The sequence below is a fragment of the Metabacillus kandeliae genome (genome assembly GCF_021166585.1).
Lineage (GTDB): Bacteria > Bacillota > Bacilli > Bacillales > Bacillaceae > Metabacillus_B > Metabacillus_B kandeliae.
In genome coordinates this window covers 1-56,894 of sequence record NZ_JAJOZE010000009.1, presented here as the reverse complement: position 1 = coordinate 56,894, position 56,894 = coordinate 1, and the positions used below count along the sequence as shown (strand labels likewise).

The 56,894-nt window shown below is 42.8% G+C and carries 58 protein-coding genes and 1 riboswitch (1 of these 59 running past the window's edge); of the genes, 23 read left to right on the top strand and 35 right to left on the bottom strand.

The features are described from left to right. A protein-coding gene (locus LRR81_RS16190) for a DUF3817 domain-containing protein (protein ID WP_231790435.1) crosses the window boundary here: on the top strand, positions 1-293 show its 3' portion. 4 nt of this gene lie to the left of the window's left edge; only the last 293 of its 297 coding nucleotides appear in the window; its start codon lies beyond the left edge, outside the window; its stop codon occupies positions 291-293. 49 nt (positions 294-342) lie between these two features. On the opposite strand, the gene sspJ is transcribed toward LRR81_RS16190, so the two are convergent. Beyond that, the gene (gene sspJ, locus LRR81_RS16185) at positions 343-498 is read right to left on the bottom strand and encodes a small acid-soluble spore protein SspJ (protein WP_231790434.1); all 156 of its coding nucleotides are present in this window, start codon (positions 496-498) and stop codon (positions 343-345) included. A gap of 160 nt (positions 499-658) precedes the next feature. On the opposite strand from sspJ, the gene LRR81_RS16180 reads away from it, so the two are divergent. Further along, on the top strand, positions 659-1,072 hold the full coding sequence (locus tag LRR81_RS16180) for a MerR family transcriptional regulator (RefSeq protein WP_331716351.1): 414 nt from the start codon (positions 659-661) through the stop codon (positions 1,070-1,072). Continuing rightward, positions 1,073-2,230, top strand: a complete 1,158-nt coding sequence (locus LRR81_RS16175) for an MFS transporter (RefSeq protein WP_231790433.1) — start codon at positions 1,073-1,075, stop codon at positions 2,228-2,230. It begins immediately after the preceding gene. An 18-nt stretch (positions 2,231-2,248) separates the two neighbouring features. Here the strand turns inward: LRR81_RS16175 and LRR81_RS16170 are convergent, their stop codons facing one another. Continuing rightward, positions 2,249-2,938 carry a DUF421 domain-containing protein gene (locus LRR81_RS16170; protein ID WP_231790432.1) on the bottom strand — a complete coding sequence of 230 codons (690 nt, stop codon included), beginning with the start codon at positions 2,936-2,938 and terminating at the stop codon, positions 2,249-2,251. A gap of 178 nt (positions 2,939-3,116) precedes the next feature. Between LRR81_RS16170 and LRR81_RS16165 the strand changes: the two genes are divergently transcribed. Then, a complete protein-coding gene (locus LRR81_RS16165) occupies positions 3,117-3,776 on the top strand; it encodes a type 1 glutamine amidotransferase domain-containing protein (protein WP_231790431.1) in 660 nt (219 codons plus the stop codon). A 479-nt stretch (positions 3,777-4,255) separates the two neighbouring features. On the opposite strand, the gene LRR81_RS16160 is transcribed toward LRR81_RS16165, so the two are convergent. The 3 genes from LRR81_RS16160 to LRR81_RS16150 all read right to left on the bottom strand — a co-directional run bounded on the left by LRR81_RS16160 (position 4,256) and on the right by LRR81_RS16150 (position 7,059). Beyond that, positions 4,256-5,239 carry a class F sortase gene (locus LRR81_RS16160; protein ID WP_231790430.1) on the bottom strand — a complete coding sequence of 328 codons (984 nt, stop codon included), beginning with the start codon at positions 5,237-5,239 and terminating at the stop codon, positions 4,256-4,258. Positions 5,240-5,249: 10 nt separating this feature from the next. Then, positions 5,250-6,593 (bottom strand): copper amine oxidase, encoded by a 1,344-nt coding sequence (locus tag LRR81_RS16155; protein ID WP_231790429.1) that lies wholly within the window; start codon positions 6,591-6,593, stop codon positions 5,250-5,252. A gap of 121 nt (positions 6,594-6,714) precedes the next feature. Beyond that, positions 6,715-7,059, bottom strand: coding sequence for a DUF3243 domain-containing protein (locus LRR81_RS16150; RefSeq protein ID WP_231790428.1), 345 nt, complete (start codon positions 7,057-7,059; stop codon positions 6,715-6,717). A gap of 213 nt (positions 7,060-7,272) precedes the next feature. Here LRR81_RS16150 and LRR81_RS16145 point away from each other — a divergent pair, with 213 nt between their 5' ends. Further along, positions 7,273-8,085: a protein-glutamine gamma-glutamyltransferase gene (locus LRR81_RS16145; RefSeq protein WP_231790427.1), complete on the top strand. Its 813-nt coding sequence runs from the start codon at positions 7,273-7,275 to the stop codon at positions 8,083-8,085. 52 nt (positions 8,086-8,137) lie between these two features. Here LRR81_RS16145 and LRR81_RS16140 read toward each other — a convergent pair whose 3' ends face one another. From LRR81_RS16140 to LRR81_RS16105, 8 genes are all read right to left on the bottom strand, one after another. Next, positions 8,138-8,392: a hypothetical protein gene (locus LRR81_RS16140; protein WP_231790426.1), complete on the bottom strand. Its 255-nt coding sequence runs from the start codon at positions 8,390-8,392 to the stop codon at positions 8,138-8,140. A gap of 89 nt (positions 8,393-8,481) precedes the next feature. Beyond that, positions 8,482-8,889 carry a secondary thiamine-phosphate synthase enzyme YjbQ gene (locus tag LRR81_RS16135; protein ID WP_231790425.1) on the bottom strand — a complete coding sequence of 136 codons (408 nt, stop codon included), beginning with the start codon at positions 8,887-8,889 and terminating at the stop codon, positions 8,482-8,484. Between the two features lie 294 nt (positions 8,890-9,183). Continuing rightward, positions 9,184-12,051 carry an ATP-binding protein gene (locus tag LRR81_RS16130; protein WP_231790424.1) on the bottom strand — a complete coding sequence of 956 codons (2,868 nt, stop codon included), beginning with the start codon at positions 12,049-12,051 and terminating at the stop codon, positions 9,184-9,186. Continuing rightward, positions 12,052-12,423, bottom strand: a complete 372-nt coding sequence (locus tag LRR81_RS16125) for a response regulator transcription factor (protein ID WP_231790423.1) — start codon at positions 12,421-12,423, stop codon at positions 12,052-12,054. 48 nt (positions 12,424-12,471) lie between these two features. Continuing rightward, positions 12,472-14,118 (bottom strand): response regulator, encoded by a 1,647-nt coding sequence (locus LRR81_RS16120; protein ID WP_231790422.1) that lies wholly within the window; start codon positions 14,116-14,118, stop codon positions 12,472-12,474. A 380-nt stretch (positions 14,119-14,498) separates the two neighbouring features. After that, positions 14,499-16,163, bottom strand: a complete 1,665-nt coding sequence (locus LRR81_RS16115) for a glycoside hydrolase family 13 protein (RefSeq protein ID WP_231790421.1) — start codon at positions 16,161-16,163, stop codon at positions 14,499-14,501. Positions 16,164-16,378: 215 nt separating this feature from the next. Next, positions 16,379-17,614: a dicarboxylate/amino acid:cation symporter gene (locus LRR81_RS16110; RefSeq protein ID WP_231790420.1), complete on the bottom strand. Its 1,236-nt coding sequence runs from the start codon at positions 17,612-17,614 to the stop codon at positions 16,379-16,381. An 85-nt stretch (positions 17,615-17,699) separates the two neighbouring features. Then, a complete protein-coding gene (locus LRR81_RS16105) occupies positions 17,700-19,028 on the bottom strand; it encodes a hemolysin family protein (protein WP_231790419.1) in 1,329 nt (442 codons plus the stop codon). A gap of 297 nt (positions 19,029-19,325) precedes the next feature. Here LRR81_RS16105 and LRR81_RS16100 point away from each other — a divergent pair, with 297 nt between their 5' ends. Together LRR81_RS16100 and LRR81_RS16095 are read left to right on the top strand one after the other, a co-directional pair. After that, entirely contained in the window at positions 19,326-19,571 is a 246-nt protein-coding gene (locus tag LRR81_RS16100; RefSeq protein WP_231790418.1) for a protein mistic, read from the top strand. A 4-nt stretch (positions 19,572-19,575) separates the two neighbouring features. Beyond that, positions 19,576-20,565 carry a potassium channel family protein gene (locus tag LRR81_RS16095; RefSeq protein ID WP_231790417.1) on the top strand — a complete coding sequence of 330 codons (990 nt, stop codon included), beginning with the start codon at positions 19,576-19,578 and terminating at the stop codon, positions 20,563-20,565. Here LRR81_RS16095 and LRR81_RS16090 read toward each other — a convergent pair. Further along, positions 20,551-20,970 (bottom strand): YugN-like family protein, encoded by a 420-nt coding sequence (locus tag LRR81_RS16090; RefSeq protein WP_231790416.1) that lies wholly within the window; start codon positions 20,968-20,970, stop codon positions 20,551-20,553. The genes LRR81_RS16095 and LRR81_RS16090 overlap by 15 nt on opposite strands. 259 nt (positions 20,971-21,229) lie before the next feature. Between LRR81_RS16090 and LRR81_RS16085 the strand changes: the two genes are divergently transcribed. Beyond that, the gene (locus LRR81_RS16085) at positions 21,230-21,736 is read left to right on the top strand and encodes a GNAT family N-acetyltransferase (protein ID WP_231790415.1); all 507 of its coding nucleotides are present in this window, start codon (positions 21,230-21,232) and stop codon (positions 21,734-21,736) included. 350 nt (positions 21,737-22,086) lie between these two features. Here LRR81_RS16085 and LRR81_RS16080 read toward each other — a convergent pair whose 3' ends face one another. Next, positions 22,087-23,250 (bottom strand): iron-containing alcohol dehydrogenase, encoded by a 1,164-nt coding sequence (locus LRR81_RS16080; protein WP_231790414.1) that lies wholly within the window; start codon positions 23,248-23,250, stop codon positions 22,087-22,089. 181 nt (positions 23,251-23,431) lie between these two features. Between LRR81_RS16080 and LRR81_RS16075 the strand changes: the two genes are divergently transcribed. Then, positions 23,432-23,665 (top strand): DUF378 domain-containing protein, encoded by a 234-nt coding sequence (locus tag LRR81_RS16075; protein ID WP_231790413.1) that lies wholly within the window; start codon positions 23,432-23,434, stop codon positions 23,663-23,665. 80 nt (positions 23,666-23,745) lie between these two features. Here LRR81_RS16075 and yugI read toward each other — a convergent pair whose 3' ends face one another. From yugI to LRR81_RS16045, 6 genes are all read right to left on the bottom strand, one after another. Continuing rightward, positions 23,746-24,129: a S1 domain-containing post-transcriptional regulator GSP13 gene (gene yugI / locus LRR81_RS16070; RefSeq protein WP_231790412.1), complete on the bottom strand. Its 384-nt coding sequence runs from the start codon at positions 24,127-24,129 to the stop codon at positions 23,746-23,748. A gap of 92 nt (positions 24,130-24,221) precedes the next feature. Next, positions 24,222-25,682: an exopolysaccharide Pel transporter PelG gene (pelG, locus tag LRR81_RS16065; protein WP_231790411.1), complete on the bottom strand. Its 1,461-nt coding sequence runs from the start codon at positions 25,680-25,682 to the stop codon at positions 24,222-24,224. After that, entirely contained in the window at positions 25,683-27,089 is a 1,407-nt protein-coding gene (gene pelF / locus LRR81_RS16060) for a GT4 family glycosyltransferase PelF (RefSeq protein ID WP_231790410.1), read from the bottom strand. After that, a complete protein-coding gene (locus tag LRR81_RS16055) occupies positions 27,086-28,933 on the bottom strand; it encodes a DUF2194 domain-containing protein (RefSeq protein ID WP_231790409.1) in 1,848 nt (615 codons plus the stop codon). The genes pelF and LRR81_RS16055 overlap by 4 nt, the downstream gene beginning before the upstream one ends. Positions 28,934-28,962: 29 nt before the next feature. Further along, a complete protein-coding gene (locus LRR81_RS16050; protein ID WP_231790408.1) occupies positions 28,963-29,883 on the bottom strand; it encodes a hypothetical protein in 921 nt (306 codons plus the stop codon). After that, positions 29,880-31,103 (bottom strand): hypothetical protein, encoded by a 1,224-nt coding sequence (locus LRR81_RS16045; protein WP_231790407.1) that lies wholly within the window; start codon positions 31,101-31,103, stop codon positions 29,880-29,882. Before LRR81_RS16045 ends, LRR81_RS16050 begins: the two co-directional genes overlap by 4 nt. A 78-nt stretch (positions 31,104-31,181) precedes the next feature. Beyond that, a riboswitch (cyclic di-GMP riboswitch) is annotated at positions 31,182-31,276 on the top strand. A 40-nt stretch (positions 31,277-31,316) separates the two neighbouring features. Between LRR81_RS16045 and LRR81_RS16040 the strand changes: the two genes are divergently transcribed. Next, positions 31,317-32,174 (top strand): putative glycoside hydrolase, encoded by an 858-nt coding sequence (locus LRR81_RS16040; protein ID WP_231790406.1) that lies wholly within the window; start codon positions 31,317-31,319, stop codon positions 32,172-32,174. Between the two features lie 123 nt (positions 32,175-32,297). Here LRR81_RS16040 and LRR81_RS16035 read toward each other — a convergent pair whose 3' ends face one another. The 4 genes from LRR81_RS16035 to LRR81_RS16020 form a co-directional block, all read right to left on the bottom strand. Beyond that, on the bottom strand, positions 32,298-33,908 hold the full coding sequence (locus LRR81_RS16035) for a hypothetical protein (protein WP_231790405.1): 1,611 nt from the start codon (positions 33,906-33,908) through the stop codon (positions 32,298-32,300). Continuing rightward, the gene (locus tag LRR81_RS16030; RefSeq protein ID WP_231790404.1) at positions 33,898-34,458 is read right to left on the bottom strand and encodes an RNA polymerase sigma factor; all 561 of its coding nucleotides are present in this window, start codon (positions 34,456-34,458) and stop codon (positions 33,898-33,900) included. The genes LRR81_RS16035 and LRR81_RS16030 overlap by 11 nt, the downstream gene beginning before the upstream one ends. A 251-nt stretch (positions 34,459-34,709) precedes the next feature. After that, positions 34,710-35,903, bottom strand: coding sequence for an aminotransferase (locus LRR81_RS16025; protein ID WP_231790403.1), 1,194 nt, complete (start codon positions 35,901-35,903; stop codon positions 34,710-34,712). Next, positions 35,903-36,403 (bottom strand): Lrp/AsnC family transcriptional regulator, encoded by a 501-nt coding sequence (locus tag LRR81_RS16020; RefSeq protein WP_231790402.1) that lies wholly within the window; start codon positions 36,401-36,403, stop codon positions 35,903-35,905. Before LRR81_RS16020 ends, LRR81_RS16025 begins: the two co-directional genes overlap by 1 nt. A gap of 206 nt (positions 36,404-36,609) precedes the next feature. Between LRR81_RS16020 and LRR81_RS16015 the strand changes: the two genes are divergently transcribed. Further along, the gene (locus LRR81_RS16015) at positions 36,610-37,440 is read left to right on the top strand and encodes an alpha/beta fold hydrolase (RefSeq protein ID WP_231790401.1); all 831 of its coding nucleotides are present in this window, start codon (positions 36,610-36,612) and stop codon (positions 37,438-37,440) included. 214 nt (positions 37,441-37,654) lie between these two features. On the opposite strand, the gene LRR81_RS16010 is transcribed toward LRR81_RS16015, so the two are convergent. Beyond that, positions 37,655-37,915: a DUF1871 family protein gene (locus LRR81_RS16010; RefSeq protein ID WP_231790400.1), complete on the bottom strand. Its 261-nt coding sequence runs from the start codon at positions 37,913-37,915 to the stop codon at positions 37,655-37,657. Between the two features lie 139 nt (positions 37,916-38,054). Here LRR81_RS16010 and LRR81_RS16005 point away from each other — a divergent pair, with 139 nt between their 5' ends. After that, a complete protein-coding gene (locus tag LRR81_RS16005; RefSeq protein ID WP_231790399.1) occupies positions 38,055-39,224 on the top strand; it encodes a MalY/PatB family protein in 1,170 nt (389 codons plus the stop codon). 166 nt (positions 39,225-39,390) lie between these two features. Beyond that, complete coding sequence (locus LRR81_RS16000) at positions 39,391-40,677, top strand: ATP-binding protein (RefSeq protein ID WP_231790398.1); 1,287 nt, start codon at positions 39,391-39,393, stop codon at positions 40,675-40,677. 176 nt (positions 40,678-40,853) lie between these two features. On the opposite strand, the gene LRR81_RS15995 is transcribed toward LRR81_RS16000, so the two are convergent. After that, positions 40,854-41,417 (bottom strand): superoxide dismutase family protein, encoded by a 564-nt coding sequence (locus tag LRR81_RS15995; protein WP_231790397.1) that lies wholly within the window; start codon positions 41,415-41,417, stop codon positions 40,854-40,856. A gap of 92 nt (positions 41,418-41,509) precedes the next feature. Further along, positions 41,510-41,716, bottom strand: a complete 207-nt coding sequence (locus tag LRR81_RS15990) for a hypothetical protein (protein ID WP_231790396.1) — start codon at positions 41,714-41,716, stop codon at positions 41,510-41,512. Between the two features lie 87 nt (positions 41,717-41,803). On the opposite strand from LRR81_RS15990, the gene LRR81_RS15985 reads away from it, so the two are divergent. Continuing rightward, positions 41,804-42,184, top strand: a complete 381-nt coding sequence (locus LRR81_RS15985; RefSeq protein WP_231790395.1) for a kinase-associated lipoprotein B — start codon at positions 41,804-41,806, stop codon at positions 42,182-42,184. Positions 42,185-42,238: 54 nt separating this feature from the next. Here LRR81_RS15985 and kapD read toward each other — a convergent pair whose 3' ends face one another. Next, positions 42,239-42,862 (bottom strand): 3'-5' exonuclease KapD, encoded by a 624-nt coding sequence (gene kapD, locus LRR81_RS15980; RefSeq protein WP_231790394.1) that lies wholly within the window; start codon positions 42,860-42,862, stop codon positions 42,239-42,241. A 232-nt stretch (positions 42,863-43,094) separates the two neighbouring features. Between kapD and LRR81_RS15975 the strand changes: the two genes are divergently transcribed. Further along, positions 43,095-44,948, top strand: coding sequence for a transglycosylase domain-containing protein (locus LRR81_RS15975; protein ID WP_231790393.1), 1,854 nt, complete (start codon positions 43,095-43,097; stop codon positions 44,946-44,948). 22 nt (positions 44,949-44,970) lie between these two features. Continuing rightward, positions 44,971-45,378, top strand: coding sequence for a thiol-disulfide oxidoreductase DCC family protein (locus tag LRR81_RS15970; RefSeq protein WP_231790392.1), 408 nt, complete (start codon positions 44,971-44,973; stop codon positions 45,376-45,378). Between the two features lie 65 nt (positions 45,379-45,443). On the opposite strand, the gene LRR81_RS15965 is transcribed toward LRR81_RS15970, so the two are convergent. Then, complete coding sequence (locus LRR81_RS15965) at positions 45,444-46,001, bottom strand: DUF5366 family protein (RefSeq protein ID WP_231790391.1); 558 nt, start codon at positions 45,999-46,001, stop codon at positions 45,444-45,446. A gap of 195 nt (positions 46,002-46,196) precedes the next feature. On the opposite strand from LRR81_RS15965, the gene LRR81_RS15960 reads away from it, so the two are divergent. Genes LRR81_RS15960 through mnhG form a run of 7 tightly spaced genes read left to right on the top strand, consistent with a single transcriptional unit; the run spans position 46,197 to position 51,956 of the window. After that, a complete protein-coding gene (locus LRR81_RS15960) occupies positions 46,197-48,602 on the top strand; it encodes a Na+/H+ antiporter subunit A (RefSeq protein ID WP_231790390.1) in 2,406 nt (801 codons plus the stop codon). Further along, a complete protein-coding gene (locus tag LRR81_RS15955; RefSeq protein ID WP_231790389.1) occupies positions 48,599-49,036 on the top strand; it encodes a Na(+)/H(+) antiporter subunit B in 438 nt (145 codons plus the stop codon). Before LRR81_RS15960 ends, LRR81_RS15955 begins: the two co-directional genes overlap by 4 nt. Then, positions 49,036-49,377, top strand: a complete 342-nt coding sequence (locus LRR81_RS15950; RefSeq protein ID WP_231790388.1) for a Na(+)/H(+) antiporter subunit C — start codon at positions 49,036-49,038, stop codon at positions 49,375-49,377. Before LRR81_RS15955 ends, LRR81_RS15950 begins: the two co-directional genes overlap by 1 nt. After that, positions 49,370-50,848 carry a Na+/H+ antiporter subunit D gene (locus tag LRR81_RS15945; RefSeq protein WP_231790387.1) on the top strand — a complete coding sequence of 493 codons (1,479 nt, stop codon included), beginning with the start codon at positions 49,370-49,372 and terminating at the stop codon, positions 50,846-50,848. The genes LRR81_RS15950 and LRR81_RS15945 overlap by 8 nt, the downstream gene beginning before the upstream one ends. Positions 50,849-50,855: 7 nt before the next feature. Then, entirely contained in the window at positions 50,856-51,332 is a 477-nt protein-coding gene (locus LRR81_RS15940; RefSeq protein ID WP_231790386.1) for a Na+/H+ antiporter subunit E, read from the top strand. Continuing rightward, a complete protein-coding gene (locus LRR81_RS15935) occupies positions 51,332-51,616 on the top strand; it encodes a Na(+)/H(+) antiporter subunit F1 (RefSeq protein WP_231790385.1) in 285 nt (94 codons plus the stop codon). The genes LRR81_RS15940 and LRR81_RS15935 overlap by 1 nt, the downstream gene beginning before the upstream one ends. Beyond that, positions 51,600-51,956: a monovalent cation/H(+) antiporter subunit G gene (gene mnhG / locus LRR81_RS15930; protein WP_231790384.1), complete on the top strand. Its 357-nt coding sequence runs from the start codon at positions 51,600-51,602 to the stop codon at positions 51,954-51,956. Before LRR81_RS15935 ends, mnhG begins: the two co-directional genes overlap by 17 nt. A 13-nt stretch (positions 51,957-51,969) precedes the next feature. Here mnhG and LRR81_RS15925 read toward each other — a convergent pair whose 3' ends face one another. The 5 genes from LRR81_RS15925 to LRR81_RS15905 form a co-directional block, all read right to left on the bottom strand. Beyond that, positions 51,970-52,353, bottom strand: a complete 384-nt coding sequence (locus LRR81_RS15925; RefSeq protein WP_231790383.1) for a hotdog fold thioesterase — start codon at positions 52,351-52,353, stop codon at positions 51,970-51,972. A gap of 290 nt (positions 52,354-52,643) precedes the next feature. Further along, a complete protein-coding gene (locus LRR81_RS15920; RefSeq protein WP_231790382.1) occupies positions 52,644-53,285 on the bottom strand; it encodes a response regulator transcription factor in 642 nt (213 codons plus the stop codon). Positions 53,286-53,364: 79 nt separating this feature from the next. Then, complete coding sequence (locus LRR81_RS15915; protein ID WP_231790381.1) at positions 53,365-55,671, bottom strand: histidine kinase; 2,307 nt, start codon at positions 55,669-55,671, stop codon at positions 53,365-53,367. A gap of 28 nt (positions 55,672-55,699) precedes the next feature. After that, positions 55,700-55,861 (bottom strand): competence pheromone ComX, encoded by a 162-nt coding sequence (gene comX, locus LRR81_RS15910; protein ID WP_231790380.1) that lies wholly within the window; start codon positions 55,859-55,861, stop codon positions 55,700-55,702. Then, positions 55,846-56,766: a polyprenyl synthetase family protein gene (locus LRR81_RS15905; protein ID WP_231790379.1), complete on the bottom strand. Its 921-nt coding sequence runs from the start codon at positions 56,764-56,766 to the stop codon at positions 55,846-55,848. Before LRR81_RS15905 ends, comX begins: the two co-directional genes overlap by 16 nt. Positions 56,767-56,894: the final 128 nt, after the last annotated feature.

Below are 56,894 nucleotides of genomic sequence, written 5' to 3'. Positions count from 1 at the left end.
TGAATTCACCGATTGAAAGATTAAAGTTAATCGGAACGATTGAGGGAATTTCTTTCATTGTCCTGCTTGCCATTGCCATGCCATTGAAATATGCTGCGGGATTCCCGCTGGCTGTGACCATTGTCGGCGGTCTTCATGGACTCTTTTTTGTCCTGTTTCTGCTGGCTGTTGCAAATGCTGCCATTGCCCATAAGTGGTCATTGCTCGCTGCATTTGGAGCTGTGATTGCTTCTATTATCCCCTTTGGGACGTTTGTGCTGAATTCAAAATTGAACAAACGACAGACTGTATAAGGCTATTCTGAAGAAAAATGCGGTTCCAGCTGGAACCGCATTTTTTGCATTACATTTTAGAAGAATCACTTTCATTCTTTTTATTTTCAACTGCTTCTTTTAGCGGATCTCCTTGAAGAGCTTGTTCAGCTTCCTGGAGAGAAGATTGAAGTGCTTCATTGTTCTCCGGTTTTGATTCTTTGTTATCTCTTCCGAACAATTTCATTTCTTTCACCCCTTCCTAAAGGTGCCTTATCCTACATTTGTAATATGAGAAAGATGGTTTCCAAATATACACGTTATTTTCTTCCTGATGCTGGGATCTTGACAAAATCTAACGTTAACGTTAAGGTTAGATATGTGATTATTTTATAAAGAGGTGACAGATCCTGCTGAAAAAAATAGATGATGCGGCAAAAGAAACCGGTCTGACTAAGAGGGCGATCCGCTATTATGAGCAGATCGGTCTTATTCATGTTCCTGAGCGGTCTGATGGCGGTACAAGGCTTTATACGGAAACAGATATTGAACGTCTGAAAAAAGTAGTTCTTGCTAAGGAAATTCTCGGTTTTTCACTGCAGGAGCTGCAGCAGTTCCTGGATTTGCACGATACTGTTGATCCGAAAAATGGCGGTCCATCAAGTCAAGACCGCGCAGAGCTTGAAAAAGTTTCTGATGGTATAGAAAATCAAATTTCTATGATTGAGGACAAAATGGCGCGAATGCAGCAATTCAAAGACGATTTGCAGGAGCTCTCAGACAGAGTCAAACAATACTTAACAGCAGAGGAGAATAAGTAGATGGAAAACAATCAAACATTGGCCAGATGGATTACTGTTTTTGCAGCATTTCTGGCTTTTATGGGAATCGGCGTAGTTGATCCGATTCTGCCTGCGATTGCCGAACAAATCGGTGCAAAGCATTGGCAGGTTGAAATGCTCTTTACTTCCTATATCCTGACGATGGCCGTGATGATGATTCCTGCCGGCATTTTCGCAAGCCGGTTCGGTGATAAGCGAATGATGGCGATTGGACTTGCCATTGTAACTGTTTTTGCACTTATATGCGGTTTTTCAAACGGTATTACAGAACTTTCTTTATTCAGAGCTGGGTGGGGCTTTGGAAACAGCATGTTCTTCGCTACTGCCATGACTCTTTTAATCGCTTTAACTCCCCAGGCTCATACGGCGATCGGTTTGTATGAAGCAGCAATAGGACTTGGCATGGCAGGCGGACCGCTTGTTGGCGGTGTTCTTGGCGGCAGTTCTTGGAGATATCCATTCATGGCGACAAGCGTATTAATTTTTGTTGCCTTTATCCTTGTAATTTTCTTTATTAAGGATCCCGGCAAAGGCAAGCAAAGGAAGGCTGCAGGCTTTAAAGAAATGGGCAAGCTGTTTAAGTTTAAGCCTTTCTTTAAAACTGCCATTGGCGGAATGCTTTACTACTATGGCTTTTTCGTGGTGCTTGCTTATTCTCCTCTTGTCGTAAAGCTTTCTACTATTCAGATAGGGCTTGTATTTTTCGGCTGGGGATTGTGTCTTGCGTATGGATCGGCTATTTTATCCCATCAGCTGGAGAAAAAATGGGCAGCCAAACAGATTCTTCCGTTCAGCCTAGCAGCCTTTGTGCTGTTTCTGCTGCTTCTGTTCCTTATTCCATCCACACCAGCGATGGTTGTCTTGATTATTTTGTCAGGTCTTGCTTCCGGTTTAAACAATGCTCTTTTCACAAGCCATGTGATGGAAGCACCTTTTGAACGAAGCATCACATCTGGCGGCTACAACTTCCTCCGCTGGCTTGGAGCTGCGATTGCCCCTGTACTCTCAGGTGTGATCGGACAGTCAGTTTCTGCAAGAGCGCCGTTTTTAATGGCAGCCATTTTATCGGTCATTGCGTTCTTTATTGTACGCTCAACCGTAAAAGAACCTGTTGAAGAAGAGTTACTGCAAGATTAAAGAAAGTGAAGCCGAAGATTAATCGGCTTCACTTTTTTTTTGAACAAAAAGAGAGCCGTCTTCCTGAAGTTCCGCATACAGCACTTCATCATATCCAGCCGCCCCTTTTTCCCAAAGCTTATTTTGCAGCCATTCTTCTGAGACAGCTGCTTCTTCCAGATTTTTTTTCACAAGCTTTCCGTCTGCAATCAGTTCTGCCGGCAGAAACTTTCTTTTTTTATGAAGATGAAAATCAGATTTTACGGTGTTTTCATACTCCATCTTTTTCAATATACTCAATTTGCCATTCGGTTCAAGAATGGCATAATCTGCTTCCTGAATAGAAAAAATCCCCTTATCCCTCAAGAGCATTGTTAAATCATCAATGTTTAATCTGTTGGAGATTAGTGATTTTTCAATCAGCCTGCCGTCTTTTATCAATATGGTTGGCTCGCCATCAAGGAGAATCCTTGTTTTGGAGGACTTCAGCGCCAGGTATTCAATGCCGATTGCTAGTAAAGTCCACAGCACAAGGCCCATGATGCCGTCAGCCAAATTTATATCGCGATGAACGACCATATCCCCTGCAATATTTCCAAGTGCAATGCCAGTGATATAGTTGAACATCGTTATTTGGCTGAGCTGCTTTTTGCCAATTAGGCGCGTTAATATTAAAAGAACAAAAAAACCAGCAAACGTTCTGCCGAGTGTTATTGCAAAATGGTCCACTCCATCGTCCCCCTTTTGCTTCTTCATGGTAGCATTTGCATAGACAGACAAGCTCATACTGCTGTTCAGAATAGTGCTCCTCCGAAAGTCTCGAAATCCAAAATGCTGGAAAAACACGTTTATTTTTTGAGAATAGGGTTAAATTCTATATATCCTGTATACAAAAGGTGGAGTTAACATGAAAAAGGTATTGATGGTTTTAACAAACGCAAGCAAAATTGATGACAAAACGGAAACAGGTCTATGGCTTTCTGAATTTGCCGAGCCCTATAATGAATTTAAAACCAGAGGATATCAAGTAACAGCAGCCAGTCCTGAAGGCGGCAGAATTCCAATTGACCAAAACAGCGTAGAAGATCAGATCCCTGACGCCTTCAATGAAGCAATCGAGGTCCTGCAAAACACCGAAGTGCTTGCAGCAGTTAATGTAAACGACTATAACGGCATATTTCTTCCAGGCGGCCACGGCACCATGTTTGATCTGCCTGACCACCAGCCTTTAAAAAATGCCCTGCAGCACTTTGCCGACCATAACAAAGTAATCGGCGCTGTTTGCCATGGCCCGGCTGGGTTCGTCAATACGAAAAGATCTAACGGCAGATGGCTCGTGGATGGCGTCAGCATGACCGGCTTTACTAACGAAGAAGAGCAGCAAACTGGATTGGTTCCTAAAATGCCGTTTTTACTGGAATCCCGATTAAGAGAACAAGGAGCTAAATTTGAAGGAGCAGCAGCCTACACTGACCATGTCATCACAGACGGCAACTTCGTCACAGGCCAAAACCCCCAATCCAGTCAATCAGCAGCAGAAGCCTTTGCGGAGGTACTGGGGAAATAGAAAAGCGCAAGCCGCTCGTTCAGCCCCGACAAGCATAAGACGGACAGCCGGAGAAAGGCGACTTTTCCTTTCTCTGGATGACCAGCTTATGACCTCGAGGGGCTAGCGGCTGCAGCTGGACAAATAGAAAAGCGCAAGCCGCTCGTTCAGCCCCGACAAGCATAAGACGGACAGCCGGAGAAAGGCGACTTTTCCTTTCTCTGGATGACCGGCTTATGACCTCGAGGGGCTAGCGGCTGCAGCTGGACAAATAGAAAAGCGCAAGCCGCTCGTTCAGCGCCGACAAGCGCTGAACAACCAAAATCACAATCAATAATATAAAAAAGCTGATGGATGCCTTATTTCCATCAGCTTTTTTGCTTATATACAAAAGAAGTACCGCAAAAATGCAGCACCCTTAAATATTTCTTTCTAATAACACCGTATCGCCCGCTGCACCGCTGTTACCTTAGCTGACTCTGCATCACTAAGGATAATCTTTATTCCTCACCGCTCCCTTTCACCGTTTCAGAAGGAGCAGATTCCTGTCCATATCGGTCAACAGCCGTAATGTAATAGCTGCTGTCCGCCTGCATTTTGGTGTCAGCAATGTTCTTCCTTTCGTAGGCAGATACGCTGGCCATCTGGTGATAGATGCCGCTGTTTTTTTCCATCTTGTAAACTCTGTAGCCGATGATGTTTTGATTGCGGACGGCATACCACGAAACAAAGCCGCCTGCTGCTTTTACGTTCGAAGGGCTTTCTGGCTTCAGTACTTTTTGGGCTATTTCGGATTGTTGATCCTGTGCCAGCTCCGTGTACACGACAAGCCTTTCTTCATGAGTATGCTGCTCTTTGTTGAATAAGCCTGTACAAGTAATCAGATTAAGGTTTCTTTTTTCCGTTTCTCCAAAGATTTCTTTAAGCGGAGCTTGATCTTTTGGATAACTCACAAGTTCTTTTACAATATAGGTCAGTGTGAAGCCATTTTGGTCTGATACGTTGACTTCATCGCCTTTTTTAAGTTTCTTTAAGCTGTAAAAAACAGCTGGACCTGTTTTGCTGTCCACATGCCCATCAATGACAGCGTTGCCTTTGTTTCCCGGTTTTGTTCCAGGTTCATACCAGGCGGCATTCTGGAGATCAGCAGGAACGCCCATTTGCCCGTTTGCAAGTGTTCCTGTCTCTTCAATATCCGCCTCAATTCCAGCTTTAGGGATGGAGAGTTTTGCTGGATAAATGCCTTCGAATTTTTCATTGAGCAGCGGGGTTTCTTTTATTTTTTTGATGCGCGGAAATTCCTCTTCAAGTGACAGCCTTGTTTTTTCTATTCTTGGCTTCAGATTCTTCTCCTTGTATACAGGAGGGGTGTTTTCCTCTGCTGCACCGCTTGTTTGCAAATACTTATCTGAAACAAAAGAATAGGCGCTGAAAAGAAAGACTGAAAGGAAAACAGCATAGGCAATCCGTACGAACCACTTCACCAAAACCACCTCAACTCATTTTTCGGAAGCTGTGCCTTTTTTGATACAGAACTCCTGCTGTCAAGATAACCAGAGCAGTCAGGGAGACGGCCATCAAAGAAAGAGAGCGGCTGGCTTCTTCAGATTGTGATGCTCCTCCAAAGCCTGTTTTCGGCATTCCGCTTGGCATTGAGGAGGAGGATCCTGTGTATTTGTCAGGCATCTGTGACGCAATGGCATTTGAAAGTGTTTTGGCGGCTTCAAACATAAATGCATAGCCTTCTCTAAAAGAACGATACGATGCTGCATAGTCTTTTGAAACATAATTATCAAAGGCTTTGATAATTGAATTTTCATGTTTCAAAATTGCAGCCTGTGCGTCTTTCTCAGAAAGTCTTTCACCAGTGGCTTCGCTGAGAAAGGTTCCAAACTTTTTAGAAAAATTCATTAGTTTACCTTTAGCTGCCTGTTCTTTTTGCTGATCACCTTCAGCAGCAGCTGCGGCTAATTCGCCTTGTGCAATGATGTGATCAGACTGCCAGATTTTCTCAAACTGCATGCCTGCTTTATTGCCGTAAATAGCTGAAATGGTTTTTTTAAAATCCATCGTGTGCTGGTCCTCTGCCCAGTTCACAAAGTCATAATCTGCAGCCCCATCGTATCCTTTTTGCAGTCCGAGCGCTGCCAGAGCCGTGTGTTCAGCTGTCAGACTGCTGAGGCTGGAACGAAGGTCTGCAGCTTTTGTATCAGATGATGCGAATTTTTCTGGCATTTGGGCAGTAATGGCTCCAGAAAGGGCTTTGCTGATGGTAAACATTCTGCCGAATCCTTCTCTGAATGATTGATAGGCCTGCTTGTAGTCCCCTTCAGCATAGCTCTCAAAGGTTTTCTGAACATCCTCTTCATGTGCCAAAAGAGCTTTTTTAGCGGTTTCTTTCGTAAGTTTCCCGCCTGTCGCTTTTTCCAAAAAGACAGAGAATTCTTTTGTAAACTGGTTAATATCATCCTTTGCTTCCGCCGCAGCCTGCTGATCCTTTTGCTTAGCAGCCATGGCCAGGCTCTTTGTATAACCGTTATGGCTTCCGAAAATTTTACCGAATTGCTCAGCACCTTCCTTGCCGTAAAGCTTCTCAATTGCTGGCACCATATCTTCTGCATTTTGCTGCAGTGCTGCCTGCACCTGTTCTGCATCAGGTGCTCCCTCATATTCTTTCGTCATGGACATGACAGCCAGGACAAAGTGTTCGGATAAAAGCTGATCCAGCCCTGACCTTAACTCTGCCGCAGGTGCTTCAGCCGGTTTTTCGGCTGCAAAGGCTGCAGCAGGAATAAGCAGCAGAAAGAAGGCTGCTAGAGCAATCAATCCTCTTTTCATGTTTAGTTCCACTCCTTGAATAGGCTATTTATTAATAAAAACGAAAGAAAGATGAATTAGGATCACTGCAGCAGGCATGAAAGCAAAAAAAAGTGCTCCAATTAAGGAGCACCTCTGTTCTTTAGCCTTTATTCTTCACCATGTTGACGAGCATATGTGACAGCTGGTGCTGCTGCTCTTTGTTTCCTGCATTCCAAAGCTCTCTAAGCAAGTATTCCTCACGATTTTTAGGTTCTTTATGCTCTGCCAGATAGCCGGCAATTTTTTCGGCAGTTACGGCCAGCTGTTCTTCCGATAAGCCAAGCTTTTCGCCAAGTTCAATTCTTTCATTTAAATAACTGACAAACTGATTAAAGTTCTGCAGAATTTCTTCTGATCTTTCATTGCTGATCCTGCCCATTACATCGCGCACTTCAGACGGATCCACTTCACCCTGTTTATTAACCATGTGATTATTTTCATTCATGTTTCTGATCCTCCTTGAACAGTCCATTTACTGGTTTCTTAATATGTAAATAACCTTTATCACTGTTTTATAAACGCCGACAGGGCATTTTACTGTAGTTTGCACTAATCCGTTTTCTTGCATGCGGACATTCACAAATGCAGGTAAAAAGCATAAGGTATGAACAGCTACTATAAGGCAGATGCCTATCTGCGAAGCTTGGAGGCTGTCATTATGATTCTTATAAACCGAAACTTAGTTGGCCCTGAACAAATGGGGGGATTGGCAAAAACAGAGCTTCAAAAGGAAATATTTTCTAAAATGAACAGCTATGAAGAAATATATGCTTACGACAATGCGGAACAGCTTCAATTTGAATTACAGATGAGGCAAAGGGTTGTCGGGGCTGCACGGGATTTGAACAAAAGCGGGGTTCTTTTTGAAATATTTCAAAACTCTTATGCCAATCGAAAGCTGTGGAAAGTGTCTTCGCACGGGGCGTTTTTTTTAAAACCCGGTGTAACGCCAGCCGAGGGCATCAGAGACATTTTTCAGAATGGCTCAAAATATGCTTTTGAATGTGCGACTGCTATGACCATCGTTTTGTATAAAGCTGCACTGGACAGCATCAGCGAGCAGCAGTTCAACCGGCTTTTTGATGGCCTTGTGCTGTATGACTGGCACACGGATGATGACCTTGGACTTTATACAACAAAAGGAAATAACTTTGTACCGGGCGATGTGCTGTATTTTAATAATCCGGACTTTAGTCCTGAAACACCGCAATGGAGAGGAGAAAATGTCATTGATCTTGGCAATGGCAAGTATTATGGCCACGGGATCGGGATCGACAGTGCTGAAGGCATGATCCGGCAGCTGAATTCTTATAGAAAGCCTTATGCGATTCAAAGCGCTTATTTATTTTCCCAGGTTTCAAAACCGGATTATAAATACCTTTCTTATTTTCAAAACAGAGATGGAAATATCGTGTTTCTGGAAGACAGCCGGATTGTAACTAAAATTGGTTCTCATACTTGGGCAATATAAAAAGCCTATTCGCTGTATTAAGCGAATAGGCATAAACAGAGCTGATCAGAGCTTAGAAACGCTGTTCAGAAGAGGTGGGATTTTTTCTCTTCTTATACCAGCTTTCCCTGCCAAAATGCTTGTTGGCGAGCATTTCCATTTCCTCCAGATCAGCTTTCGTCACAATAGGATCCCGCTCATCCCACGTTACATAGCGGACAAAAAAGTAATTTTTGATAGGATACAGCATCGCTTTGGAATGAGGAAATGTGGAAAAAACAAATTCGACTCTGCCCCTTTTTTTGTAGGAGTAATCAATTATTTCCATTAATCATCACCACTACCAGTTTAGTAGATTATAAAGAAATTACAAGTTTAAATGGGCTGATTTTCTGAAAATCTGATCTCCTCACTGAACTATGCCTGGTCCGCCTGCAGCTTGATATAATAAGTCCTCTCTCTTGGGCCGTCAAATTCACAGAAATAAATTCCCTGCCATGTTCCAAGCAAAAGGTTTCCTTCTGCAACAATGATCGTTTGGGACGGACCAACAGTGCTTGCCTTTAAATGAGCAGCTGTATTGCCTTCAGCATGTCTGTCTTCCGGGTGCTCCCACGGATACACTTCCTCAAAACGGCGGATCATGTCTTTTTTTACGTCCGGATCTGCATTTTCATTAATGGTTATCCCCGCAGTTGTGTGAGGGCAGTAAACGGTAACTGTCCCCTCCTTTATCCCGGCATTTTTCACTTCCTGCCGGACTGTCTTGGTTACTTCAATAAATTCAGAATGCTTGCTTGTCCGAAGGGTATGTTTTTTCAGCATGGTATCATCCTCCTTTAATGAAAGATTACCCGAGTTTTAAGAAAAATATCGTTACTCTTCAGATAGTTTAAATTAAAACTCTGTAAAATTTGGCTGTTGATTTCCGTTTCAGGCGTTCGCTTTCCGCGGGGCGGGCGGCAAGCCTCCTCGCCGCTTCGCTTCTGCTTAGGTCTCACCTGTCCCGCTGCTCCCGCAGGAGTCTCCCGCCTGCCACTCCCACTCCAATCAACAGGTGCTCAAAAATCAACATTCTCCTTTAACATAGCCTAAATAAAAAAGACTGACTATGAAAAGTCAGTCTTCAGCTGGGACAAGGATCTGTCCTTGCCAGTCCTTTTGAAGCAGCGTCTGCAAGATAAGCTTGGAAAGAGCGCTTGGCTGATAAGGTTTGACAAGGTAATCCTCCGCTCCTAGAGCAAGTCCTTTTTCTTTTTCATCCAAAGCGGAGGAAATGAAGATGGGCAGCTTGCTGAGCGCTTTATTCTTTTTAATTTCTGTCAGGACGTCCCAGCCGGTAAAGCTTGCATCGCTGAGCATAATGTCAAGCACAACGGCATCAGGCTTTTCGTCTTTAATGCATGTTAATGCTTCTTGTCCGCCTGTGAAGATTTTTACGGCAAAGCGGCTTTCTTCTAACTCTGTTTTCAGCAAATTTGCCAGATTCAAATCATCTTCTACGATAATGACATTTGTTCTGTGTTCTGCTGCTCCTGTTCGTTCTTCTTCACTGCCGGCATCCGTTCCTAAAACAAGAGGAAAGGATACGGTGAACGTGCTTCCTTTGCCAAGGGCTGAAGAAACATTCACCTTGCCGTCATGCGCCTTCATAATCTCTTTTACGATCGCCAGTCCAAGACCCGTTCCCCCGATTGTCCTTCTGTCTGAATTATCTACCCGATAAAATTTCGCAAACAGTTTATCAAGGGCTTCTGACGGGATGCCAAGACCTTCGTCTTTTATATCTATCTTAAGCTGTTTGCCTTCTTCGCTTATGGTGACTGTAACGGTACCGCCTTCTGGCGAATATTTTACGGCATTGCTGATAAGATTCGTAAAAACCTGGGCAATTTTATCTTTATCGCCAAGCACCACTGTCTGATCTGTCTGTTTGTTCAGCACAAATTGATGCGCTGCTGCCTGGACTTTCTGATTTTCTAAAACACTTTCAACAATTAGAACAAGATCTTCATATCGCTTTTCATATGGCTGCTTGCCCGCTTCCATCCGCTGCACATCAAGGAATTCATTAATCAGCAATGTCAGGCGCTTTGCTTCCTGATAAATGGTAGAAAGGTATTTCTTTTGCCGCTCTGGGCTAAGCTCTCTGTTCAGCATCAGCTCAGTAAAGCCGAGTACACTGGCAAGAGGTGTTCTAAGCTCGTGACTGACGGTGCTGACAAATTCCGATTTCATCTGGTCGGCTTCATACTCTTTCGTAATGTCCCTGTGCACAAGAACTGTGCCGATTTTAAGGCCGTTTTGGAAAAGCGGTTCCGCATACACCTGGATTACTTTCTGGCACCTGGCAAGCTGGAAAACAGCCGTTTTGTTCAATTCCGTGTTTGCAGCAAGCACAGCTTCGCTGAAAAATTTCTTTGCTGTTTCTCCGTTTTCCATTTGCCTTTCGAACCAATCTGCCCATTCACTGAATAAAAACCTGTTATGAACCCCTTGCACTGAATGCTGATAAATGGTTTTCATCTGTTCATTTGTTTGGAGTATTTTTCCGTTTACATCAACAAATTGAATGCCTTCATGGACGGTGTTCATAATCTCCTGATTTAACACACGATCCTTTTCTGACTGCTCATACAGGCTGATTTTTTCCAGCGAAAGCGAGACATTTTTAGCCAGTCCTGCATAGTTATCCATTTCCCCTGAGGTGTAATCATCACTATAGCGTGTCAAAAGGAGAATTGCTTCTACAGCATTTTCCGAAGAAATGACTGGAAGGTATAAATCATAAGAAAAGAGCTCTTGTTCATGGCCGTCTCTTTCTGTGCCGTATGCTTTTCTTTTCACAGAAAACGGTTTTTTTGTTTTGAGCATTCTCGCTGCTGCATCTGAATTCTTTGAAATGAGGTTCATGCTTTTTTCAGATGCCCCGTAGGAAGCAGAGCTATGCTGATCATCCGCCGTAAAAATAAACCCTTTTTCTGCCCCTACAATACGAGCCATTGCCGTGACTATGCTCTCCAGCAGCTCTCCCTTATCAAGGGTATTGGAAATCCCATGAATCAGTTCATTCCTCAATGTGAGCTGGGCTTCTCTGTCCCTCATCATGCCGAGCGCGTCTTCAAGCTCGGACTGCTGTGCCTGCAGCTCATCCTGCTGGGCAATCAGCTCTTCGTTCTGCGCGTTTAAATCCTGCTCTTTGCCCACAATATTCCGGCTCATTTTTTCAAATGCTTTGTGCAAAAGACCAAGCTCGTCCTCGCGGTCAATGGTCCGCATAAAAATGACTTCTCGGCCTGCTGCGATTCCCTTGGCTGCTTGCGTTAAATCATTTAAAGGCTTGCGGAGCTTGTTCAGCACATGACGGATAACAGCAAATAAAATAATGAGCAGCGCCAGAACGGCTCCGGAGAAAATCAGCTGGGATGCCAGGCTGTTATTCGCAAAGGATTCATCATTGGCTGCCTGCTTTGCGGCAATTCTTCCTCTATATTCCTTAAGGCTTTGCTGAAAGTTTCTTATCTTTGCTGATCCGTCAGGGCTCAAGGCAACCTTTGTCAATCCCTTGATGTCTCCCTCTTCGTAGAGCCGGACACTTTTTGGTACAGCATCCTGAAAATAAAACGTGTAAAATGCCTGAGCTGCCTTCACAAATTCTGAGTCCTTCTCTGCCAGGGCATCCTCATGAAGTTCATCCAGCTTTTGAGAAATCAGGCTTTTTTGCTCCATTGCTTTTTCATAGTAAAGCTTGTTTTTGCCGTTCTCGCCGTAGGCAAAATAGGCTCTGATCTCGGAGATGGCGCTATTAAAGGCGTAATCAAGGTCACCGGCAAGCTTTTCCTGCATTTTAAGCCTGCTGTTTTCTGCATCATAAGAGGCTTGTGTCCTGTTCTGTGCCCACACAAATATAGCAAACGTCGCACAGAACATTAAAATGATGGCTGCTGTGAAAGCCCCGAATTGCCTTGGAAGGCTTTTTTTTATCATCTATTCATCCTGCCCTGTAATTTCTTTGATCTTTTCGAGCAATTGTATCGGGCTGAAGGGCTTTGCCATAAAATAGTCCGCTCCGGCATCAAGCACTCTTTCCTGGTCAGCGGCCTGGCTCTTCGCACTCAGCATCATAATTTTCGCATTTTTCTTATCGGGATGATTGCGTATTTTTTCAATTAATTCAAGCCCTGTATAGCCCGGCATCATATAGTCAAGCAAAATAAGGTCATACTCATGCTCAAGCATTTTCTTAAGTGCTTCTTCACCGTCTGCTGCTTCTTCAAGACTGTATCCTTCTTCTTCAAGTGTATCGGCAACAAGCATCCTTAATATTTCTTCATCTTCAGCCAGCAATATCCGTGCCATTCAGTTCCACCTCCAGCACCTTTTTCAGGCTGCCTTTTTTGTACATACTTATATATCGGTACTTTTGAGGGGAACTTCAATGTGCTTGACTCTTTTTATCAAATGCTGAAGCCTTGATTCGAGCTCAGCCAGTTTAAATGGCTTTGTCAAATAATCATCTGCTCCATAGTGGAGGGCCTTTGCAATGTCTTCTTCGCTTTTTCTTGCCGTTAGCATAATGACGGTATACTTTTTTTGATCCTCAAGCTGCCTTATTTTCTTCAAAACTTCAATCCCATCCATTTCAGGCAGAACTCCATCAAGAATAATGAAGAATTCATCATCCTTTCCGTCTCCGTACCAGTCTGATTCCAGAAAACTCATTCCATCCTGGAAAAGCCGGATATCAAATTCGAGCCTTTTGGACAATCTGCTTTTGCGGAAAAGATCCTGTAAAATGGTCCTGATGATCGGATCATCGTCAATAATGCCGACATGAAGCACCTTTTTGCGCGCCGGACTGCTGCTGTCATTGATCAGAACTCTGCCTCTTCCTTTCTTTTTCGCTTCATAAAGCGTGCTGTCAGCAAGATCCATCAGAACGTGGTAGTCCATATAGTCTTCAAACTGGGCAATTCCTGCTGAAAAGGTACAGGAAAAGCTTTCTCCGCCCTCAGAAAAAGTGACTTCCGAAAACTCGGCAAGAATCCGTTCCAGAACCTTTTTGGCTTCCTCTGCTTCTGTTTTCGGAAGCAGCAGGAGAAATTCCTCGCCGCCAAACCTGTACGGCAAATCGGACGGCCGAATGCTTCTCTTAAGCAAATCCGCAAACCTGACCAGAACCTTGTCCCCAGCCAGATGCCCGTATTTATCATTAATTTTTTTAAAATGGTCCAAGTCAATAACTGCAGCGCTAAGGTGCTGTTTTTCCCTGATAATTTGGGCTCTGATGCGCTCAAAAGAGTCTCTTAGGTATTTTCTGTTGAATACCCTTGTTAGTTCATCGATCATAACCAGTTCATCTATATCCCTTTTTTTCTCTGTCTGGCGCCTCACCCTTACAGAAAATTCATCCAAATCAAAAGGCTTTGGAATAAAATCATCCGCACCCAGTTCATACGATTTCATCCGTGTCGCTTTCGAAGAATCGACGCTGATCATGATAACCGGGATAAATCGTTTCTTCATCTTTCTTTTTAAATCTGTCAAAACATCCAGGCCATTTCTCGAATGCATGTGCACATCGATGATGATGCAGTCCGGTTCAAGATCAAAGAGCGAAGCAGCAGCTCTTTCCGGCTCAGCAAATGCAATAACCGCATAGTTCTGTTTTTCCAATTCATCTTTTATATACATCAGCAACGCAGTATCGTCATCAATCAAAATAACCAGCTGCTTGCTGATCCCGCCGCCGGCAGCTGATCCCGTGCCAGTGGCAGCCATATTTGCGTCTTCTTCATATAAAATGGTTAAAAGGTCAGAAAGGAAAAGAAACAGCTCGTCTTTCAGCCAAGTCTCATCACTGTCTTCCTTTACGTTTTTTATTAAACATGCTGCTGATGCGCCTAGTTCCGTCAAACCGATCGTTGGAGCTGTTCCTGAAAGGGAGTGAAGAAACTTGTAAACTTCCCGGTGAGTCACAGGCCGATCATTTTTTGTCCACTCTGAAATTAAAGTGCGTGCCTTTTCAAGTAAAATACTTTTATATTTATTCATGCTGATTCCCCTGTAAAAATTGAATTGCCTAACCGCTTACTATTTTACTACTTCGCCTGTTTAAAGTAACCTTTCTTATCTTTATATCGGGGGTTTACATCTGGTAAATCTGTCCATTCGCTGTCTGCTTGAGATTATTAAAAAATAAGCTATGTTTAAGAAGAATGTTGGTTTTTACCCACCTGTTGATCTACGTTCCAGGCGGGAGACTCCTGCGGGAGCAGCGGGACAGGTGAGACCCCGCAGGCGCTAAGGCGCCGAGGAGGCTCAAGCGGCCCGCCCCGCGGAAAGCGGACGCCTGCAACGGAAATCAACAGTCAAATTTAACAAAGCCATAATAAAAATAGAGGCCCGCCCGCAGGCTGCCCCTATCCTTGCCATTACTGCAGCAAATAGACTCTTGCTTCGTAAGGCTTCATCATAAATGCTGTTGTGTGCTTATGAGACTGTGTTTTATAGTTTGCCAGCATGAGCTTTTCAGAGGAAAGCGGCAGGCTGCTGTACTGATAGTATGCTTTTTGTCCGGAGATATTGCAGATAATGAGCGCCTTTTGGTCATCCAGCGTTCTGGTATATGCATAAATCTGTTTATCCTCGTCAAGAATACAATCATAGCTTCCATAAATAAGCACATCATTTTCTTTTCGAAGATTAATCATTTTTTTGTAAAAATGATAAATAGATTCTGGATCAGACATTTGCTCCTCAACATTGCACTTCACATAGTTTAAATTCGCGCCGAACCATGGTGTCCCGTTTGAGAAACCGCCGTTCTTTTCTTTGTTCCACTGCATTGGGGTGCGGGAGTTATCCCTTCCTTTATGCCAAATAATTTCCATGATTTCTTCGTGCGGCCTTCCCTTGGCTGTTTCAATCAGATAGAGATTTTTCATGGCTACATCGTCGTAATCCACAATAGAATCAAAATGAACATTCTTCATTCCGATTTCCTGTCCCTGATAAATAAAAGGCGTTCCTTGCATAAAGAAGTACATGGCAGCAAGGGCCTTCGCGCTCTCATTTAAATAGATTGTGTCATTTCCCCATGTTGAAACAGAGCGCGGCTGATCATGGTTTTCAAGGAAAAGGGCATTCCATCCTCGACCTTCAAGTCCTTTTTGCCATTTTGTCATCGTTTTTTTAAATTCTGCAAGATCAATAGAGCCGCTGACTCCTGTATCCCACAAACCAAGATGTTCAAATTGGAAAATCATGTTGAAAATGCCGTCCTTTTCGCCAACCCAGTCTTCTGCCTGCTCAAGGCGCACACCATTTGCTTCGCCGACAGTCATAATATCATATCGCGCAAACGTTTGCGCTTTCAGCTCTGTTAAGTGCGTTAAAATGCCGTCTACGTTCATATGGTAATCAAAGGATGGGACAAATGGAAAACCGTACGGGTTCGGCAAATCAGGAAAGTTTTCTTTTTTCTTTATATGAGAAATGGCATCCACCCGGAAGCCGTCAATTCCTTTATCCAGCCACCAGTTGATCATTTTATAGACTGCTTCGCGCATATCCGTGTTATCCCAATTTAAGTCAGGCTGTTTTTTGGCAAACACGTGAAGGTAATACTGATCTGTTAGTTCATCTTTTTCCCATGCTGAGCCGTTAAAAATGCTTTCCCAGTTATTAGGCTCTTTGCCGTCTTTGCCGTCTCTCCAAATATACCAGTCTCTTTTTTCGCTGTTTTTGGATGTACGGGATTCAATAAACCATGGATGCTCATCACTCGTATGATTGACCACAAGGTCCATAATCAGTTTCATGCCGCGTTTATGCGTTTCAGCAAGCAGTTCATCAAAGTCCTCCATGCTGCCGAAGTCCTTCATAATGTCCTGATAATCGCTGATATCATAACCATTGTCAGCATTCGGTGATTCAAAAATCGGGCAAATCCATATGACATCGATTCCAAAATCCTGCAGATAATCAAGCTTTGAAATGACTCCCTGCAAATCTCCAATCCCGTCTCCATTGGCATCCATAAAGCTGCGGGGGTATATTTGATAAGCTGTCGCTTCTTTCCACCATGTTCTTTTCAAGCTGTGTGCTCCTTCCTGGCAACAAACTATTGCAAACGCTTTTAATCTTTCAATACTTAAATTATTATACTTTAATAACTTGCTGGAGAGAACAATAATTTATTTAGCTTATGAGGAAGCCGATTTCAGCAAAAATTCAGATTCACCATAATATTTCAGTATGTATCATTAAAAAAGCAGCCAGCTTTTATAAGGCTGGCTGCTTTTTGCTCAGATCAGGCAATTTTAGACTTTTCTTTGCCTGTTTTCATTAACATCCATTTTTTCCCTTCCACAATTCTTGCCGTAAGCATTCCTGCCGCATTGTCACCAGTGACATTCAGCATCGTTGCCGGCGGATCAATGATTGTGCTGATCGCTGCGATAATCGGAAGGGCTTCAGGCGGAAAGCCGAATAAGGAAAGAATCAGCATTTCCCCTATCATGCCTCCGCTTGGAATGGCGCCCATAACTGTTCCGACAAGAAGGGAAACAAGGATAATGGTGATCCAGGTACTAAAGCCTCCTACAGGCTTATGAAACAGCTCAAGCAGGAAGACAATTTTCAGCACACCGCCCATAACAGAACCGTCTTTATGCATTGTTGCTCCAAGAGGCACTGTCATTTCACGGATATCATCAGGTATGCCCATCTTTTTGGATGCTTCCAAATTTACCGGGATAGATGCCGCGCTTGAGCAGGTCGCCAAGGATGTGATGGTTGGAGAAAGCATATTTTTCCAAAACATCTTAACAGCCCGTCCTTTTCCGGATAAAAACACAAATAGCGTGAATGCCGCAAAGAAGTAAATAACTGAAGCAATGTAATAAAGAATGCCTGCTTTAAAATAGGTTCCGAGCAGGAGAGGTCCATACTGGCCGACAAGGGTGGCAAAATAGGCGCCAAGCCCAATTGGTGCATACAGCATAATGATGGACACAAGCTTCATTAGAACATCTGCACCTGAAGACAAGAAGGCGGCAAACGGCTTTCCCTTTTCACCGATAAGGGAAACGGACAATCCAAGGAACACAGCGAAGACAATCAATGCCAGCATATTGTTTCTGGAGAAAAGCTCTCCAAAATCAGAAACAGTGAACGTGCTGACAATTTGGTCGCCAAGTGTCACTTGCTCTGCTGCTTCAGGCTGCTGAAGCTTTAAATTCACTCCCTCTGCAGGCGGAAAAATGGAAACGGCAATCAGCATAAAAATAGCCGCAGCGATTCCAGTAAGCAGAAACACGCTGAACATGCTGCCCATAATTTTTCCGAGCCGTTTTGTTGCTCCCATTGCTGCAATAGAAGAAGAAATGGTAAAAAAGACAAGCGGTACGACAACCGTAAACATGCCATTTAAAAACAAATCGCCAAATGGCTTTAAGATCATGGCTTTTTCTTGAAAAATAAGTCCGATTACAGCACCGGCAATAATAGATGAAAGCAGAATAATCGGGAAACGGTAAGCTTTCAATTCAGTATACCTCCAATTTAACGGATAAAAGACCGAATTAATGCTACCAAAACCAGCCTGCTTTTTCAATCTATTTTATTGTCCTCTATTCTATATTGTTTGCATCTTGCTCGGTTTTCGGCAATTTGCTGATTTCAACAGAGATAATGTGGTGGTTTTCAATTTCCATTATTTTAAATTGATAATCGTCCTCCATTACGCTTTCTCCCTGCTGAATATCAAGGTTCTGTGAAAGAATCCACCCGCCGATTGTATCCATATCATCTGATTCAATAAAGGTGCCGAGCACATCGTTTATTTCTTCAATCAGTGCTTTTCCATCAACCACATATCGGTTTTCTCCAAGCTTTTGTATGTATGGCAGCTCGTCTGCATCAAACTCATCCTGTATTTCCCCTACAATTTCCTCCAGTATGTCCTCTACCGTAACAAGCCCGGCTGTTCCCCCATATTCATCAACCAATATGGCAATATGAATTCTTTCCTTCTGCATCCGGATCAAGAGGTCATGAATGTATACTGTTTCAATCACCATGATGACGGGTCTCATCAGCTGTGTTAAATCTTTGACGCCTTCCAGCTCTCTGCTTTCATACAGTGCCTGAAATAGCTCCTTTACATTGATAACACCAATAATGTTATCCTTCTCGCCATCCTGAACGGGATACCTGGTATATCTCTCATTCTTCATAATAGAAAGATTTTCTTCAAGGCTGTTTTCAAGGGCTACAGTCACCATCTCTGTCCGCGGCACCATAATTTCCCTGGCAAGCCTGTTGTCAAATTCAAATATTTTGTTCACATACCTGTACTCGGATTGATTGATTTCTCCTTTTTCATAGCTTTCGGACAGGATGATTCTAAGCTCCTCTTCACTATGTGCCATATCGCTTTCATTAGTTGGCTCAAGACCTGTCATTTTCACAATCAGCCGGGCAGAGCCATTCAGAATCTTAATAAACGGCAAAGAAATTTTATGAAATAAGATCAGTGACGGCGTGAAGCCAAGCGTAATCGCTTCAGCCTTTTGAATGGAGATGGTCTTTGGCGCCAGCTCCCCAATGACCACATTGAAGTAAGTAATAATTAAAAAGGACAGCACAAAAGAAAGGATGGCTGTCAATGATTCATGAAGGCCGATCTTTTCAAAAACAGGGTGAAGCAATACCTGTACCGTCGGCTCTCCAAGCCACCCAAGGCCAAGAGCCGTCACAGTAATGCCGAGCTGGCAGGCAGATAAGTATTCATCAAGATTGGTGATGACCCTTTTTGCTGCTTCTGCTTTTTTATTACCCTCTGCTACAAGCTGATCAATGCGGGATCTTCTGACCTGTACGATGGCAAATTCAATTGAAACGAAATAAGCCGTAATGGCAATCAAAAGGAAAACTAAAAAAATATTTAAAATAACCAATGAATTCCCTCTTCCGTCAGAAGAAGGATCACCTCCTTGTAAGCAGCTGCCTATCTTTATAAAACAGCCATCTTTCTATTCTTTTTACTCAGAAGGACAAACATAAACCTTTTGTCTGTTATTTGTCTTGAAAAAGGAGATGCCCGGAAGGAAAGTCTGCATGGCTCTTTCCAGATAGATCTGCTCAATTCAGCTGCTGTGCTTTGTACCCTTACACTATTTTTCTCATCATCTGCAAATACCATCCCAAAATACGCGCATACTATTGGCAAGCAGGAATTTCCGGGCGGTGAAAAAATGAAAATTTCAAAGGATGAAAAAGAGGCCTTAAGCACAGCCATTGATAAAATGAATGAAGGTCTTGATGTTTTTATTCAATTCTACAATGAAGCAGAAGAGGATGTTCCATTGGTCGACTTTTCCGATGATACGGCTAAAATCATTGAAAGGGCTGCCGACTCAATCGGAAGAGAGAAAGTGTCGAATAAAATCAATACAATTGTAAAAGAAATGCTTTCGTTTTTTGATGAAAAAAAGGACTGAGCAGATGAAGCATAACCGACTTTATACCCTGCTCCTGAAGTTTCCGCTCTCTGTTCGGATCGGATCAACCGTCATACTGATTATTTTCATTTTCGCCTATCTGATTACACTGGCTGAACCGAAGGAATTTCCGGATTATTATGATGGGATCTGGTGGGCAGTCGTTACGATCGCTACTGTGGGCTACGGAGATTTAGTGCCTGTGACAGCGATTGGTAAACTGATCGGCATTATATTAATTCTGCTGGGAGCTGGTTTTTTGACCGCTTATTTTGCGCACCTGTCAGCAGCTGCCATCCAAAAGCAGCATTCTTATTCAAGAGGTCATGTATCCTTTCGCAGCAAAGACCATCTTATTGTTGTGGGATGGAACGCTAAAGCAAGGGAAATGATCAAAACAATGAGAAAGACAGCGCCAAAACGCAAGGTGGTATTGATTGATCAAAGCCTTTATGAAGCACCTCTTTTGGATAATATCCATTTCATTAAAGGGAATGCGGCAGAGGACGATGTTTTGCTGAAAGCCAATATCCATAAAGCAGACGGCATTATCATTACGGCTGATCAGCATAAAGACGAAGCTGATTCTGACAGGCAGACCATTCTTACTCTGCTGGCTGTAAAAGGACTGAATCCCGGACTTTACACGATCTGTGAAATTCTTTCAGAACAAAGCATGAACAATGCCAAACGGGCTGGTGCTGATGAAATTATCCGAACATCCGAAGTCACAAGCCATTTAATGATGAACAGCCTCTTTTCCAAAAAAGGGCTGTCTGATTTATTTGAAAAGCTGAATCCAGCTGCCGGAAACCATTTTGAGATTCTTGCAGCAGGAAGCATGGAAGGAAAATCATTTCTGGAGGCCAGCATCTATTATTTAAACCAGGAAAAGCTTCTTTTGGGCATTAAAAAAGGGGAGGAAACCTTTTTAAATCCCCCCCATGATTATCAAATCTCTGCTTCTGAAGAGCTGATCTTATTCGTTCATTGACGCTCCCAGCAGTACGCTCTCAAGCTCAAGAGCCAATTCCCTGCCGACGCTATGGTATTTGTCCGCAATATAAGAATCCTTGTCATGAGGTTCAGAAAATTGATTAAAAGAGGCTGTAATATTCCCGGTCTCTGCGTGATCATCAAGCCCTTTTTTGTATTGGTGGGAAAGCAAAAACGGCGTTCCCAGTCTGACAGTGGCATGGGGTGTATCCAGTTCCCCGTCCACTGCCTGAAAAGGGACCCGCAAATATTGAACACCATCTTCATCATCGATTTTGTAATCAAAATACCCATTATCATAATCCCAGCCGCTCCCAATCACATATCCGAGCGGCTTTAATTCTTCCTCCAGATAATGCAGCTTAAATATCTTATTTTCAATCTTTGACGGAATTTCAAACATGTCAGCAATCCCCCTTTTCTTTGTAGCTTCTCCCCTTTTTTAAAAAACTACAGATAGAAAAGCCTGGTAACAATGCACACAGACGCGTATTTCCCTTAAGTTCACCAAAAATTTTCCTAATTGGAAAGAAAACTATTAACAAATTATTGAAAACTGTTACATTTATTTATAGAGACTTTTTATTTTTGGCTTTGTTAAATTTGGCATTCTTCTTTAACACAGCCATATTTGAGCCGATTGCAAATCCGGAGGAGGAAAGATGAAGATCAGCATCCGCCAGGCTACTGCTGCCGATTCATATGCCATATTAAAATACACAAAAAAAATATTGGATGAAACCCCTTATATGATTTCTACATCAATGGAGTACGTTAATTCTGTTGAGGATGAAGAATTTTGGACACGCCAAACCTATGAGGATGGGGGGATCATTTTCTTAGCTTATTCCGGCAGGACACTTGTCGGCATGCTTACCGCCAACAGGCAGCGCCGGTTAAGAAAACGCCATACCTGCACATTCGGAATATCCGTTAAAAAGAGCCACCATGGCAAAGGCATCGGCAAGCTTTTGATGAATGAACTGATTGTATGGGCAGAACAGCAGCCAGGGCTTGAAAAAATTAACCTTGAAGTGTTTTCCAATAACCTCATCGCCAGAAGGCTTTATCAAAAACTGGGCTTTCGGGAGGAAGGAAGGCTCTTAAAGGAGATAAAATACACAGACGGCACTTATGCGGATGTTATTTTGATGGGAAGGCCTCTTTAATAGAAAAGCGGAAGCGCCTTGTTCAGCCCCGACAAGCACTGGAGCAAAAATGCGAAAAGTCCGGGTTTGACTTTTTGGATTTTTGTGAAGTGACTCAGATCGGGCTAGGCGCTGGAGCTGGACAATTTAGAAAAGCGCAAGCCGCTCGTTCAGCCCCGACAGCTGCTTGCGGAAAATCCCGAAAAGTCTGCACTTTGACTTTTTAGGATTTTTTGAAGCGACTCGAGGGGCTAGCGGCTGTAGCTGGACAAATCTAATCCCGACATTCAGCCATTTAAGTACACTTATAAATTCTTATCTCATAAAAAAAGCCGCCAGTTTCTAGAAACTGGCGGCTTTGCTTTCATCTTTTACAAGGACGCTTGAAGAATATCAGTAACATCCTGTTTTTGCAATTTGTTAAAGTTTCCGAACGGTCCATTAGCCATCGCTTTATCTGCCATGAGTTCAATGTTTTCATCTGTAATGTCATAATCGGCAAGACGGGAAGGGGCACCAAGGCTGCTCCAGAACTCACGAAGTTTTTCAATTCCTTCAAGAGCGATGTCACGGTCAGATTTTCCTTCTTCGCTTACTTCAAAAACACGGACAGCTAGCTGTTTAAAGCGGGACAGGTTCACATCAAGGTTATGCTTCATCCAGTTAGGGAACAAAATAGCAAGTCCTCCAGCATGCGGAATGTCGTAAACCGCTGAGACAGCATGCTCGATATTATGAGTGGCCCAGTCTCCTCTGGCTCCCATTTGCAGGATGCCATTCAAAGCAATGGTGCCGCTGTAAAGAATGGTTTCTCTCAACTCATAATTTTCCAGGTCTTCAATGAGTTTTGGAGCTGTTTCAATGACTGTTTTCAAAACAGATTCACACATTCTATCCTGAAGCAATGCATTCGTTGTATTGCGGAAATAGGATTCAAATACGTGAGACATCATATCGACCATTCCGTAAATTGTATGATCTTTTGGAACACTGAACGTATTAACAGGATCAAGAATTGAGAATTTCGGGAATGTCAGCGGGCTGCCCCAGCCGTATTTCTCTTTTGTTTCCCAGTTCGTGATAACAGAACCAGAATTCATTTCAGAGCCTGTTGCCGCAAGAGTCAGCACTGTGCCAAACGGCAGCGCATCTGAAGGAGTATGCTTTTTCGTCACAATATCCCATGCATCCCCGTCATATTTAGCACCTGCTGCAATGGCTTTTGTGCAGTCAATAACACTTCCTCCGCCAACAGCAAGGATAAAATCGATGTTATTATTTTTGCAGATTTCAACGCCTTTTTGAACAGTTGAGAGGCGCGGGTTCGGTTCGATTCCTGCAAGCTCAGAAACCTCTGCTCCTATTTCTTTTAAAAGAGATAAAACCTGATCATACAGTCCGCTTCTCTTAATGCTTCCTCCGCCGTATGCAAGAAGAACCTTTTTTCCATACTTAGGCACTTCGTTTTTTAATTCTTCAGCTTGGCCTTTGCCAAAAATCAGCTTTGTTGGATTTTGATATGTAAAATTTTCCATAAAAATCGCCTCCTCGAATAACATTATGCTCCTTGAAGCTTTTTTTTGTAAAGAAATGCGCTCTATTAATATGCTTCAAAATATTCCAGCCTATGTTGCCTGCTATGATTTTTCCTGTGTATAAATTTTATAAAAATCCGCACGATATGAATGTATCCATACTAACTAAGGAGGGAATATCATGAGCGCATTACAACGCATTGCACTAGTACTTACCATAATTGGAGCCATCAACTGGGGACTAATCGGCTTTTTCCGTTTTGATCTTGTAGCAGCCATTTTCGGCGGACAAGCTGCACCTCTTTCCCGCATTATCTACGGTTTAGTTGGTATTGCAGGCCTAATCAACCTCGCTATCCTTTTCAAACCAGCAGAAGAAATCGGACGCACAGAACCAAAACCGGAAATGAAATAAGCACTCCCTGCAAGCGGTATAAGAAAACCATTCCGCTCTAAAGAAAAAAGGCACCGTTCAATTGAACGGTGCCTTTCCTATTACTTCTTGGATTGTTCGATCCATTCTTGAAGCTTATCTTTTAGCGTGTTAAAGCCTTCCTGCGGTGCTTGGGATGCTTTTACAGTTGTTGTAGCCTGTCTTTTTCTTGGCTGTTTTTTTGCTTCAGGACGCTCTGGAGCTTCCTGTGTAGCACGAATGGACAAGCTCATTTTTCCAGCTGCTTCATCAATAGAAAGAACCTTAACCTGAACTTCGTCTCCAACTTTCAAGTGCTCGTTAATATCTTTAACAAAGCCGTGCTGAATTTCAGAAATATGAACCAAACCTTGTGTTTCTTCATCAAGCGCAACGAACGCTCCGTAAGGTTGAATGCCTGTGACTTTACCTGAATAAATATTGCCTGTTTCGAATTTTGTGGACATGAGAACACTCCTATATGATTAATATATCTCGTTTATATACGCAATTAAAAATGATATCATACTTTCCCCATTTAATCAAAGAATCTTTTTAATCAGCTTGAAAACCGCTCATTTAAGAATGCAGCCGTTTTCGTAAAAAGAGTGCTTTTCAACACTGGCTGCTTTGCTGAAAAAGCATGATAATCTGCTTTTTCAACATACGTGAATAGGCGCAAGTGGCCAAATGAATAGCTGATTAAGCTTCCTAAAGCAAAGCCAAAGCCGTAGCCTTTATAGCCAAGAGGCAGCAAAAGCAAGGTAGCAGCAGCAATTCCAGTAATGAACAAAGCAGCAGTCCATGCCGCACCCTTCCTGTCGTCAAAGTAGAGCTGAAGGAGAATCATCACAAGCGTCATTCCGTTGCAAAAAGCTCCAATCGCCGTGCAGCGGAAAATTTCGAGAGTTTTATCATTATAAATCATTTCAGGAAGAATAAATATAGCCGCGAGCAAAACAGCAGCTGTAATGAGCCCCTGGTTCCTGAGCAGTCTTTCCAGTTCCTGCTTCAGTACAACGAGCATTTTACTTTTTGCAGTCAAAATCTGCTGCAGTGTTCCTCCTTGATTAATAGCACTGTAGAACGTTCTGTACCTTTCATAAAAACGGGTTTCAATCGAAACGACAAACAGCATGTAAATCGGAATAATGGTGAGGTAAGCATAAAACAAAGCTGTGTCATAGGATGGATAGCTGAAAAACACTCCATATTTAGGCGCCTTGCCTTCATGAATCCAAATGATCCAATTGCTTGCCCAAAGACCTGCATTATAGCAAAAGCCGCAAATAACCAAGCTTGGATAACGGTCAAAATAGGTTAAGTATTGAAATTGCCCTTTAGCTGTTCTGATGGGAAAAGTCAGGTACATAGCGTGGGTCAGCCACAGCAGTGTAATCCCAAGACCGGCGAAAAAGCTTGCCAGCATCAGGACTGCCTGCGTATAGGTTCCGAACGCGAAAGTGCCTGTATACAGCAAAATGACCATGCAAGCCGCGCCCGTTCCTCCCCCTGTTAAAAATGCCAAAGCAATGGATTGATAATTTTTTGCACCTGATAAATATAAAAGCATCACCCATATTAGATTCAGTACAGCGAAAATCCCTAAAATCAGCAGTTCAATGTAAAGCGGCAGTTCCGAGAAAGCGGCAAAAATACACCAGAGCAAAAAAGCGGCGAGCAAGGTTATTTTTGCAAATCCGATGAATGACGCAAATACTTTTCCTTCCTGCTTTTCATAAAGGCAGTCTGCGACATAACGGGTAACAGCGAGCTGCTGCACCCCATACAGGACTTGAGAGAAAATAAAACAATAAGAGATGGACAGCAAAAAAAGTTCTTTGTTTTCTATATTTACCCCTTTTGCAAACCCGAGAATATTCTGAATGAGAAAAAGAGTAAAAATGATCAAAAGCCAGGGGCCCGCTGTAACGAAGACAGAGTACAAATACGCTTTTACCCGTGAAGAGTAATAGTCTTCTTTGAACATTTTCTGCAGCTGAAATCCTATCCCCGCCATTTAAGCCCCTCCTCTCTTTATGTACAAATTTCTATAGGCAGCGATCATGTCTTCGGCCAGATAATATTTCAACACCCGCTTGCGGCCGCTGTTTCCGAGCTTTGGCAATAAATCTCTGTTTTCCATACTCCACTGCAGCCGGTCTGCGAGCTGCTTCGGACTCACAGGCGGGACCGTAAAGCCGCAGGCTCCGAAGCTGTCTCCTTCTCCGCCTTCAATCAGTTCTCTGCAGCTGCCTACATCTGTTACAATCCATGGCTTGCCGAAAGCCATTCCCTCTAAAACAGCAAGAGGCTGTCCTTCAGAGATGCTGGACAAAACACAAATATCAAACTTCGGCAAATAATCATCAATATTTACCTTGCCGGTAAACTCTATCTGATCCGCTAAATGAAATTCTTCTACAAGCGACCTGCATTCTGCAGCGTATTCCGGCATTTCTTCGTCAGGCCCAAGAATGGACCACTTAAAGGAAAGACCCTGAGATTTTAACAGCCGTGCTGAATAAATCATTGTTTTGATATCTTTAATAGGAACTACCCTTACGATGGCCCCTATGTGGAAAATTTCTTTTTGTCCGCGTTCGGTCTGTTCCTGAAAGGAAGAAAGGGATATACCGTTTGGAATGATTTTAGTCTTTTCCTCCGGAGCACCTCCCTGCAGCTGGTACTGCCTGTTTCTTTCAAACAGGGTAAGTATTTCATCCGCCATTTCGTATGCCTGTTTGGACAGATGATGAAAAAACTGAATCCAGCGTTTTTTATAGGTAACAGGGATCCACGCTGCCTGCAGGATTTCCTCCTCCCGCTCCCTTGAATAAATGCCATGCTCAGTCAAGAGAAAAGGCACTTTTTGCGAATAAGCAATATAAGCAGCAGCAAGCCCGCCATATCCAGTGGAAACCGCGTGTACGAGCTTTACTTTTTCATATTCCTGCTGCAATAAAAAAATAACCGGTGTATACAAAGCCCGCCACATCCAGACATAATCAAGAAAGGAGCCGCTTTGTTTCTCAAGCACATAGCAATGTTTGACAAGCGTGTAAAAAGCTTCACTGGCAAAAAAGTCAGCCAGGCTTCCCATTTTATTTTTGTCTCCTAATAAGCGGAGCGCTTCTGGATTTGTCGTCTGAAATGTGAACCATTCAGACAGGAGACTGATTTCCTGCTCCGTAAGCTTCGTTTTCAAGCTTTTCGCCTGATCCGTCCTGGCGGTTAAAGCTACATTTTGAATATGCTTAATATTTTGCGGCAAATCAAATTTTGCCTGATCAATCCCTCTTTCTTCTGGTGTAATCGTAAAAAGGGAAAAATTCAAATCAGGCATGCTTTTGATCAATGTATGAATCCAGCTGGAAACCCCGCCGCTTACATATGGATAGCTGCCTTCAGCAATAAAACCGATCATTTCTTTTTCCCCTCCTCCAGTGAAATCACTGCATCAGGCTTTGTCAGTGTTACAGTATAAATGGAAGGATTGATTTGCTGAATGCTCCCATAAGGCCTTGTGCCAGTTTGAATTTTCTTCCCCTCATTTACCCTGATCAGCAAATGAGACGGAACTGGAACCTTATAACCGTGCAGTTCAATGGAATGATTGCCGTAAGAAATATTCCATTTTCCTTTTTGATATACGGCCATTTCCCGCTCGGCATCTGATTGCCTGTATGCCGTTAAATATGGATACGTTTTGATCAGAAAATCCTGCAATCTTGTATAGTTTTTCTTCAGGCCTTTCCATCCGCCCTTTTCAGACCGCTGCTCATCAAGCACATCGTCAGGATGCACAAAGTGGGAAACGATTCCAAAGTTAGCTACAGCATCTGCCATCTGAAACTGGTCCTCAGCTGTGAACTGATAGCCGCTCGTAATTCGCGGAAAATTATATAAGGAAGGATATTTTTCATCATATCCAAATTCCTGAATAAGACTGCCAAGCTTATCAGTGCCAAGGTAAAGACTTGATATAACCCCGATATCAGGATAGCTGTGGGCAACTGCAGCTATTCCTGCAGGTCCGATAGTATTGGATGGCGGCACATAGGTGCTGATGTTTGCTTTTGGGAAAAGCTTTGCCTGAATACTTCTCATTTGGTGAAGCGAGCGCTCCATTTCTCCCCTGCTTTCCCACAGCCTGTAATGAAAGGATCTATCCGTTTTGTCGCCCTTTAAAATTAGTGACTGGTGATTGTAGCCATGCAGGGCGAGTTCCCCTCCAGACGCCAGAAGCTGGCGGCCGTATTTCAGCAAATCCTCTTCATACAGCTGCAAAATATGCGATCTTGACAGATTCGGATCACTCTCATACGTGCCGATGGAAGCTCCGGTATAGGGAAAATGATAGTCTGAGCTGATCTGTTTCATGTCAGGCCACCAGACCTTGTCGTAGAATTCATCATAGGTCATCCCGTAATCCTGATAAATCTGCTTATTTTTCATCTTTACAACTGGAGCAGGAAAATCATCAATATACATGATTTTTCCCGCAAACTGCCCTGCTGCCATGGCCGGCGCTGCAAGTGTCAGGGACTGGAGCAGCATGCCTCTTGAAGACTTGTCCTGCATCGCCGTATTATTTAAAAAAACCACTTTCCCTTTTCCATATGGATATGTCCATAAAAAAGGCTGCTTTTGGGCTTTTATCAGAACATGCGCTTTCCTACTTAGCTTCACATTCAGCATGCTGTTGGAAAAGTACTCAGATTTCGGGCTGATTTCAGGGTAGCCTGGAAAAAATGCATTGGAGACCGAAAGACCTTTTACTCCATCGACATAGCCCCTGTTTTTTTCAATCCCTAGCAGGCTGTCCCACGCAGGATCTTGAAACCGGTTGGTAAACATGAGATTTCCGCCCTGCTTCGCATACGTTTGAATTTTACTGAGCGGCCATTTCTCCGGATTCTCCCCAAACAGCACAAGAACTGAATAGGGATCAGGGAATAAAGCATCCTCAAGCTGATCCGTTCTCTTCACTTTATAAGGGATTTTGGCATACTGAAGCGCCTTTTTCATATTTTCAAAAATGCCTAATCCAAATTCGTCTTCCGGCTGGCAGAGAGTGACGGTCAATCTTGACTCTTGCGGAATTTTCGCCTTCGAAGACATGACCTTTACATCAGCCGGTTTTACCGGTTTTTTTGGAAAAGGCAAATCCTGATAAAGGCGGTCCATGTTAAAATACAGCGTCCCCAAAAGAGCAAGCAATACAATTAACACTGTTGCAGCAACTTGTTTGTATAAGCTTTTTTTCATCCTATTCACCTTGCCGTCTTTAAAATTAGCTATTTCATTTCCGCTGTTTTCCTGCTGGTATAAAACAAGGCTGCAGTCTGCTGATCTATCTCAGACAGCAGCTGATATTGCGGATGCCGATAAATTTTTTCAGCCAGACGAAAGATTTCCGGCCAGTCACTTTTTAAATAGGCTGCTCTGAAAAGGCCCATTTCAGCATCAATGGAGCCCTGATCTGAAGAGAGTGCCTGCTTGAATGCCGCCTCAGCAGTCACCAGGTCTTTTTCAAGCATCAGGCTTCCAAAGGCTTTTAAAAACTCCGGCTGGTTTGGAAATGAAAACAGCGCCTGCTTCAAAAATGTACCGTACTCCTCTTCAATGTCACTTTTTAAGGCAGTGTCATAGAGCCCGCTATCCAGGTAGTTCCTATAAGAATTCATCAGGGACAGATAGCCGGCGATACTATCGCTGGATAAGTTTCGTTTTTCTTGATCAATCTGCTGTACGGCTCTTTCGTGCAAAACATTTCTTATCGCAGCTGCATAATGAACCGTTTCGCGGTCAGAATTAGATAGCGCTTTATCAAGAAGCACTTTATGCCCTATTGTCTTTTCATTTGATAAATTGAGCATGATGCTTTTCAGGATGCCGGCTCCTTCCTGTTCACCAGATAAATTGACGGAAAGCAGATCTTCGTCCTTTTCCAGCTGCTCTCTCAACAAGTCAAAATTGTAAACCCCTTTCTCTATATATTGAGAGTACTCGTCCATAAAAGAGGTGTTTTTGTGACTTCTGTGATGCTTGGCCATAAAATAGCCTGCCAGGAAGCCGGCTACAGGAAGAACAAACGCCAAGATCATCCACCATTCGGCTAATCCCTTTTCTTCCTCTTCCCATTTTCTTTTCTCGGCTGAAATCAGCCAAACCGATATGACGGCATAAAACAAATAGATGATGATCCCCACTGTCATTTCTCTTCTCCACCCTTCAGGGAGAGAGCGTGCAGAAGCCGTTCTTTTATTGTCTCGATATAAGATTTGCTTGTAACAGGCAGCAAAATGTACAGCTTCCCGCTGTGCTCGTCAAACCCTGTTAAATCTGTTTCCCGCAAATGTCCCTGCAGAATAAAGTCCATTTCTTTCAAATTTGCCTGCCCTACTTCCAGATCAAATGAAGCAAAAGGCTGTCCGAGCTGTTTCATTCTATCGATTTCGACCGATAATCTGTGAAAGAAAGCTTCCATTTTATAAATGCCGGTTCCTTGGTACCGGTCATTTTTATATACTTCACGCTCATATCGGTAAGCAAATGTCAAACGGTCTCCCGCCCACCGCAGGCACCAGGTGAACCATTGAATTTCTTGCGGTGAAAGCTTTTCAAAAGCCGGCTCATCGACTGCCGCAATATAGCGCAGGCTTCCGCCAACAAAAATGGGGCCGGCGATGGCAGGCGATGCGGAATCATCATCAGGCTGCCTGAATTGTACACTTCCCATCTGGAGAGTTCTTTTTAAAAGAGAAGGGGCGTCCGCAAGCAAGATAGATGCTGCTTCTTCTTCAAAGCTTCCCCACCTGAGTTTTACCCTCAGGGTATTTCCCTGCCTCGATATGTAATAGAGAATAACCTTCTTTGCTTCAAAGTGCTTTCTAATCACCTTGATTGCTTCATCCTGAATAATTTCAGGGTCTGTATGATTCAGCTGTTCGATCATATCAAAGATAACTTCATAGCTGTTCTCGGTATGCAGGATCCGGTCTTTGTATTTTTCATGAAGACCCAAAACCTGCTGCAGCGTTTTTTCTACTTCTTCTTTTTCATCCTTCATTTCCTCGTAAATATGCTGCAAATCTGTATATCTTTCCTTTTGCGAAAGACTGTAGAGACCGCAAAAAAGCAGCAAAAAAAAGTACAGGGCAAGCTTGATGAAAAAGAGAGAGTCTGAGATGACAATCAAAACATCCTGATTGGAGGCATAGGTTTGGAAAACAAAAAAACCAATGGCCCACAAAAAAGGAACCGCTCCGTAGTAAACACCATATCTTAAAGAGATTAGAACAATGACCATGCTCCAAAGCAGGTCCTCAAGGCCCGGCGCAGGCTGCTGCTGGATTAAAAGCAAGATTGTGATGGCAAATACTGCTCCAAAAATTTCAGCGAATTTCCTAAAAGTATTGCTTTGTTCATAGATCATTCTAACCACTGCCTTGTCATCAAATTGTAAAAAAACTGTTGATATTTGTAATATCGGTTGCTAATATGTAATTAATAATAAGGTGATGGGCAAACTTACTGAAAAGTAAGGGCGCAAAGGCATGGGTCGTCAGACTCTCTCTTATGAGGGGGTACCGATCGCCAGCCTGCGAAGCCACCCGTCCCTCGTTTAATTGCGAAGGGATGTTTTTTTATGAATAAGAAGTTTTTTGGTTTGTTTTTTGCTGTGCTTATTTTTGCAGCAGCAGCGCTCAGCCATGCGCAAATTGCGGCGGCTGAATCAGCATCAGGCGGTGACGGCGTGCTGAAAGATATAAAAAACTATAAGATTTTCTATGATGCTCCGACTCCTAAGATTTTGGCAAAAATGAAAGATTACAGCATGGTGATCATTGAACCTGTTTATTATACAAAGCAGCAAATTGACACCATCAAAAGCTCCGGCACAAAAGTCTTCGGCTATATCAACTCCATGGAAGCAGATAACTGGAATACAGGATTAACAAAATATCTCCAGCCTGGCGACTATTACTACAATAACAGCCAGAAATTTTATCTGCCGGAATGGGATGCTTACCTGATGAACATGAGCTCCTCCCACTACCGTTCCGTTCTCATCGATCAAATTAAGCTGCATATTCAAGATAAAGGAATGGATGGCATCTTCTTTGATACAGCAGGCGATATTGATGATTACTTTTGCGATGATGCGAAACAGCTGAAAGTACAAAGAGACGGATTTGTCAGCCTTCTTCAGCAGGTGAAAATCCAATTTCCTGGCAAATCCATCATCCAAAACTGGGGCATCGACACGTTGACTGCTGCCTCTGCACCATATGTAGACGGCATTATGTGGGAAAACTTCAATCAGCCGATTGTAGCAAAAGACGCCTGGGCACAAGAAAAAATTAAAGAGCTGACTGCTCTTCAAAAAAAGAAAACCTTTACTGTTCTCACAGTTTCAAATAGCCAGCACTCCAAAAGCGAGTGGTATGCGAATACATTAGGATTTGTTCATTACTCTGCTAAAAAAGACTACTGCCTCTGGTAAAACTCGACATATTTCTACATCAAACATGTTTCTATCTTCGAGTATAGGAAATTAAATGTCAATTATTTGTACTTCTTTTACAGAAATGAAAAACCAGCGGGAATATTCCCGCTGGTTTTCTGTTTATTCCACTGCATCAATCACCTTAAATTCCCCTTCATAGGCTGTTTTAATGGTATAAATTTTTCCATCTTCCAAATACAGCTGAACGCTGCCTTCCTCGCTTCCAAGATCTTTTGCCATGTTGGAGAGTTTCTGAAAATCCTCTCCTTTATCCAGAATCTTTTGCTTGAATGCCTGCAAAGTAAGACTGTTTCTTACGCTGCCTGAAAGCAGCTTATAGGCCGTTTCATAATCTTTTTTGTAAAGGGCATACCAATACACTCTCGGAATATCCAGGTCAGCTGCCGCTGTTAAGCCTGGCAGTCCGTCAATTTCCGAAAGAGCATCAGCCTTTTTCACCTGCTGGTAAAAGGACTGCAGCCGCTCTGTGAGCGGGAAAACATTATAAAAACTTAACTGCTGGCTGTTCACATTTCCTAAAAAGTCTGGCAGCCGCTGCTCCGTAATGTCCGGCTGCGGAGCGTTAGAAGCCAAATAATCCTTCAGCTTGCTATAATACTCTCTCACTGTTCCTGCTGTCTGACTTTGTTTTTCTTCCTTCAGTAGAGACTCGAATGACTGAATGGCTTCCTGCTTCCCATCTTCGCCAGTGTTTGGGTTGGTGGGAGCAGTAAGATATTGATTCAATGTTAATGCATAAAGTTTTTTTAATTTATAAATTTCTTCAAAGCTCTGATGCCTCAAGATGAAGTTTTCCATATTCAGCAAGCGGTTTTTCAGCTCATCCGGCTTCACATTTAAAGAGCCATCTGTCATGGCAGGATTCAGGAGCATGAAATCCAGAAAATCTCTTGTTTCTTTATCCAGCAGCTCTCCGTATTGGGATTTTAAGCGGTTATAGTCAATTTTTACAGAAACGAAGCCTTCTCCCTCATCATAGAAAGCAAAGCCGTTTTGCAAAATTTCATGGAGTTCGGCATTCTCTTGGCTGCTTCCTTGTTCATTTAGGTCAGAGGCTGTTACATAGCGCCCCCCTGCTTGTTCCTTTTCTGCGTACTTCTTCGTACTTTCAATATACCTTTCAATCAGCTGATCCTGTTTTGACAGCAGCGTCATAAAGGAAGCCATCGGGATAGGTTTCTTTTCCTTTTTCAATTCGTCAAACTGCTGAAGCTGTTCAGAAGGTGTTAAAAGCTTTAGTTCAATATCAGCGGCCGCTTTTGAGGCATTCTGCTCAAGCTCTTCCTTTGAACGGAAACTGGTGCGTCCGATAAAATTGTTTTTGGATGAAATGGCTTCCTGAACAAAAGCATATTGCCAGGCTTCAGGAAAATGAAGACTGTTCTCTAACTTTTGAACTCTTTCTTCATACAGCTTGTTAATCCGGTCCTTTTCTTTCTTCACTTCCTCATTTGAAGGAGGCTGTACTTTAGCCGGAGCACTTCCCTGATTGAAGCCAGTCTGGTAATAGTAGCTGCCAAGCAGCCCGATGATCAGAAAAAAGGCGGCGGCACTCATGGCAATCGGAAGCCACTTAAATACCCCTCTTTTTCTCTTTGGTTCTTTAGCAGCAATGTGCTGAAGAATTTCCTTTGTGGACGATTGGAGAGGGATGCTGTCATAATCTTTGTGCAGCATTTCCATCCTGTTTTCAAATTCCTTATCGTTCATTAAAATCACCTTCTTTCCGCTTCTTTTCTTCGAGTGACTTCTTTAACAAGGCTTTTCCCCGCAAAATTCTCGTTTTGACAGTGGAAAGCGTTAAAGATAATATGTCTGCAATTTCTTCGTATTTTTTTTCGTGAAAATAAAACAGGATAATCGGCACTTTGTACTTTTCATCAAGCTTTTGAATGCAGGCATGAAGCTCTCTGCTTTTTTCATCCTGAAGAAGCGATCCCTCGACTTCTTCATATTCTTCTTTATAATCCTGCTGCAGCTTCCAAATCTTCTTTAAAGATGAATTCCTCTTTCTCGCCATATCTCTCGTTACATTAAGAGTAATTTTATAAAGCCAGGTTGAAAACTTCGCCTGCGAAAACTGATCCAGAAAACGGTAAACTCTTAAAAACACCTCTTGCGCAACATCCTTTACATCTTCCTGCCTGTTTCCAAGCTGGTAGGCAAACCGCTCTACTGCAGGATAGTACCGCTCAGCAAGCTGCTGAAATGCCGCTGCGTTTCCTTTTCTTGCCCTTTTGACAAGTTCTTCATCCTCCATCTTTCAAACCTCCTGCCTGCTGTTAGTGTTAAATCTGCCAGGGCATTTCCTTTTCTTACGATATAAAACGCTCGCTGATTCCTGTTTGTTTCAAGCAGCAGAAAAAAACAAAAAAAAATAGCGATTTTTTTATACTTTGATGTTTAGCCCATAAAAAAAGGGGGAATTAGATAAGCAACAAAGGCTTTCTAGTATTCCCCCCTTTTGTTGAGGACAAAGTAAACGCTGCTTTGTCCCTTTTTTTGTTCTTTTTACTGATTAACGGCTTTCAGGTGCAAGCCTTTTCTTCGCTTTAAGAAAGCATTCATCCTGTTCAAGGCTTCCTGCAGCTGATTCATGGATGAGGCATACGAACACCTGATATATCCTTCTCCAGATTCCCCAAATACATTTCCCGGCACAACTGCAACTTTTTCTTCGATCAGAAGCTGCTCTGCAAATTCTTCCGAACTCATTCCAGTTGACTGAATGGATGGAAAAGCATAAAAGGCACCGCCTGGAAGATGACAGGATAAGCCAATCTCATTCAGCGATTTCACAAAATAATTTCTCCGGCGTTTATAGTCCTTTTTCATGGACTCCGCGTCCTCAAGCCCGTTCTGAAGCGCTTCAAGTGCAGCATATTGGGACATCGTCGGAGCGCACATCATGCTGTATTGATGAATTTTCAGCATCTGCTGCAAAAAGCCGGCAGGAGCGCAGACATACCCGATCCGCCAGCCTGTCATGGCAAAGCCTTTAGAGAGGCCGGAAATCAAAATTGTCCGTTCTCTCATGCCAGGGATCGCTGCAAGGCTGGTATAATCCGCATCATATGCCAGCTCAGCATATATTTCATCAGAAACAGCAATCAGATCCTTTTTCTGAATAACACGGCTGATGGCTGCAAGCTCTTCTTTTTGAATGACAGAGCCTGTCGGATTATTAGGCGAGCAAATCACGATCGCCTTTGTTTTTGGCCCTGCAGCCCTTTCAACTTGGTTTGCTGATAGCTGAAATCCATTTTCCTCACTCACAGGCAGCGGGACAGGCTTGCCGCCTGAAAGAGCGACAAGCGGTCCGTAGGCAACAAAAGCAGGTTCCGGAATCAGCACTTCATCTCCTGGATTTACTATTGTACGCAAGGCAACATCTAGCGCCTGGCTTGCACCTACCGTTACTAAAATTTCATCCTCCGGTGAGTAAGGTGTGTGAAATTTTTTGTTTAAATAATATCCGATTTCTTTTCGAAGCTCCATTAAACCTGCATTGGCTGTATAAGCAGTAAATCCCTTTTCAAGTGATAGGATGGATGCTTCCCTCACATTCCATGATGTCACAAAATCAGGTTCTCCCACACCAAGAGAAATAACGCCTTCCATCCCTGCAGCCAAATCGAAAAACTTCCGAATACCGGATGGTTTAATAGAAGATACTGTTTCAGAAAGGTATTTCGAACAATCCATTACGGCGTCACCAGCATACGTTTGTCTTCTTCTTCAGGCCCGAAAATTTTCCCGTCATGCTTATATTTCTTCAGAATAAAGTGTGTGGTCGTTGAAAGAACTGAATCAAGCGTTGAAAGCTTTTCAGAAACAAAATGCGCCACCTCAGACATGGACCGGCCTTCAATAACAACCGACAAATCATAGGCTCCTGACATTAAATAGACAGATTCAACCTCTTTAAACCGGTAGATCCGTTCAGCAATGCCATCAAATCCGACACCTCTTTTCGGCGCCACTTTCACATCGATCATCGCTGTAACGGTTTCATGACCCTCTACTTTGCGCCAGTCAATCGTAGCTGAGTAATCAATAATAACTTTTTCATCTTCCAGCTTTTTCAGGATGGCTTCTGTTTCTTCAAGCGGTAAGTCTGCCATCTTTGAAAGAGTTTCCAGCGGCAAGCGGCTATTTGTTTTTAGGATTTCCAGCAGTTCAGTTTCTTTCGCATTCAATTTCAAAGGTAATCCCTCCCATTTCCCATCCTTATTTAAAGAGTCTGCGGTCATTATATCATGAAATATTTCCATCAGGACTGAATTTTCAGTTTTTTACCCTGTCTTTTCGGGTAGATTTTACATGAGTGAATCACCTTGAACAGGTAAAACTAATGGAAAATATCTTACTGATTGTAAGATGAAGAATTATCTTAGCTGGAGTGATTACAATGCAAAACAATCCGTATCATCAATCTCACGTGAACATTCAAGGCATTAAAGTTCATTATGAATTATACGAGAAGGACCCATCCAAGCCGACCATGGTCCTGATCCACGGATTTCTCTCTTCCACCTTCAGCTACCGTAGACTGATTCCGCTCTTGAGAGATGAATTCCGGCTGATTGCCATTGATCTCCCTCCTTTCGGAAAAACGGAAAAATCACGCAACTTTGTTCATTCTTACAAAAATATGGCTGGCTTGGTGATTGAGCTGCTTGAACAGCTGCAAGTAAAAAACGCTATATTAGTGGGACATTCCATGGGAGGGCAAATTTCTCTTTATGCTGCCAAGGAGAGGCCGGACATGTTCACAAAAACCGTTCTCTTATGCAGTTCAAGCTATATGAAAAGACTGCAGCCTCATTTAATCTTTGGATCGTATGTTCCATACTTTTACCTCTGCATTAAGCACTGGCTGACAAAGCAAGGGGTTTGGAAAAACCTGTGCAATGTCGTATATGACAGATCTTTGATTGACCAGGAAATGATGGACGGCTACCTGCAGCCATTTATGGACGACACCATCTTTATGGCACTCGCCAGAATGATCCGGGACAGGGAAGGCGACTTATCGGAAGCCGAGCTGAAAAAAATAGAAGTGCCCTCCCTGCTTATCTGGGGAGAAGAAGACAAAATCGTCCCGCTCGAAGTCGGCAGACGCCTCAGCAAAGACCTGCCAGACGCCAGATTCCATGCCCTTAAAAACACCGGCCACCTAGTACCAGAAGAAAAACCGCTGCACGTAACAGAAAAAATCTTTGAATTCTGCCATGCGTAAAGAAAAGCGGAAGCGCCTGTTCAGCCCCGACAAGCGCTGGAGGAAAATCCCGAAAAGTCCGGTCTTAGACTTTTTGGGATTTTTCGAAGCGACTCGAGGGGCTAGGCGCTGGAGCTGGACAATGTAGAAAAGCGGAAGCCGCTCGTTCAGCCCCTAATAAGCAAGGCAAATCAATAAAAATAGCCTGCGCTCTCCAACAGAGCGCAGGCTTACTTTATAGGTCACAGGAGGCCTGATTTTTGATAATCAGCAATTGATTGGCCATTGACTGGCATTCCTTTAAAGGAATCCACTGTTCAAAAGAAAACTCATAAATCTTTTGGATGGTTTCAGCCAATTCACCTGGGTTGTCATGTGTGTGCACAGCTCCGATCACATCCACTGCTTCTGTTTCGTAGAAACCCTCTCCGTAATGAAGCGGATCCCACTTAAGAAGCAGTTCCATCATTTGCCCGTTTGCCTGTCTTGTTTCCATTTTTTCACCCGCTTCATACTTTTTGCAAATTTATTTTAGCACATGTACGATAATGGTAGACATTCATTTCACATTCTGAGCCATTGAGATCATACTAACAAAACTGAAAATGGAACGCTATTAAATGAGGTGAACAAAAATGGACATATTTCAAAAGCAAATTATCAGAACAGAAACAGGATCTGTAAAATGGGACCGAACAAAGGAAGTGTTCGGCACAAGTGATGTTCTCCCAATGTGGGTCGCAGATATGGATTTTGAAGCTCCTCAGGAAGTGAAGAAAGCACTGGTTGAAAGGGTGGAGCACGGCGTGTTCGGCTATACTTTTCCGAACGCTGCTGCAAAGGAAGCTATTATGAAATGGACGGAAACCCGGCACCAATGGAAAATCAGCAGTGAAGAAGCCATGCTTTTCAGTTCAGGAGTAGTTACAGCACTCAGCGTGGTCATTCAGGCACTGACAGAAAAAGGAGACAAGGTGCTTTTGCAGTCACCTGTTTACACTCCCTTTTTTACTATGATAGAAGAAAATGAAAGAGTTGTGGAAAACAGCCCGCTCCTTTTAGAGGACAGCCGCTATTACATCAATTTTGAAGACCTCGAAAGCAAGCTTTCACAGCCAGAGGTCAAAATGATGCTCATCTGCAGCCCTCATAATCCGAGCGGCAGGGCATGGACAGAGGAAGAGCTCCGCCAGATCGGCGACTTATGCATTAAGCATGGAGTTACGGCTGTTTCAGATGAAATACATTCTGATTTGATGCTCTTTGGCAAAAGACATTATCCTTTTGCTTCTTTAGGAAAAGAATACGCCCAGCAGTGCATCACCTGCATCGCCCCGAGCAAAACATTTAATCTTGCAGGACTGCAGGCATCCGCCATCATTACTGAAAACAAAGATTTCCGTGATAAAATAGCCGCTGTTCAGCACAAGAACGGACAATTTGGCCTCAATGCCATGGCCATCACAGCAATGAAAGCGGCTTATGAAACAGGCTCTGCCTGGCTGGATCAGCTTCTGGTCCTTCTGGAAAATCATACAGCAGCTTTAACAGCATTCATTGAAGACCGCATTCCTGAGATAAAGGTGATGAAGCCGGATGCTTCTTACCTTATCTGGCTTGATTGCCGCGGAACCGGTCTTTCTGATCAGGAACTGAAACATCAGCTTCTTTATAAAGGCAAACTTGCTCTTGAACCGGGTCCAAAATACGGATCAGGCGGCGAAGGCTTTGTACGAATCAACATCGGCACCCCTCTAGCAACTCTGCAGGAAGGGCTCCTTCGTCTGGAAAAAGCTTTTCGCTAAATAAAATCAGGACTCCTATCCTAATGGACAGGAGTCTTTCTTCTATTTTAGGTAAGAAATGACAAAAAATTTCTATAAAAATCCAATAATCTCTCAATTCTGATATTTCTCAGAAAATAAAGCATGGTATAATGGTTTCATCTTATAAGGGCATAGGTGAAAAAAGATGGATTTCATTAAAGAATTGATCTTACATATTACGTTCATTCTTTTTCCTATATTTCTTTACCAGACCATTTTGCTCAGCAGGCCTATAAAATCAGGTCCAATTTTGAACAAATGGCTGGTTTTTTTCCTATGTGCCATTTCCAGCATTCTGTGTGCTTTATATCCTTTATTTCTATTTGGCAGGGTTGCCATTGATTTTCAATTCATCCCGCTCGTTACAGCGATCCTATATGCAGGTCCCCTTGCCGGTGTAATGGTGCTGATCGTACTCCTGTTTTATTTTTTCTTTTTTGCAGGGTTAGACTGCTTTATTGTGAACCTTTTTTCCCTGCCGATTTTCTTTTTACTGCCTTTGTTTTTATCAAAAAAATGGAACTCCTTCAAATACACAACAAAGCTCTTGCTGACCTTTCTGATCGGCACTACCAAAATTGCCGTTTTTCACATCGTCCTTCTCCTGCTTGGCCTCGCAGGCTTCATCAGCCTATCTCCATCTGAGCATAATTGGATTCTGATCTCTGAGGAATGGTCTTTATTCGTATTCGGTCTTTTAATAGAAGTCTATGCCATAGAATACCTTATTGAAAATGCCCTTTACAGGATCCGAATCATTAAATCCGAAAAACTCGCCATCGCCAGCGAACTCGCTGCAAGCGTTGCCCATGAAGTCCGCAATCCTTTAACAGTTGTTAGAGGGTTTATTCAGCTGATGGGCAAAGAAGCACGGGAACATAACCCTAAAAACAAGGAATACACTGACCTTGTCCTCTCAGAGCTGGACAGGGCCCAGGAAATCATTACAGACTACCTTAATCTCGCCAGACAGCAATACTTTGAAAAAGAAAAACTGAATCTCACTGAACTGCTTGTCGAAGCAGGAAAAATCATGACATCCTACGCCAACTTTAAGGCAGTCTCCCTTGAAACCCATATTGCTGAAGATCTCTTCACCGAAGGAGACTCTTCAAGACTTAAGCAAGTTTTTCTTAACCTCGTCAAAAACGCGATCGAAGCCGTGCCGGCAGCAGAAGGAAAAGTAACCATTAAAGCTTACGCTTCCCATGAATTTATCAGGATTAAAATTATGGATAACGGCGTAGGCATGACAACCGAACAGCTCGCAAGGCTCGGTGAACCTTATTTTACAATGAAAGAAAAAGGAACAGGGCTCGGTTTGACTGTTACCTTTTCAATCATTGAGCAGCACCAGGGGACGATTCGCTATCAGAGTGAGCTTAGTAAGGGGACTGCAGCTACTGTTTCGCTGCCGATTTTTAGGGGGTGAGGCATTGTCCAGGGACCTGGCCCCACATGAGTAATGCGAATAAGTACAGAGAGTGTTACAAAAAAGCCCTTACACAGCAAGGGCTTTTTTGTATGGGGACAGCTCTTTAATTCAGCAAACTGGGGCACATGTCCGCCCTTATAGCGGTTAGAATGAACAACAAGCAGCCACCCCTCTCACTCCTTCTTCTCCTCCACCACTCTCTTATCAGGCCGGTCTGACTCCTCCTGGCTGATCATGCCGCAGGCGATTCTCGCTCCTGAGCTGCCGGCGGGCTGTGTCATGCCGTCGTCTTTTTGTTCTGTGATGATTAAGGAGGTTCCTTCTTTAAAAAGAAGGGAGTTTTTAGTCCCTTTTTTTAAGGTCATTTTGGGGCCGAAGAGATCAGCCTGGATTCTTCCTTCTTCGTCTGATACAAGGTTCTGCAGGTCTCCGAGGTGGGCTCCGTCAGAATTGAGCAGTCCATGGGCTTTGTTATCCGGATTGTAATGGTTTCCGGAGGTTTTGAAGTCAGGTCCTTTGCAGACAGCTTTTTCGTGAACGTGGACGCCGTATTCTCCTGCTGGCAGACCTTCAAGGAGAAAGCTGAATTTGACGCCTTCCGGCTGCTCGGACAGTTCAACTGTTCCAAGTGAGTCGCCGTTTGTGTTAAACATTTCGGTGGTCATTTTTGCTGGAGAATGGCTGCTGCAGCCACTGAGAAGGGCAGCGAAGCAGGCATAGGAGAGCAATTTTTTCATAAAGCATCCTCCCGGAATTAGATTGGTTCTCTCCGGAGTTTTAGCTAATGGGTGGAGGATTATTCATTTTGGCATGAAGAAAAGCCCTTGTTTTAAGGGCTTTTGTCATTTTCGTTATAGTGGATGTTTTGTTTTTGCCTATAGAGAAATTCGGTTCTTTTTTCTTCGCGTTTAGAGTGGCGGCGAAGGAGGAGGAACGCGATAACGGCTCCAAGCACAAAGAGAAGAGTAATGGCAACTGCCGGGATGTATTCCCTTTTGTCGTCCGGGAAATAGAGCGGGAGCATATAGATCAGCATTTGGAATCATCCTTTCCTGGCTGTTTTAGCCTGACACTTGCTGCAAGAACTGGTACGATAGGAGGAAAAGAGCAAGGGGGAAACAATATGAATTTTCAAGCAGGCGATACGGTAACAGGCATTTATAAGACTGGCAAATATATCGGCGTTATCACAGAAGATCGGCCGATGCATTACCTTGTCCAAGTTAAAGCTGTGCTTAAGCATCCGGTTCAGGGGGATCTTCATTCTCCAAAGGAAACCGATGTACCGATTTTTCACGAGAGAAAAGCGCTTTCTTATAATGAACAGACGAACGTTCCTAAAAAAATGGTCCGTCCATATGAAGGAAGTGTTCCTGATTACCAGGAGTCACTGCGGGAAGCTCTGCGTATAATGAAAAGCGAGCTTGCCGAAGATCCAAGTGATTGGGCAAAGCGCTCCCTCCAAAATGCAGAAGAGCTTGAAAAAGAGTATTTTAAGGCGTAAGCATGTCCTATTCATGATTGTTAGTTAAGCCAAATCACACAGTGTGGTTTGGCTTTATGTGGCGAATTTGTTCAGGACTTTTGAAAAATCGACTCTGTCGCCGATTGTGGTTGGCGTAGGCTTTGCAAGATACCGTTTATCCTTTTCAACAAGGTTGTAAATTTTATAGGTTGTCAGTGCATCATCCAGTGCCCTGTGGTGCTTGCCGGTTCCTTTGTTTCCATATTCTTCGACTGCTTTCCATAAACCGGTCTGGTTTCGGTCACCAAAAAACTTTTTGTATTCCATGGATAGGTCCAAAAACTGACCGCTGAATGGAAAAGGGACTCCGTTCTTTTCACAATTCATCCTCAGCACTCTCATGTCCATGTTGCCCCATGTCACGATTTTTCCTGGAATTCCATTTTCACTTTTATGCAGGATTTCTGTCAGTTCAGCAAATGAAATGCCGCCATCGACTTGGGCCTGGCTGATTCCAAGGAAGTTTTTGCAGCGCTCTGTCAGTATTGTATGAGTTTCAGGCTTTACATAGGAGGAGTATTGATGTTCAATTTGTCCATTTTGGACGGTGATAAGACCGACTTCGATGATTTCCGGATAGAAAGCCTGCGGCAATGATTTTCCCTCTGGCATGGTAAACTCAAAATCAACAAAAATGAGCGGTGACTCGGTGTTCATTGCTTCCCTCCTTCCGTTTCCTTTTTATTACATTATATCATCCGAGCTGTTGATTTAACTGTATTTTTTTGAAAATTAATCACTCTGTCTGCGTCCATTTTTTTAAATAAGCCTTATTGCGGGACAAACGTCTGCTTTATTTTCATCTGTGACTGTTTAAAGCAAAAAAAGCTACAGTCTGCTGGAAATTGGTGATAGGATAGTACTAGTTCATTAACCTATACGAAAGAGTGTGACTGATTTGCGGGCTTTTTTCGGCTGGACAATTGTCCTGTTATTAACCCCTTTATTTGTTTTTGTTCTTATTGGTTCAGGCAGCCAGGTACATAGCATGAAATCCATCCCTGCCTTTCTTGATGAAAAAATACCGCTCCATTCCCTTCCTCTTCTCCAGAACAGCTACATTTTTGACAGGGACGGCGGGAAGATATCCGTGATTGCCGTTAATAATCAAAGGCGTGTGTATACAGACCTTGGAGACATTCCGGAAGCTGCAAAACAGCTGTTTGTTGTTTCAGAGGACAGAAATTTTTATACTCACAAAGGCTTTGATATGAATGGAATTGCAAGGGCTGTACTTGTTAATGTAAAAAATGGCTCGCTTGATCAGGGAGCAAGCACCATTACTCAGCAGCTGGCGAGAAATCTCTATTTGACTCATGAACGCACCTATAACCGTAAAATGAGCGAGCTGTTATACAGCTGGCAAATTGAGCGAAAGTTAAATAAGGACAAAATATTGGAGTCCTATTTAAATACGATTTATTTTCAAAACAATATTTACGGCATTGGAACAGCCGCCGAATACTATTTCAGCAAGCCGCTAAAAGCATTGTCACTTGCCCAAACAGCTTATATAGCTTCTATTCCGAATAACCCTGCTTTATACAATCCTTTGAAGCGGCCTGATGCGGTTAAGAAAAGGCAGGAGCGTCTGCTGAAGCAGCTGCTTGACGCAGGCGATATTAAGGGGCCTGCATATGAAAAGGCTGTTTCTGAGAAAATTAAGCTGGATGTGCAAAAGGTTCCTGATCTTTATCCGGATTACACAACTTATGTGCACGCAGAACTGAAACAGCTGATTGCGGATAACGAAGGTTTGAAGACTGTACTTCCTTCTGATATAAAAAAGCTTGAGAAGCGGACTGAAGAGGTGCTTGGCAGCGGAATCAAAATTGAAACGGCCTTAGATCCAGCTATGCAGGAAAAAGCCGTTCATGAAACGGCTGATCTAGTACCTGAAAAAGATGTACAGGCTTCAGCCGTTGTAATAAATCATCTCACCCACAGCATCATCGCCATTACCGGCGGAAAAGGTTATGAGAAGATGGGATTTCAAAGAGGTTTTCAATCCCGCCGGCAGCCAGGCTCTGCCATTAAACCTCTTCTCGATTACGTCCCTTATATGGAAAAAACAGGTGCTGGCCCTTCAAGCCTGATCAGCGGTGCTGCCTTTTGCAAGAATGGATACTGCCCTGAGAATTATTCGAAAAAGTTTTACGGCATGGTAACATTAAAGCAGGCGTTTCAGCAGTCCTACAATACACCTGCTGTAAGGATGCTGGACAGCACAGGCATAGAAAGAGGATTCCAGTACCTTGAACCTTTTCATTTTGCGAAGCTTGCCAAAGAAAGCAGGCAGCTGAGGGCTGCTATTGGGGGAATGGATTACGGTCTATCGCCGCTCGAACTGACAGGAGCCTATACAGCTTTTGCTTCAGACGGGGTGTATTCGCAGAACCATGCCATCACAAGAGTAACAGATTTAAAGGGCCATGTTCTCTATCGATGGAAAGATCATTCGGAACGGGTCTGGAAACCTGACACAAACCAAAAGATGAGAGAGCTGCTCCAAGCCGTTATCAAAAACGGGACAGGCAAAAAGGCAGGCCACAGCACACCTGGCTTTGAAGGCGGAAAAACCGGCACAACCAACGACTATAATGACCTGTGGTTTATCGGCCTGAATAATACGTACACAGCAGGTGTATGGATCGGCAAAGACGGGAATGGTTCAGTGGAGTCTGTTTACAAAAGAGGCGCTCACCTTCAAATTTGGAAGGACTTAATGCAGCCTCTTAACTAAGCGGTTAAAAGGATGATTTCTAATGGATAAGAACACGCATCCTGTTCTGTTATTTGATGGCGTCTGCCATTTTTGCGACAGTGCAGTTCAGTTTGTTTTAAAAATGGACAAAAAAGAGGAATTTCTTTTTGCTCCGCTGCAATCAGAGCATGGACAGCAGCTGTTAAAAGAAGCCGGGCTGCCTCTTGATTACTGCGATTCCCTTGTATTGGCCGAGAACGGCCGGTACTATGCAAAGTCTGACGGAGTGCTCAGAATAGCGAAAAGGCTGCCTGGGATGTGGAAGCTTTTATACGCGTACAAAATCATCCCCCGCCCCCTTCGCGATGCTGTTTATGACATTGTGGCCAAAAACCGATACAAATGGTTCGGGCAAAAAGAAAGCTGCCGAATCCCTTTACCGCATGAAAGAAAAAGGTTTTTAAATTAACCAGCAAAGGCATGCTTCAATATCTAATAAAAAAAGCATTCTGCAGGCTGCAGAGTGCCATTTTTTTATATTGGAAGACTGGACATAAAGCTGTTGTAGAGCCTCACTAGCAGAAACAGAATTCCAAGGATAAAGACGATCCAGAAAAGGAGATGAAATAAAACGAGTCCAATTAGGGAAAAGGGAGAGAGCATAGCACTTACTTTGTAGACAAGGAAGACAAAATAGCAGAACGTCGCAATGAGAAAGACTGCCCCTATCCAGAGCCCATTTCCGATAAGCAGAATAGATACGGCTCCCCCTGCCAGATAAAAAGAAGATCCTGCCCTGATTTTAGTCAGTGCAGCGCCTTCCTGATCTTTTGAAAAAAACAGCAAAGCAAGCTCCGTAACCGTATTGGCAATTAGCTTCAAAGCAGAAAGCATCATAAAGAAGATTAAAGCAAATAAAACAAACATAGCCAGCCGGATTTCACCTTCTGATACAATGCCGAGCATGCCCTCGTATATGCCGAGGGATTTCAGCAAACCGATGGCATACATTACGGTGGCAATGGACAGGGATGTACTGTACAGCAGGATGGAGATTAACGGAAAGTATCCTGTAAAATAGGTATTTTTCATGGTGATTTCCCTTCTTTTAACATTCCTCCCTCATTATGAACCAAGTCTTTTTTTCTGCCAAGAAGAATTCTTTCATTTAATAGCTTTTCTTTTGACGGTCATAATAATGATCAAGTAATGCACGGTTTCCGGAAGTAATGTATAATTAATTTCATGGTCACATGACCGTGAAATTATACGAAAGAGAGGAACAAAATGACATTTTTGCACTTTTCCATTCTTTTTCCATTTTTATTTGCTGTTTTCGTCCCATTTTTATACAAAAAATTTCGCAGCATTCATACCGGCTGGTTTGTCTTGCTTGTTCCGGTGCTTCTGCTTATCTTCTTTCTTACCCAGCTTCCCGTTACAGCCAATGAGCAGACAGCGATATCGACGATTGACTGGATTCCTTCACTCGGCATTCAGTTTACCGTTTATCTTGATGGACTAAGTTTCCTTTTCTCCCTTTTGATCACTGGGATTGGGTCACTTGTTACCTTGTATTCGATTTTTTATTTGGATCAAAAAAAAGAAAAGCTGAACAGCTTTTATGTGTTTTTCTTGCTGTTTATGGGCTCAATGCTTGGAGTCGTGCTATCTGATAACATGGTTGTTTTATATACATTTTGGGAGCTTACGAGTATCTCTTCCTTTTTACTGATCGGATATTGGCATCACCGGAAAGAATCCACCTATGGCGCACAAAAATCAATGATTATCACTGTTTTCGGCGGCTTGTGCATGCTCGGCGGCATGATTCTGCTTTATTTGATTACGAACACTTTCAGCATTCGGGAAACAATCCTGCAGGCAGATCACATTCTGCAGCATCCGTTTATGCTGCCTGCGCTAATCTTGTTCCTGCTCGGCGCTTTTACGAAATCAGCGCAGTTTCCGTTTTACATTTGGCTCCCTGACGCCATGGAGGCACCGACACCTGTCAGCGCTTATTTGCACTCGGCTACAATGGTAAAAGCCGGCATTTATCTTGTTGCCCGGTTTACTCCTGTATTTGGCCCCGCACCTGAATGGTTCTGGATTGTAACGCTCGCAGGCCTTTTCACCATGTTTTGGGCATCCTTCCATGCCATCAGGCAGACAGATTTAAAAGGCATTCTTGCCTTTTCAACTGTCAGCCAGCTTGGACTTGTCATGTCACTGATCGGGGCAGGTTCTCTTGCCTTTCAATTTGATTCAATTGAAAAGAATGTCTCGATTGTAGCGATAACAGCTGCGATTTTTCATCTTTTCAATCATGCGACCTTCAAAGGAAGCCTGTTTATGGCAGCAGGCATTGTTGATCACGAAACAGGCACGAGGGATATCCGCCGCCTTGGCGGTTTAATGTCAATCATGCCTATTACCTTTACTGTTTCGTTATTCGGCGCATTTTCCATGGCTGGACTTCCGCCGTTTAATGGATTTCTCAGCAAGGAAATGTTCTTTTCCGGCATGCTGAGCCTGCTTGAACTGAATACCTTCCACTTGGAAACGTGGGCCATTCTCTTTCCGGTCCTCGCCTGGGTTGGCAGCATTTTCACCTTCTTATACAGTGTTCTTATTGTTTTTAAAACCTTTGGCGGTAAACTGCAGCTGGAAAAGCTTCCGAAACGGCCGCATGAAGCACCATTCGGCATGCTTGTTCCGCCTGTTATACTTGCCGTCATGGTGCTCTTGATCGGGCTTTTCCCGGGACTTGTCGCAAAGAGCATCATAGAACCTGCTGCAGCTTCTATTTATCCGGCTCTTTATGATTTTCACGGTGAATTCCCTGTTCATATCAGTATCTGGCACGGCTTTACGATTGAGCTGCTGTTAACGGCAGGTGTAATTGTATTAGGAATTGCGGGATACATTTTCTTGCCTAAATGGAAGGCAGTGTATCAGCTGTTTCCTTATAAACTGTCCCTGAACGCCGCCTATAATAATCTGTTCAAAATGACTGGAAGGGCGTCCAGAAATATCACCCGCTCCTATATGACGGGCTATCTGAGGGATTATCTAGCCTATCTGTTTGTCTTCTTTATTCTTTTAGCTGGAGGGGTTATGGCCTATAAAGGCGCGTTTTCCTTTCATCCTGCTGAATCGGCTCCGATCGGAATTTACGAAGTGATATTGGCAGCTGTCATGATCGCCGGGTCTGTTACGATCGTGTTTTCGCGTTCAAGGCTGACAGCCATTATAGCGCTTGGAGCAGTGGGATATACGGTTTCCCTCTTCTTCATTTTTTTCCGTGCCCCCGATCTTGCGTTAACACAGCTGATTATTGAGACAGTTTCCGTTGCCCTGTTTCTTCTATGCTTTTACCATTTGCCGAAATTGCAAAAGCAGGAGCGGCCTCCTGGGCTGAAAATCAGGAATCTTCTCATAGCCTTCGGAGTTGGTGCAATTGTCACCATTATTGCCCTTTCCGCCAACAGTCAGCGTGCAGGGGAAACCATCTCGGAATACTTTTTAAAAAACAGCTACAAGCTTGCAGGCGGCAAAAACGTCGTGAATGTCATTCTCGTTGATTTCAGGGGATTTGATACCATGTTTGAAATCACTGTTCTTGGCATTGCCGCTCTTGGCATCTTTTCCATGGTAAAACTGAGAAAGTCAAAGGAGGGAGAACGTTGAGGCGCACAAATCGGAAAACAAATGACGTGATCCTCCAGACAACGGTTCAAACTGTGTTTTTTATCATTGTCATCTACTCTGTTCACTTGTTTTTCAGCGGACATTATACTCCTGGAGGAGGATTTATCGGCGGCCTGATGACATCCTCAGCGATAGTCCTTCTGCTCCTTGCTTTTGATGTGAAAACGGCAGCAAGCATTCTTCCAGTCAATTATCTTTACGTCACAGCTTTCGGCCTGCTTGCTGCAATAGGAACCGGTATAGGTTCTCTTCTCTACGGCATGCCCTTTTTAAAGCACTGGCATGGCCCTGTTCATATTCCGTTTTTGGGAGAAATTGAACTGGCAACAGCCACGCTGTTTGACTTCGGTGTTTACCTCGTTGTGGTCGGAGTCACGATGACCATTATTCAAACGATTGGAGAGACAGAATAATGGAGATTTTAATGTGTTTTGTATGCGGATTTCTTTTTATGGTTTCTGTTTATCTTCTATTATCAAAAAGCCTGCTCAGGATTATTATTGGCACGGCTCTTTTAAGCCATGGAGCCCATCTTCTCATTTTAACAATGGGAGGGCTTAAAAAAGGAGCCGCCCCTCTGCTCGGTGAACACGCGGCTTCTTATGTTGATCCGCTGCCACAGGCGCTGATTTTAACCGCAATCGTCATCAGCTTCGGGGTCACCTCTTTTTTGCTGGTCCTGGCTTACAGATCCTATCAGGAACTTGGTACTGATAATCTGGATCATATGAGGGGGCGTGAAGGCCATGAGTAATCCTCTTGTGATGCTGCCCCTGCTTGTCCCTCTTCTGACAGCCGTTCTGCTGATCTTTTTCAGCAGAAAAGTTGTCCTGCAAAGATGGATCAGCGCAGGCGCCTCTCTTATAACGCTGATTTTGTCCATTCTGCTTGCTGCAGATGTGCATGCAAACGGCATTCAAATTGAGGAGATTGGGGGCTGGAAAGCTCCGTTCGGAATTGTGTTTGTGGCAGATATGTATGCCAGTCTTCTCCTGGTCACATCAAATCTTGTTTGTTTTGCGGCTGTTCTTTATTCCTTTCACACTGTAGGAAGAGACAGGGAAGTTTTCTTTTATCATTCCGGTGTTCACTTTTTGATCGCTGGAATAACAGGCGCATTTTTAACAGGGGATATCTTCAATCTATTTGTCTTTTTCGAAGTTCTTTTAATGGCTTCCTATCTGCTTATTGTTCTCGGAGGCACGAAAATCCAGCTGAGAGAATCCATTAAGTACATTGTCATTAATGTTGTGGCTTCAGCTTTGTTTGTCATTACGGTTGCTTATCTCTATGCCATCACAGGCACATTGAATATGGCTGATTTAAGCCAAAAGCTTTCTGAAAATGGGCAGAGCGGTCTGTTAACCGTAATCGCTATCCTTTTGCTAGTTGTATTTGGTATAAAGGGAGCCATTTTCCCGTTCTATTTCTGGCTGCCGGGTTCATATGAAGCACCGCCAGCAGCCGTTACCGCTCTCTTTGGCGCTTTATTGACAAAGGTCGGTGTTTATTCCATTACAAGAGTTTATACACTGATCTTTATTCACGATAAAGGAGTCACACATGAAGTGCTTGCATGGCTCGCCGCTCTGACGATCCTGTTTGGTGTGATTGGCTCTCTTTCTTATTGGGACGTGAAGAAAATTGTCATTTACAACATCGTGACGGCGATCGGTGTGATCCTGTTCGGCGTAGCTGCTGCAACACCAGCTGCTCTCGAAGGCTCCATTTATTACCTTCTTCACGATATTGTTATCAAAGGTACACTGTTTCTTTTGGCCGGCAGCATTGCGGCTGTTGCTGGAACAAGTCAAATTAAGCAGATGGGCGGATTAATAAAGAGCCACCCTGCGCTTGCCTGGATGTTCTTTATTGCTGCATTGTCACTGGCCGGAATTCCTCCATTCAGCGGCTTTATCGGTAAGCTGAAAATTGTCCAGGGCGGATTTGAAGCAGGTCATTATGGAATGGCACTTGTTGTTCTTTTATCCAGTCTTTTTATTTTGCAGTCAATGATGAGGATTTTCATCAGAGCTTTTTGGGGAGAAGAAAAGCCTGCTCCTCAAAAGGGTGTAATCAAGCCGGTGCTCTTTCCGGCCGCCCTGCTGCTCGCAGTCTCTGTGCTGTACGGACTGGGAACTGAATTCGCTGCTCCCTTTATCACACAGGCCGCTGAAGTGCTCAATGATCCAACAATCTATATCGATGCTGTGCTGAAGGAGTAGATGCTAAATGGCCATACAAATACTGCTGAATTTTTTGATTGCTTGCATCTGGATGTTTCTGCAGTCGGATACCAGTACTGCTGCTTTTTTAACTGGCTATTTTCTGGGTCTTCTGATCATTTTCGCTATGAGGCGGGCCTTCAGCAGACGCTACTATGTGTATAACATTTTTGCTGCGTTCAGTTTGCTTGCCATCTTTATTAAAGAATTGCTGCTTGCAAATCTGTCCGTGCTGAAAGTGGTGCTCGCACCGAAGATCAAAGCAAGCCCCGGCATTTTCGCCTATGAAACAAACCTGGAAAAGCCCTGGGAGATCACGGTATTGTCCAATCTCATTACACTGACGCCTGGAACGCTTGTTGTGGAAGTGTCTGATGATAATAAAATTCTCTATATTCACGCGATGGATATGGATGATGCTGATAAGGCGAGAGAGGATATCAGGAATTCCTTTGAAAAAGCCATCATGGAGGTGAGCAGGTAATGTTTGAATGGGTTATGGGACTGTCGCTTGTGATCGTGGCGATTTCAACGCTGATGTATTTTTACAGGCTTGTCAAAGGCCCGACTGTACCAGACAGAATTATTTCACTCGACGCAATCGGCATTAACTTGATCGGCATTACTGCCATCTTTTCTATTGTGATGAACACAGATGCCTTCTTAGAAGTCATTCTTCTATTAGGTGTTCTCGCCTTTATAGGAACTGTTGCCTTCTCTAAATTTCTTGAGAAGGGAGAGATTATAGAAAATGACCGAGATAAGTAAATTTATTGTCGGCTTTCTGGTGCTGCAGGGGGCCTTCCTAAGCCTTGCTGCTGCAATTGGAGTCCTGAGACTGCCGGATCCTTATACAAGAAACCACGCGGCCTCTAAAAGCGCTACACTCGGTGTGCTAAGCCTTTTACTCGGTGTGTTTCTCTATTTCTGGCTGTTAAAAGGAGAAATCAATTCGAAAATTATTCTGGGTATTATTTTTGTCTTTATTACCTCCCCTGTTGCCGGTCATCTTATCATGAGAGCAGCCTATAACATCGGCATCCCATTATGGAAGCATAGCGTACAAGATGATTTAAAGGAGAAAAAAAGGAAAGAGAGCAGGGAATGATTCCCCCTGCTCTCTATTTTTTCTTTAGAACCGCCATCGTGCACCTGGAAAGGCAGATCAGCTTGTCCTCTTCATCTACAATTTTAATTTCCCACACCATGGTTGTTTTCCCTACATGGGAAGGAGTACCGTAAGCCGTCACAACACCGCTTTTCTTTCCCCTGATATGATTGGCATTAATTTCAAGCCCCACACAAATTTCTGTTTCCTGATCAATGAAATGAAAGGCCCCAATGCTCGCAACCGTCTCGGCCAAAGCCACGCTCGCTCCGCCATGCAAAATGCCAAAGGGCTGATGCGTCCTTTCATCAACAGGCATCGTCGCTTTAACGCCATTGTCAGTTACTTCCAAAATTTCAATTCCAAGGTTGCTGATTAATGTATTTTCAGTATTCATGCTGATTCCCCTTTGCCATTAGTCTTTCTTCAGAACCGTTACGACAAAAAAGAAATACAGCCCAATCAGGAGCAATACCGGCCACACTGCCATGATGTCCATCCCATCCCCCTAAAAACGTTATCATCCTTCAAACAGTTAGTTTTCATCTTAAAGGATGAACATCATGTGAATATTGAGCCTATGTATGACTTTTGTAAAGGTTCTTCTTAACCTATTCGTTTTATTGAGTGCGAACTCCTCCAAAAAAATGAATATGTATTCAGTTTTGCAGCAAAAAACAATAGACCTCAGTCTATTGTTCCTTCGGATTTGGCAATCAGAACTGCTTCTGTCCTGGAGCCAACATTTAATTTATTAAATATAGCCGTCAGGCTGTATTCAATGGAACGCTTGCTCAGATGCAGCTTATCAGCAATTTCCTGATTTGTAAGGCCTTTTTCCACTTCATGAAGGATGGACTTTTCCCTTGCGCTGAGCTGTTCATGATCTACAGGCTGGTCCGTTTTTTTCACCTTTTGCTGGGACAGCACATTTCGGAAATAATCATAGTTCAGGATAATTTCATTGTTTAGGGATGTTCGGATATACTGAAGAATCTTTTCTTTTGTCTCTGTTTTGCTGATTGCTCCATGAATACCCATTCTGATAGCTTCATCAAAATAATCCTCAACATCATATCCTGTGTATAATATAATTTTGCAATCATCTGTTTTTCGAATGATGCCTTTGGAAAGCTCCATTCCATTGATGTCCCCAAGGTTCATATCCATAAGAATCACATCATATGGAGTGAAATCTGCTTTTTCCATAGCAGCCACGGTAAAAGGCGGGTTTAAAAAATCGACCTTTACTTCAGGATCTGTTTCAAGAATAGCTCTTGTCCCTTCCCTGACAGCAGGATGGTCATCCACAACCAATATATGTATCATAACCCCTCACCTCTCTCTGCACACTTAGTTCTATTTTATAAAAAAGACTCGGCCTAAGCCAAGTCTTTTATGACAAATTTTATATTTCAACTACTGCTTTAAACCCATTTCCAGGCGAAGTATCGATCGTAAGCGTGCCCTTTAAGGCTTTTACCCGTTCACTGATGCCCGACAGGCCCATGCTTGTCGTATTGTAGGACAGGCTTCCCCGGTCATACCCAACGCCATTGTCCTCATAATGCAGGACAATCTTATCCTTAATGCTGACAAGCATAATCAGGACATTTTGCGCTTTCGAGTGCTTATTTGCATTGGAAAGCAGCTCCTGCACAATACGGTAAAGATTGAGCTGTGTATCAATATCAACAGTCGCCTGGAAATTTCCTGAATTGAGGCGAATATCAAACTTAGCCGTTTCCTGAACCTGTGATACAAGCTTATTCAGTGCCTTCACCAGACCTAAATCATACAGCAATTGCGGCCGCAATTCCTGGCACGTTTCTCTTGTGGTATTGATAATTTTGGTCATGTTTTCATTCATGCCATCCAAATCATCCCTCAGCTCCATTGGAGAACGCTCCATATCAGCAATAGCAAGCTCACACTGCCTTTTAAGAGAAATCAAATCCTGAAGCACCGAATCATGCAGATCCTTCGCTAAATTTGAACGCTGCTTTTCTTCTATAGAAAACAGCAGTTTTGTCAGCCAGGCTGGATTGGTTCCTTCTTGCTCGATGGTTTCTAGGTGGTCCATAAGCTGTTCTATTTTCAAGAAGTTTTCGAGTGAAACGTTTGTATAGAAGGCCAAGGTTTTTAGCCAGGAAATTTCGTCCCGGGTTAGGCGGGGGGTGTTTAAAATTGATAAGCAAACTATTATAAACACCCTATTGTCAGTATCACCTACATTAATGATAAAACCTTTATCAACTTCTATAATTTTCCCAACTTCAGAAGATACTTTTTCAATATCTGTAATGTATTGACTGTATTCTTCCTCTAAATTATCAATAGAAGAAATCGTTTGATTATCTTTGTACAGTTGAACTAGAAAAGCTTTATTGACTAAAGTAACGTCTATAATAGTTTTTTTAAGTTCTGTTATTACGTAATCTAATTTACTCGCTTTTCTTATACTATTAGTATATTTAAAAATACTGTCTTGGTAATTGTATTTTTCTGAAAATCTTTTAAACCTAAAACGAAAATCTAAAATTTCTTTCAAATAAAACATAAGTAAAATAACCAAATACACATAAATCAAAAGCTTTATTGATAAAAATGTTGGATCAGAATCATCATCTTTAAGTATCAGCATAATTGCTACACAAACTATTGAAGGCAAAACAGCAAGCAAAGCGTAATATCTAAGTCTTCCTAATATAAATTCAATATCATAAATTTTAGTAGCTAAAAATTGATAAACTAAGGAAAAAGGAATTAACAATAAGAAAGACGCTAATATAACCGGAGAGAAAATATATTTCTGAAATAAAATGTATGGCAAAATATATAGCAGCAGAAACGGAGAAAAAGCTACAATGTTTGTAATAATGAGCACTTTTACAAAGTACTCCTGTTCTGAGTATTTAACTTTTTTTAGACCTATAATTTTAAGCAGTAGTGATAAGGTCATTAAAATAAAGAATGAAGATAAGTTGAATCCCTTTAAAAATTCATATTTTAAATGGAAAGCACCTTGTGTAATTTCAATAAATATATTTAATCCAACAATAAAATAGCTTAGTATGACGAAATTGTAACTAAATAATTTCTTACCCAGTTCAATAAAATATTGATAGAGAAAATGAAGATAAGACACTGGGACTAGTAAAAAAAGGGAGAGATTTGCATATCTCATATACAAATCCGCCCTTGCAGAGCCACTAGCTGTCAAATATGACAAACCTATTGACAGCAAAAATATATTTAATAAAAATGCTGACTTTAGTTTTAAATTTTTATTAGTTTTGAAAACAAAGTAAACACAAAATAAACATAGGAAAAAGAGAATCAGAGGGATAACAAATAAAAATAGACCCTGGTATGATAATATTATAGAATCCGGACTGCTTATGATTCTCTTAATGCCATGCTCATTTTGAATTTCTAAAGAAGTGACTTGTTCCAATAGCCCGTAGTGATAAATTGTAGAATGAAAATGGGGGTCATTTTTGTTTATTTTTAAAATAATGTCTCCCTTTTCCAAGTTTTCTTTAGCAGCCCAGGCATTTGGATCTACTTCGGTTATTACTAATTGATTTTTATCATTGAATGCTACGTTGGCTCCAACAAAAGGATACGTTAAATTTAAATATGCTACATACCCTGTTAAAATTATGCTTACCGTTATTATGATGATATATAGCTTGTTGGAATTTTGCCGCATATACGTAAATCCTTTCTATTAGATCAGATCAAATCCAGTAAGTAGCAACTGTTTTACCAGTATTTAAAATCCCCTGAAGTAATCCAATCATATCTTCCGCATGCTGAAGACCCACAACACTAGCATGACCGCTAACAACCTTCTCCAATACATCCGGGTTTTCTACTAAATAGTTTACGATTTCTTGCATGTTTTTTCATCTCCTTTTTTATTGTTTATTATCAAATGAGACTTTAGAATCCCAATTTGATCTGCTTGTAATGGTAGCTGATCTAGGATGCTGGATGCCTTCTGGATTGCGATTTGTTTTATGACATTCAGGTAGTGGATTACCCCTGCGTTGAATAGTTTGGTTTTATAAGCTTCAAGGGTCCCATATTCCTCTGTAAATGTTTTGCCGCTGCGGAAAAATTTTAGAAGGTCTTCAGAATGGCTGTTGAATTGCCGATTAATATAAAGAAGGGCAAGGGTGTTTTTTTCTGCCCGGATGTCATTCTTTTCGGTACTGAACAAACCTCTGAAGTCGTTTTCCGTTTGAGCCGCGATGCCAATTTGATAGGCGTATTGTTCTACTTCCGGCAAAGGGTCTTTTCTGCCGCAGCAGGTACCCATTGCACAGGCCAGTGCGATGAGAGAACCGGATTTTTTACGCATCATTTCCAGGCATTTTTCTTCGGTGTCAGCTGAATTAGCCAGATCCTCATGCTGTCCTTCCATCGCCTGCATCGAAAGTCTGCTTGAAAGCTTCAGGAGCTGGTCTCCATTGTCCATTTCTGATAGAATGGACTGGCTTGCGGTATACAGCAGGCTTGCAGCATTCATGGCAATAGACGGGCTGATTTGCATCCATGGTTCTTTTTCATTATCCATATCTTCCAGATCGTCAAATATGTCAAAGGAAAGAACAAGCAATTCAATTGCTGCCGCCAGCCTCGTACTTATTTCCTCATTGGCGCCAAAGATGCGTCCATGCACATAGGCTAACTGGCCAAAATTGGCGTGGTCTTTTGTGTTCAGAAAAGTGCACATAATTTCCAGTAAATCCTTGTTATGGATAGAAGAGGCAATGGATTCAGTCTGAATCTGCTTCAACATTCCTAAATTTACATGTAAAATGTCCCTGATAACCATCACCCTTTCTCAAATATATTACTATATAAGTGTTTTAGATGATAGTTAAAGTTCGCAGTTTTACATAATTATAAAATAACTGTCATTTAAAG

Bases quoted from the DNA above. Each gene is read 5' to 3' on its own strand.
- sspJ (WP_231790434.1), bottom strand. From the start codon at position 498: ATGAAATTGTTCGGAAGAGATAACAAAGAATCAAAACCGGAGAACAAT.
- LRR81_RS16175 (WP_231790433.1), top strand. From the start codon at position 1,073: ATGGAAAACAATCAAACATTGGCCAGATGGATTACTGTTTTTGCAGCA.
- LRR81_RS16165 (WP_231790431.1), top strand. From the start codon at position 3,117: ATGAAAAAGGTATTGATGGTTTTAACAAACGCAAGCAAAATTGATGAC.
- LRR81_RS16155 (WP_231790429.1), bottom strand. From the start codon at position 6,593: ATGAAAAGAGGATTGATTGCTCTAGCAGCCTTCTTTCTGCTGCTTATT.
- LRR81_RS16150 (WP_231790428.1), bottom strand. From the start codon at position 7,059: ATGAATGAAAATAATCACATGGTTAATAAACAGGGTGAAGTGGATCCG.
- LRR81_RS16145 (WP_231790427.1), top strand. From the start codon at position 7,273: ATGATTCTTATAAACCGAAACTTAGTTGGCCCTGAACAAATGGGGGGA.
- LRR81_RS16140 (WP_231790426.1), bottom strand. From the start codon at position 8,392: ATGGAAATAATTGATTACTCCTACAAAAAAAGGGGCAGAGTCGAATTT.
- LRR81_RS16135 (WP_231790425.1), bottom strand. From the start codon at position 8,889: ATGCTGAAAAAACATACCCTTCGGACAAGCAAGCATTCTGAATTTATT.
- LRR81_RS16130 (WP_231790424.1), bottom strand. From the start codon at position 12,051: ATGATAAAAAAAAGCCTTCCAAGGCAATTCGGGGCTTTCACAGCAGCC.
- LRR81_RS16125 (WP_231790423.1), bottom strand. From the start codon at position 12,423: ATGGCACGGATATTGCTGGCTGAAGATGAAGAAATATTAAGGATGCTT.
- LRR81_RS16120 (WP_231790422.1), bottom strand. From the start codon at position 14,118: ATGAATAAATATAAAAGTATTTTACTTGAAAAGGCACGCACTTTAATT.
- LRR81_RS16100 (WP_231790418.1), top strand. From the start codon at position 19,326: ATGAAAATTTCAAAGGATGAAAAAGAGGCCTTAAGCACAGCCATTGAT.
- LRR81_RS16095 (WP_231790417.1), top strand. From the start codon at position 19,576: ATGAAGCATAACCGACTTTATACCCTGCTCCTGAAGTTTCCGCTCTCT.
- LRR81_RS16090 (WP_231790416.1), bottom strand. From the start codon at position 20,970: ATGTTTGAAATTCCGTCAAAGATTGAAAATAAGATATTTAAGCTGCAT.
- LRR81_RS16085 (WP_231790415.1), top strand. From the start codon at position 21,230: ATGAAGATCAGCATCCGCCAGGCTACTGCTGCCGATTCATATGCCATA.
- LRR81_RS16080 (WP_231790414.1), bottom strand. From the start codon at position 23,250: ATGGAAAATTTTACATATCAAAATCCAACAAAGCTGATTTTTGGCAAA.
- LRR81_RS16075 (WP_231790413.1), top strand. From the start codon at position 23,432: ATGAGCGCATTACAACGCATTGCACTAGTACTTACCATAATTGGAGCC.
- yugI (WP_231790412.1), bottom strand. From the start codon at position 24,129: ATGTCCACAAAATTCGAAACAGGCAATATTTATTCAGGTAAAGTCACA.
- pelG (WP_231790411.1), bottom strand. From the start codon at position 25,682: ATGGCGGGGATAGGATTTCAGCTGCAGAAAATGTTCAAAGAAGACTAT.
- pelF (WP_231790410.1), bottom strand. From the start codon at position 27,089: ATGATCGGTTTTATTGCTGAAGGCAGCTATCCATATGTAAGCGGCGGG.
- LRR81_RS16055 (WP_231790409.1), bottom strand. From the start codon at position 28,933: ATGAAAAAAAGCTTATACAAACAAGTTGCTGCAACAGTGTTAATTGTA.
- LRR81_RS16050 (WP_231790408.1), bottom strand. From the start codon at position 29,883: ATGACAGTGGGGATCATCATCTATTTGTTTTATGCCGTCATATCGGTT.
- LRR81_RS16045 (WP_231790407.1), bottom strand. From the start codon at position 31,103: ATGATCTATGAACAAAGCAATACTTTTAGGAAATTCGCTGAAATTTTT.
- LRR81_RS16040 (WP_231790406.1), top strand. From the start codon at position 31,317: ATGAATAAGAAGTTTTTTGGTTTGTTTTTTGCTGTGCTTATTTTTGCA.
- LRR81_RS16035 (WP_231790405.1), bottom strand. From the start codon at position 33,908: ATGAACGATAAGGAATTTGAAAACAGGATGGAAATGCTGCACAAAGAT.
- LRR81_RS16030 (WP_231790404.1), bottom strand. From the start codon at position 34,458: ATGGAGGATGAAGAACTTGTCAAAAGGGCAAGAAAAGGAAACGCAGCG.
- LRR81_RS16025 (WP_231790403.1), bottom strand. From the start codon at position 35,903: ATGGATTGTTCGAAATACCTTTCTGAAACAGTATCTTCTATTAAACCA.
- LRR81_RS16015 (WP_231790401.1), top strand. From the start codon at position 36,610: ATGCAAAACAATCCGTATCATCAATCTCACGTGAACATTCAAGGCATT.
- LRR81_RS16010 (WP_231790400.1), bottom strand. From the start codon at position 37,915: ATGGAAACAAGACAGGCAAACGGGCAAATGATGGAACTGCTTCTTAAG.
- LRR81_RS16005 (WP_231790399.1), top strand. From the start codon at position 38,055: ATGGACATATTTCAAAAGCAAATTATCAGAACAGAAACAGGATCTGTA.
- LRR81_RS16000 (WP_231790398.1), top strand. From the start codon at position 39,391: ATGGATTTCATTAAAGAATTGATCTTACATATTACGTTCATTCTTTTT.
- LRR81_RS15995 (WP_231790397.1), bottom strand. From the start codon at position 41,417: ATGAAAAAATTGCTCTCCTATGCCTGCTTCGCTGCCCTTCTCAGTGGC.
- LRR81_RS15990 (WP_231790396.1), bottom strand. From the start codon at position 41,716: ATGCTGATCTATATGCTCCCGCTCTATTTCCCGGACGACAAAAGGGAA.
- LRR81_RS15985 (WP_231790395.1), top strand. From the start codon at position 41,804: ATGAATTTTCAAGCAGGCGATACGGTAACAGGCATTTATAAGACTGGC.
- kapD (WP_231790394.1), bottom strand. From the start codon at position 42,862: ATGAACACCGAGTCACCGCTCATTTTTGTTGATTTTGAGTTTACCATG.
- LRR81_RS15970 (WP_231790392.1), top strand. From the start codon at position 44,971: ATGGATAAGAACACGCATCCTGTTCTGTTATTTGATGGCGTCTGCCAT.
- LRR81_RS15965 (WP_231790391.1), bottom strand. From the start codon at position 46,001: ATGAAAAATACCTATTTTACAGGATACTTTCCGTTAATCTCCATCCTG.
- LRR81_RS15960 (WP_231790390.1), top strand. From the start codon at position 46,197: ATGACATTTTTGCACTTTTCCATTCTTTTTCCATTTTTATTTGCTGTT.
- LRR81_RS15950 (WP_231790388.1), top strand. From the start codon at position 49,036: ATGGAGATTTTAATGTGTTTTGTATGCGGATTTCTTTTTATGGTTTCT.
- LRR81_RS15945 (WP_231790387.1), top strand. From the start codon at position 49,370: ATGAGTAATCCTCTTGTGATGCTGCCCCTGCTTGTCCCTCTTCTGACA.
- LRR81_RS15940 (WP_231790386.1), top strand. From the start codon at position 50,856: ATGGCCATACAAATACTGCTGAATTTTTTGATTGCTTGCATCTGGATG.
- LRR81_RS15935 (WP_231790385.1), top strand. From the start codon at position 51,332: ATGTTTGAATGGGTTATGGGACTGTCGCTTGTGATCGTGGCGATTTCA.
- mnhG (WP_231790384.1), top strand. From the start codon at position 51,600: ATGACCGAGATAAGTAAATTTATTGTCGGCTTTCTGGTGCTGCAGGGG.
- LRR81_RS15925 (WP_231790383.1), bottom strand. From the start codon at position 52,353: ATGAATACTGAAAATACATTAATCAGCAACCTTGGAATTGAAATTTTG.
- LRR81_RS15920 (WP_231790382.1), bottom strand. From the start codon at position 53,285: ATGATACATATATTGGTTGTGGATGACCATCCTGCTGTCAGGGAAGGG.
- LRR81_RS15915 (WP_231790381.1), bottom strand. From the start codon at position 55,671: ATGCGGCAAAATTCCAACAAGCTATATATCATCATAATAACGGTAAGC.
- comX (WP_231790380.1), bottom strand. From the start codon at position 55,861: ATGCAAGAAATCGTAAACTATTTAGTAGAAAACCCGGATGTATTGGAG.
- LRR81_RS15905 (WP_231790379.1), bottom strand. From the start codon at position 56,766: ATGTTGAAGCAGATTCAGACTGAATCCATTGCCTCTTCTATCCATAAC.